35 protein-coding genes and 2 pseudogenes are annotated in these 48,005 nt (G+C 70.8%); 13 read left to right on the top strand and 24 right to left on the bottom strand.

The features are described 5' to 3' along the window. Nucleotides 1-51: 51 nt before the first annotated feature. Entirely contained in the window at nt 52-4,425 is a 4,374-nt protein-coding gene (locus GPY60_RS26705; protein ID WP_304610730.1) for a PE family protein, read from the top strand. A 28-nt stretch (nt 4,426-4,453) separates the two neighbouring features. Here GPY60_RS26705 and GPY60_RS20210 read toward each other — a convergent pair whose 3' ends face one another. From GPY60_RS20210 to glf, 11 genes are all read right to left on the bottom strand, one after another. Then, nucleotides 4,454-6,019 (bottom strand): acyl-CoA carboxylase subunit beta, encoded by a 1,566-nt coding sequence (locus tag GPY60_RS20210; RefSeq protein WP_156689477.1) that lies wholly within the window; start codon nt 6,017-6,019, stop codon nt 4,454-4,456. A gap of 8 nt (nt 6,020-6,027) precedes the next feature. Continuing rightward, nucleotides 6,028-11,307 carry a polyketide synthase Pks13 gene (pks13, locus tag GPY60_RS20205; protein WP_370462779.1) on the bottom strand — a complete coding sequence of 1,760 codons (5,280 nt, stop codon included), beginning with the start codon at nt 11,305-11,307 and terminating at the stop codon, nt 6,028-6,030. A 93-nt stretch (nt 11,308-11,400) separates the two neighbouring features. Beyond that, nucleotides 11,401-13,296 carry a long-chain-fatty-acid--AMP ligase FadD32 gene (gene fadD32, locus GPY60_RS20200; protein WP_156689476.1) on the bottom strand — a complete coding sequence of 632 codons (1,896 nt, stop codon included), beginning with the start codon at nt 13,294-13,296 and terminating at the stop codon, nt 11,401-11,403. Nucleotides 13,297-13,582: 286 nt separating this feature from the next. After that, the gene (gene culp6 / locus GPY60_RS20195; RefSeq protein ID WP_156689469.1) at nt 13,583-14,593 is read right to left on the bottom strand and encodes a carboxylesterase Culp6; all 1,011 of its coding nucleotides are present in this window, start codon (nt 14,591-14,593) and stop codon (nt 13,583-13,585) included. Nucleotides 14,594-14,777: 184 nt separating this feature from the next. Continuing rightward, nucleotides 14,778-15,677, bottom strand: a complete 900-nt coding sequence (locus GPY60_RS20190; protein ID WP_156689475.1) for an esterase family protein — start codon at nt 15,675-15,677, stop codon at nt 14,778-14,780. A gap of 164 nt (nt 15,678-15,841) precedes the next feature. Continuing rightward, nucleotides 15,842-16,882, bottom strand: coding sequence for a diacylglycerol acyltransferase/mycolyltransferase Ag85A (ag85A, locus tag GPY60_RS20185; RefSeq protein ID WP_156689468.1), 1,041 nt, complete (start codon nt 16,880-16,882; stop codon nt 15,842-15,844). Between the two features lie 353 nt (nt 16,883-17,235). Further along, nucleotides 17,236-19,206: a terminal beta-(1->2)-arabinofuranosyltransferase gene (gene aftB / locus GPY60_RS20180; RefSeq protein ID WP_156689467.1), complete on the bottom strand. Its 1,971-nt coding sequence runs from the start codon at nt 19,204-19,206 to the stop codon at nt 17,236-17,238. Further along, nucleotides 19,193-20,101: a decaprenyl-phosphate phosphoribosyltransferase gene (locus GPY60_RS20175; protein ID WP_156689466.1), complete on the bottom strand. Its 909-nt coding sequence runs from the start codon at nt 20,099-20,101 to the stop codon at nt 19,193-19,195. Before GPY60_RS20175 ends, aftB begins: the two co-directional genes overlap by 14 nt. Continuing rightward, on the bottom strand, nt 20,098-20,631 hold the full coding sequence (locus tag GPY60_RS20170; protein WP_156689465.1) for a phosphatase PAP2 family protein: 534 nt from the start codon (nt 20,629-20,631) through the stop codon (nt 20,098-20,100). The genes GPY60_RS20175 and GPY60_RS20170 overlap by 4 nt, the downstream gene beginning before the upstream one ends. Then, a complete protein-coding gene (locus GPY60_RS20165) occupies nt 20,624-22,546 on the bottom strand; it encodes a glycosyltransferase (protein WP_156689464.1) in 1,923 nt (640 codons plus the stop codon). Before GPY60_RS20165 ends, GPY60_RS20170 begins: the two co-directional genes overlap by 8 nt. After that, the gene (glf, locus tag GPY60_RS20160; RefSeq protein ID WP_156689463.1) at nt 22,546-23,736 is read right to left on the bottom strand and encodes a UDP-galactopyranose mutase; all 1,191 of its coding nucleotides are present in this window, start codon (nt 23,734-23,736) and stop codon (nt 22,546-22,548) included. Before glf ends, GPY60_RS20165 begins: the two co-directional genes overlap by 1 nt. Nucleotides 23,737-23,997: 261 nt before the next feature. Between glf and GPY60_RS27205 the strand changes: the two are divergent. The 4 genes and pseudogenes from GPY60_RS27205 to GPY60_RS20130 form a co-directional block, all read left to right on the top strand. Continuing rightward, nucleotides 23,998-24,912, top strand: a pseudogene (locus tag GPY60_RS27205) (PirG); the annotation flags it as partial. A gap of 374 nt (nt 24,913-25,286) precedes the next feature. Beyond that, a complete protein-coding gene (locus GPY60_RS20145) occupies nt 25,287-26,930 on the top strand; it encodes an LGFP repeat-containing protein (RefSeq protein ID WP_197283761.1) in 1,644 nt (547 codons plus the stop codon). A gap of 22 nt (nt 26,931-26,952) precedes the next feature. Then, nucleotides 26,953-28,902 carry an alanine racemase gene (locus GPY60_RS26700; protein ID WP_197283758.1) on the top strand — a complete coding sequence of 650 codons (1,950 nt, stop codon included), beginning with the start codon at nt 26,953-26,955 and terminating at the stop codon, nt 28,900-28,902. A 39-nt stretch (nt 28,903-28,941) separates the two neighbouring features. After that, nucleotides 28,942-30,480, top strand: coding sequence for a PE family protein (locus tag GPY60_RS20130; protein ID WP_156689460.1), 1,539 nt, complete (start codon nt 28,942-28,944; stop codon nt 30,478-30,480). Here the strand turns inward: GPY60_RS20130 and GPY60_RS20125 are convergent. The 7 genes from GPY60_RS20125 to GPY60_RS20095 form a co-directional block, all read right to left on the bottom strand. Beyond that, nucleotides 30,477-30,947 (bottom strand): DUF350 domain-containing protein, encoded by a 471-nt coding sequence (locus GPY60_RS20125; protein ID WP_156689459.1) that lies wholly within the window; start codon nt 30,945-30,947, stop codon nt 30,477-30,479. The two genes, GPY60_RS20130 and GPY60_RS20125, sit on opposite strands and share 4 nt — an antisense overlap. A gap of 33 nt (nt 30,948-30,980) precedes the next feature. After that, on the bottom strand, nt 30,981-32,147 hold the full coding sequence (locus GPY60_RS20120) for a glutathionylspermidine synthase family protein (RefSeq protein WP_156689458.1): 1,167 nt from the start codon (nt 32,145-32,147) through the stop codon (nt 30,981-30,983). Further along, nucleotides 32,144-32,845: a hypothetical protein gene (locus GPY60_RS20115; protein WP_197283757.1), complete on the bottom strand. Its 702-nt coding sequence runs from the start codon at nt 32,843-32,845 to the stop codon at nt 32,144-32,146. The genes GPY60_RS20120 and GPY60_RS20115 overlap by 4 nt, the downstream gene beginning before the upstream one ends. Nucleotides 32,846-32,965: 120 nt before the next feature. Next, nucleotides 32,966-33,781 carry an HAD family hydrolase gene (locus GPY60_RS20110; RefSeq protein WP_370462776.1) on the bottom strand — a complete coding sequence of 272 codons (816 nt, stop codon included), beginning with the start codon at nt 33,779-33,781 and terminating at the stop codon, nt 32,966-32,968. Continuing rightward, nucleotides 33,778-34,563 (bottom strand): lysophospholipid acyltransferase family protein, encoded by a 786-nt coding sequence (locus GPY60_RS20105; protein ID WP_156689456.1) that lies wholly within the window; start codon nt 34,561-34,563, stop codon nt 33,778-33,780. Before GPY60_RS20105 ends, GPY60_RS20110 begins: the two co-directional genes overlap by 4 nt. Before the next feature lie 13 nt (nt 34,564-34,576). Next, entirely contained in the window at nt 34,577-35,329 is a 753-nt protein-coding gene (locus GPY60_RS20100) for a lysophospholipid acyltransferase family protein (protein ID WP_156689455.1), read from the bottom strand. Between the two features lie 9 nt (nt 35,330-35,338). Then, on the bottom strand, nt 35,339-36,106 hold the full coding sequence (locus tag GPY60_RS20095) for a lysophospholipid acyltransferase family protein (RefSeq protein WP_156689454.1): 768 nt from the start codon (nt 36,104-36,106) through the stop codon (nt 35,339-35,341). 109 nt (nt 36,107-36,215) lie between these two features. Between GPY60_RS20095 and GPY60_RS20090 the strand changes: the two genes are divergently transcribed. Continuing rightward, complete coding sequence (locus GPY60_RS20090; RefSeq protein ID WP_156689453.1) at nt 36,216-37,766, top strand: MBL fold metallo-hydrolase; 1,551 nt, start codon at nt 36,216-36,218, stop codon at nt 37,764-37,766. Further along, nucleotides 37,763-38,098, top strand: a complete 336-nt coding sequence (locus GPY60_RS20085; protein ID WP_156689452.1) for a hypothetical protein — start codon at nt 37,763-37,765, stop codon at nt 38,096-38,098. The genes GPY60_RS20090 and GPY60_RS20085 overlap by 4 nt, the downstream gene beginning before the upstream one ends. Before the next feature lie 96 nt (nt 38,099-38,194). On the opposite strand, the gene GPY60_RS20080 is transcribed toward GPY60_RS20085, so the two are convergent. Together GPY60_RS20080 and GPY60_RS20075 are read right to left on the bottom strand one after the other, a co-directional pair. Then, a complete protein-coding gene (locus tag GPY60_RS20080; RefSeq protein ID WP_156689451.1) occupies nt 38,195-39,751 on the bottom strand; it encodes a phytoene desaturase family protein in 1,557 nt (518 codons plus the stop codon). Between the two features lie 57 nt (nt 39,752-39,808). Then, nucleotides 39,809-40,444 (bottom strand): TetR/AcrR family transcriptional regulator, encoded by a 636-nt coding sequence (locus GPY60_RS20075; RefSeq protein WP_156689472.1) that lies wholly within the window; start codon nt 40,442-40,444, stop codon nt 39,809-39,811. A gap of 71 nt (nt 40,445-40,515) precedes the next feature. Between GPY60_RS20075 and GPY60_RS20070 the strand changes: the two genes are divergently transcribed. After that, nucleotides 40,516-41,004: a DUF2834 domain-containing protein gene (locus GPY60_RS20070; RefSeq protein ID WP_156689450.1), complete on the top strand. Its 489-nt coding sequence runs from the start codon at nt 40,516-40,518 to the stop codon at nt 41,002-41,004. Here GPY60_RS20070 and GPY60_RS20065 read toward each other — a convergent pair. After that, complete coding sequence (locus GPY60_RS20065) at nt 41,001-41,375, bottom strand: winged helix-turn-helix transcriptional regulator (RefSeq protein ID WP_156689449.1); 375 nt, start codon at nt 41,373-41,375, stop codon at nt 41,001-41,003. The genes GPY60_RS20070 and GPY60_RS20065 overlap by 4 nt on opposite strands. 58 nt (nt 41,376-41,433) lie before the next feature. On the opposite strand from GPY60_RS20065, the gene GPY60_RS20060 reads away from it, so the two are divergent. Then, entirely contained in the window at nt 41,434-41,952 is a 519-nt protein-coding gene (locus GPY60_RS20060) for a carboxymuconolactone decarboxylase family protein (RefSeq protein WP_197283756.1), read from the top strand. 22 nt (nt 41,953-41,974) lie between these two features. Here GPY60_RS20060 and serS read toward each other — a convergent pair whose 3' ends face one another. Next, entirely contained in the window at nt 41,975-43,231 is a 1,257-nt protein-coding gene (serS, locus tag GPY60_RS20055) for a serine--tRNA ligase (RefSeq protein WP_156689448.1), read from the bottom strand. Nucleotides 43,232-43,314: 83 nt separating this feature from the next. Here serS and GPY60_RS20050 point away from each other — a divergent pair, with 83 nt between their 5' ends. The 3 genes and pseudogenes from GPY60_RS20050 to GPY60_RS20040 all read left to right on the top strand — a co-directional run bounded on the left by GPY60_RS20050 (nt 43,315) and on the right by GPY60_RS20040 (nt 45,259). Next, on the top strand, nt 43,315-44,637 hold the full coding sequence (locus GPY60_RS20050; protein WP_370462774.1) for a septum formation family protein: 1,323 nt from the start codon (nt 43,315-43,317) through the stop codon (nt 44,635-44,637). Nucleotides 44,638-44,641: 4 nt separating this feature from the next. After that, nucleotides 44,642-45,068, top strand: a pseudogene (locus GPY60_RS20045) (metallopeptidase family protein). Then, on the top strand, nt 45,065-45,259 hold the full coding sequence (locus tag GPY60_RS20040; protein ID WP_156689445.1) for a hypothetical protein: 195 nt from the start codon (nt 45,065-45,067) through the stop codon (nt 45,257-45,259). The pseudogene GPY60_RS20045 and the gene GPY60_RS20040 overlap by 4 nt, the downstream one beginning before the upstream one ends. A 7-nt stretch (nt 45,260-45,266) precedes the next feature. On the opposite strand, the gene GPY60_RS20035 is transcribed toward GPY60_RS20040, so the two are convergent. After that, nucleotides 45,267-45,953 (bottom strand): histidine phosphatase family protein, encoded by a 687-nt coding sequence (locus GPY60_RS20035; protein ID WP_156689444.1) that lies wholly within the window; start codon nt 45,951-45,953, stop codon nt 45,267-45,269. Beyond that, nucleotides 45,950-46,885, bottom strand: coding sequence for a prephenate dehydratase (gene pheA / locus GPY60_RS20030; RefSeq protein ID WP_156689443.1), 936 nt, complete (start codon nt 46,883-46,885; stop codon nt 45,950-45,952). The genes GPY60_RS20035 and pheA overlap by 4 nt, the downstream gene beginning before the upstream one ends. Nucleotides 46,886-46,977: 92 nt before the next feature. Here pheA and GPY60_RS20025 point away from each other — a divergent pair, with 92 nt between their 5' ends. Continuing rightward, the gene (locus GPY60_RS20025; protein ID WP_231639743.1) at nt 46,978-47,766 is read left to right on the top strand and encodes a DUF2470 domain-containing protein; all 789 of its coding nucleotides are present in this window, start codon (nt 46,978-46,980) and stop codon (nt 47,764-47,766) included. The last annotated feature ends 239 nt before the right edge of the window (nt 47,767-48,005 follow it).

The raw sequence follows: 48,005 nt of genomic DNA, 5'->3' as shown, positions 1-48,005 counted from the left end.
CAGGGACTCAACGGCACCGGCGGCGGGCCCGCCGGTGCTGGCGGCAGTGGCTTGGCTGGCGGCAATGGCGGCGGCGGTGGTTATGGAGGCGCCAGTGGCGCCGGCGGCACCAATGGCAGCGGCGGTGTCGGGGGCAACGGCGGCGCGGGCGGCGCCGGCGGAGATGGTGGTTCCGGGGTCGGCTTGAGCCTGGCCGGCGGCGATGGCGGCGCCGGCGGTGGGGGTGGCAACGCCGGGATCGGTGGAGTTGCGGGTACCGGGGGTACCGGCGGTCACGACGGGAGCGCGGGCAACGGCGGCCTCGGCGGTAACGGCGGCCGCGGCGGCGCCGGTGACAGCGGGTCCGTCGGCCCCGGTGGCGGGGCCGGCAACGCCGGGTTGGCAGGCGGAAAAGGCGGCGACGGCGGCCACGGCGGCGGCAGCGGCGTCGGCGGTATCAATGGCAGCGGTGGCGTCGGCGGCAGCGGCGGCGCGGGCGGCGCCGGCGGTGACGGTGGTTCCGGCGTCGGCATATCCATGGGCGGCGGCAACGGTGGCGACGGCGGCGATGGCGGCAACGCAGGCGGCGGCGGCCTCGTCGGCATCGGCGGCAGCGGCGGCCAGGACGGTATCGCCGGCACCGGCGGTCAAGGCGGCAGCGGCGGCCACGGCGGCATCGGCGACAGCGGCACTGCCGGCTCCGGCGGCGGCCCCGGTGGCGCGGGATTTGCCGGCGGCAGGGGCGGCGACGGCGGTGACGGCGGCAGCAGCGGCGCCGGCGGCACCAACGGCAACGGCGGTCTCGGCGGCAACGGCGGCGCCGGTGGCGCCGGCGGAGACGGTGGGGCCGGCGTCGGCCTACACCTGGCCGGTGGCGCCGGCGGTGACGGCGGCAACGGTGGCAACGCCGGCGCAGGAGGTCTCGTCGGCACCGGCGGCACCGGCGGCCACAACGGCAACGCGGGTACCGGCGGTCAAGGTGGCAGCGGCGGCCACGGCGGCGCCGGCGACAGCGGCGTCCCCGGCTCCGGGGGCGCCCCGGGCAGCGACGGCTACGCGGGCGGCAAAGGCGGAGATGGCGGCACCGGCGGTAGCAGCGGCACCGGCGGCACCAACGGCAGCGGCGGTATAGGCGGCAACGGCGGCACCGGGGGCGCCGGGGGCACCGGAACTTCGGGTGTTGGCGCACACATGACCGGCGGTAACGGAGGGAACGGCGGCGACGGCGGCGACGCGGGAGCCGGTGGCCTGGCCGGTGCCGGCGGCACCATCGGAAACGCAGGCAGTGGCGGCACCGGCGGCATCGGCGGCACCGGCGGCGTGGGGGACAACGGTGACCCCGCAAGTGGCGGCGGCACCGGCGGTTCCGGGTATGCCGGCGGCAATGGCGGCAAAGGCGGCACCGGCGGCAACAGCGGCGCGGGCGGCACCAACGGGAATGGCGGCGTCGGCGGCACCGGCGGCAGCGGCGGCGCCGGCGGCGCCGGCGGATCCAGCGTCGGCTTACACCAAGCAGGCGGTATCGGCGGGACGGGCGGGACCGGCGGTGCCGCGGGAGCCGGCGGTTCGGCCGGCACGGGAGGAACGGGCGGCGCTCAAGGACTCTCTGGCCTCGGGGGCAAGGGAGGCACCGGCGGCACGGGAGGCGCCGGTGACAACGGCACTGCCGGCACGGGCGGGGGCGCCGGTGGTGTCGGTGGAACCGGATTTGCAGGCGGCGCCGGCGGCGCTGGCGGCATCGGTGGCAATAGCACTTCCGGCGGCACCAACGGCAGCGGCGGCGACGGCGGCAGCGGCGGTACCGGGGGCAACGGCGGCAACGGCGGATCAGGCGTCGGCCTGAACCAGGTTGGCGGCGACGGCGGCAGCGGCGGCAGCGGCGGCAACGCCGGCGCCGGCGGTCAGGCCGGCAGCGGCGGCAGCGGCGGCGTCACCGGCACCGATGGGTTCGGCGGCCGTGGCGGCACCGGCGGCACAGGCGGGACCGGCGACAACGGCGGAAACGGCAGTGGGACCGACGCCGGCGGTGCGGGCCTCGCAGGCGGAAACGGCGGCGCGGGAGGCGCCCCCGGTACCAGCAGCGCCATCGGTCACGGAGGCGCCGGCGGCACCGGCGGCGGCGGCGGCACCGGCGGCAACGGCGGCAATGGCGGCAACGGCCCATTCAACACCGGACCCGGCGGCGCCGGCGGTGCCGGCGGCAACGGCGGTGCCGGCGGCACCGGCAGCGCCGCAACCAACGGCGGCAACGCCGGCGGCGGTGGTGCCGGCGGCAGCGGCGGCAACGGCGGCACCGGAGGGCTCGGCGCGAGCGGGGGGGCCCACCGCGCCGGCAACGGCGGTATCGGCGGCAACGGCGGCACCGGCGGTAGCGGCGGTACGGCGACCGGCGGTGGAGACGGCGGCGCGGGCGGTGACGGTGGCAGCAGCGGGACCGGCGGCAACGGCGGCGCCCTCAACATCGGCGGATTCGGCGGTAATGGCGGCAGCGGTGGGACGGCCGGGAACGGCGGCGCCGGCGGCAACGCGACCAACGGCGGCAATGGCGGCAAAGGCGGCAACGGCGGCCAAGCCGGCGGTGGCGGCACCGGCGGCACCGGTCCCGCGGGCGACCAGGGCGGCAACGGCGGCAACGGCGGCACAGGCGGTGGCGGCGGCAGCGGCGGCGCAGCCACCGGCGGCGGAAACGGCGGAAACGGCGGAAACGGCGGCGGCGGCGGCATCGCCGGCTCCGGCGCCAGCGCCAGCTTTCCAACTGGCGTCGGCGGCAACGGCGGCAACGGCGGCGACGGCGGGGCCGGCGGGACCGGCGGCGCAGCCACCGGCGGCGGCAACGGGGGCGACGGCGGCGACGGCGGCAACGCCGGTATCGCCGGAAGTGCGGGGGCTGGAGGTAGCGGCAACCAGCACATCGTCGTCCCCACCCCCCGCGGTGGCGTCGGCGGCAACGGAGGCAACGGCGGCGCGGGCGGCGGGGGCGGAAACACGGACGTCGGCGTTGCCGGTAACGGCGGCAACGGGGGCACCGGTAACAATGGCGGCACCGGCGGCGGTGTCACAGTCTTAAGCGGCGACGGCGGCATTGGCGGCGCCGGCGGCGGCGGCGGCGCAGGCGGCAACGGCGGCACCGGGGGCACCGCAACCAACGGCGGCAGCGCCGGCAACGGCGGTGCCGGCGGTAACGCCGGCAACGGCGGCGGCGGCGGCTACACCAGCGGCGGAAGCGGTATTGGTCCGACCAGCGGCATGGGCGGCGCCGGCGGCAAAGGCGGCACCGGGGGCACCGGGGGCACCGCAGCCAACGGCGGTAACGCCGGCACCGGCGGGTCCGGCGGTAACGCAGGAAACGGTGGTTTCGGCGGGTCCACCCATGAGGATTCCGCTCCCGCCACCGCCGGCGGCGGAGGCATGGGCGGCGACGGCGGCGCAGGCGGCGGCGGCGGTGCCGCAACCGGCGGCGGGAACGCCGGCAACGGTGGTGGCGGCGGCAGTGCCGGTGGCGGCGGCAACGGTGGTGCCGGCGGCGAACCTGGCGACGGCAGCTATGGCGACGCCGGCAATGGCGGTGGCGGCGGCACCGGCGGCAACGGCGGTGCCGGCGGCACAGCGAACGACCATGGTGCCGGCGGCACCGGGGGCAACGGCGGCACCGGCGGCGTTGGCGGTGCCGGCGGCAAGGGCCGCAGCATCATCGGCACTGGGGGTAACGGTGGCGGTGGAGGTGTCGGTGGTGTCGGTGGTGCCGCTACCGGCGGCGGTGACGGCGGCAACGGCGGCAACGGCGGCAGCAGCGGCGCGGGAGGGGTAGGCGGGTTCGCAATAGGCGGGACCGCCGGTACTGGTGGTACTGCCGGCACCGGCGGCGCCGGCGGCGCCGGCGGCGCGGCAATCGGTGGCGGCGACGGCGGCACCGGCGGCACCGGCGGCACCGGATCGGCCGGCGGTCAGGGCGGCACCGGTTACCAGAACGGCGGCAACGGCGGTACTGGCGGCAACGGCGGGATCGGGGGTGTCGGCGGCACCGCAACCGGCGGCGGCAGGGGCGGCAACGGCGGCAACGGCGGCAACAGCGGGGTCGGCGGAGACGGCAACGGCCCCTTGAACACCTACCACGGCAACGGGGGCACCGGCGGCAACGCCGGGACCGGCGGCACTGGCGGTGGCGGCGGCAACGCAGACCTTGGCATCGGCGGCAACGGCGGCATCGGCGGCCTGGGCAGCAACGGCGGCGGCGGCGGCAACGGCAGCAATGACGGGACTGGCGGCAACGGCGGCGCGGGCGGCGACGGCGGGGACGGCGGCGATGGCGGCGACGGCCACATCTCCGGCGGCGCCGGCGGCGCCGGCAATATTCACGGTACTGGCGGCACCGGGGGCACACCCGGTGGCGTGTCGGGCGGGCCCGGAACTGACGGCACCCCCGGCGCCGACGGCACGATCATCTAAATGACCCGCGCGCTGGTCGCGGAAAGAACTAGACCGGGATCAGCCCGTGCTTGCGGGCCGTGCGGAACCACATCTGCTTGTCACGCAGCAGGCGCATCGATTTGCGGATCAGCAGCCGCGTCTCGTGCGGGTCGATGACGGCGTCTATGAATCCCCGCTCGGCGGCGGTCCACGGGATCGCCATGTTGAGGTTGTAGCCCTCGATGAAGTCCTTCTTGATCTGCTGCGCCTCGGGTGTCGTCGGGTCGGGGAACCGCTTCATCAGCAGCTGCGCGGCCCCCTCGGCGCCGATCACCGCAATGCGCGCGGTGGGCCACGCGAAGTTGAAGTCGGCGGTCAGCTGCCGGGAACCCATCACCGCGTACGCGCCGCCGTAGGACTTGCGCACGGTGATCGTCACCTTCGGCACGTCGGCCTCCACGACGGAGTAGAGGAACCGGCCGCCGCGCTTGATGATGCCGCGTTTCTCCTCCTCGGCGCCCGGCAGGAACCCGGGCGTGTCCACCACGAAGACGAGCGGGATGTTGAACGCGTCGCAGAATCGGATGAACCGCGCGGCCTTATCGGACGCCTCGTTGTCGATCGCCCCCGACAGGTGCATGGGCTGGTTGGCTATCACGCCCACAGGGCGGCCGTCGACGCGCGCGTACCCGGTGATGATGGCCGGCCCGTGCTGCGCGGCGACGTCGAGGAAGTCGCCGTCGTCGAAGATCCGCAGCAGGATCTCGTGCATGTCGTAGGCCGCGTTGTCTGAGTCCGGCACGATCGCGTCGAGTTCGAGGTCGGTGGGGGTGATCTCCGGCTCCAGCCCGGGGTTGATGATCGGCGGCTCGCCGAACGCGCTCGACGGCAGGAACGACAGGAAGTCGCGCACGTACTGGAATGCTTCGGCCTCGGAGTTCACCACCTGGTGGATGTTGCCGTTGCGGGCCTGGGCGTCCGAGCCACCGAGCTCGTCGAGGGTGACCTCCTCGCCGGTGACCTCGCGGATCACGTCCGGGCCCGTGACGAAGAAGTACCCCTGGTCGCGCACCGAGACCAGCAGGTCGTCCTGGATGGGCGAATAGACCGCTCCCCCGGCGCACTTGCCGAAGATCAGCGAGATCTGCGGGACGATCCCCGACAGCGCCTCGTGGCGGCGGCCCAGCTCGGCGTACCACGCCAGCGAGGTGACCGCGTCCTGGATCCGGGCGCCGCCCGAGTCCTGGATGCCGATGATCGGGCAGCCGACCATCGCGCACCACTCCATCAGCCGGGCCACCTTGCGGCCGAACATCTCCCCGACCGTGCCCTGAAACACCGTCTGGTCGTGGGAGAACACCCCGACCGGCCGACCGTCGATCATGGCGTGACCGGTGACGCACCCGTCGCCGTAGAGCGCGTTCGGGTCGTTGGGCGTCTTGGCCAGCGCGCCGATCTCCAGGAAGGTGCCCGGGTCGACCAGCGCGTGCACCCGCGCCCGTGCGCTCGGGATGCCCTTCTTGTCGCGCTTGGCGGCGGCCTTCTCGCCGCCCGGCTCCTTCGCCAGCTCCAGGCGGGCGTGCAGCTCGGCCAGCTTCTCGGCCGTCGAATGCTGAACGGGAGCGGGCAGCATTTCCGTCACTACTTGCCTACCTTCGCCTCGATCGCGTTGAGTGCCTGCGTCATGTGCGCGCCCACCTTGGCGATGTAGGGCTCGTCGATGGCCTGGATGTGCTCGCCACCGATCGGCACCACCTCGAGGTCGGACACGTACTCCCCCCAGCCGCCGTCCGGCTGCCGGACGGCATACCGCGGCTCGAACATGATCGCGTCGTCATGGTAGCGATCGGCCATGTAGAGGGTCACATGCCCGTCGTACGGCTGGATCTGCGCGGTGTCGATCGCCCGGTTGTCCAGGTACGACGTGCGCTGGTGCTCGATGATCCCGGCCGGGATCTCCACGCCGCTCTCCCTGACGGCGTCCAGCACGAACCGGATCTGGCCCTCGTCGTCGAGCTGCTCCAGATGCTCGTAGGGGATCTCCGGGATGGTGACGTTGAACGTCCGCTCGGCGAAGCGGGCGTAGCGGTCCCAGCGCTCGCGGATCTCCTCCTTGGTCTGCGGGACCTCCTCGCCCGCGCGCACCGCGTCGATCAGCCCGACCCAGCGCACGTCCTTGCCGAGCCGCTTGAGCCCGATCGCGCAGGCGTACGCCAGCACCCCGCCCAGCGACCAGCCGGCCAGGATGTAGGGCCCGTCGCCCTGCATCTCGATCAGCTTCGGCACGTACTGCGCCGCACGCTCCTCGATCGACCCCTCGACGCGCTCGAAGCCGTACATCGGGGTGTCGGCGGGCAGCCGGTTGAGCAGCGGCTCGTACACCACCGTCGAACCACCGGCGGGGTGGAAGACGAACACCGGCGGCTTCGTGCCGCCCTCGGGGCGCGCGCGCAGGGTGCGCACGAAGCCGTCGACCACGCCCGCCTCGAGGTACCCGCGCACCTTGTCGGCGAGCGCCTCGATGTTCTCCGACGTCAGCACGTCCTCGGCGGTGATCGGGCCTTCCGCCCGCTCCGCGAGCCGCTGCGCCATCTTGGCGGCGGTGTCGTCGTCCAGCTTGGGCAGCGGGTTGAAGATGCCTCCCGGGGACTTGCCCGTGACGATGGCCCATGTCGCGAACGTGACCCGCTCGGCCTCGTCGCGCGGCGGCACGTCGGAGTTCAGCGCCTTGGCGACCGCCTCGGAGTTCAGCGCGTCGGCCGCGCCCTTGAGGTTCGGCTGCGCGCCGTTGGGCTGACCGCCGTTGTTCTGCCCGCCATTCGGGCCCGACGGGTCCGTCGGCGGCGGCGGGAGCGGTGCCTCGGCGGCCGGGGCCGGCGGGGGATCGGACTGGGTGTCCGGCTCCGCCTGCGGGTCCGGGGCCGGCGCGGTGACGTTGGCGAACGTCGCGCCGCTGACCAGCTGCGCCTGCGCCCGGGCGATCTCCTCGGCCGTCTGCGTCTTCTGGTGCTCGTGCAGCTGCTGAACCTCGTCGCGGTGCTCGACCGCGTACTTGATCAACTCCTCGATGTTGTAGAGGTTCGCGTCGCGCACGGCCGTCAACTGGATCGGCGGCAGGTCGAAGTCGTACTCGACGCGGTTCTTGATCCGCACCGCCATCAGCGAGTCCAGGCCGAGCTCGATCAGCGGGACCTCCCACGGCAGGTCCTCGGGCTCGTAGCCCATCGCCGACCCGACGATCAGGCCCAGGCGCTCGGCCACGGTCTCGCCCGACTCCGGCGACCACTTGCCCATGCTGGCCGGGAAGTACCGGTTGGTGAGGCTGTCGGACAGCGTTTCCGCCTCGGCCTCGTCGGCGGGGGCCCCGTCCGCGACCGACGCCTCGGAGGTCTCGGCGATCGCCGTGCCCGCGCCGACCGCCGCCGGCAGCACGGCCTGCGACCCGGCGCGGCTGACCAGGGCGTCGTACACGAGCGTGAACGACTCGCCGATGCGCGCGTGCACCTGCACCGACGCGCCACCCGGATGCCGGGTCAGCGTCGTCACCAGACACGAGCCCTCGCCGGGAACCGCCCGCTGCTCGGACGCGGTGAGCTGCGCGTCCGGAATCACCTCTGCCGCGGCGGCTTTCACCAGCCCGGGCAGGTCCGTCAGGCCGCGCGGGTTGTACTCCCAGACGTGGCGGCCGTCGGGCAGCGCGACGTGGGCCCCCGGCATGACGACCGAGCTGGTGCCGTGCGAGAAGTTGACGTCCAGCCAGTGCTCTTTGCGCTTGAACCGGGTCGGCGGGATGTTCGCGTAGTGCTCGGGACCCAGCGGCCCGGTGGCGGGACGCGGGAACAGCGTCCAGATGTCCAGGTCGTGGCCGTAGACGTAGAGCTGCGCCATGGTCGAGACCATCGACTCGACCTCGTCCTGCTTGCGGGCCAGTGTCGGGATCAGCTGCGCGTCGTGCAGCCCGGCCGCCGCCGTCGTCAGCCCTACCTGCATCAACGCCACCGGGTTGGGCGCCAGCTCCAGGAACGTGGTGTGCCCGCTGTCGACGGCGTTGCGGATGCCGTGGGTGAAGTAGACGCTGTGGCGCAGCCCCTTCTTCCAGTAGTCGACGTCGTGGATCGGCTCGCCGCCGGGCTTGATGTAGCTGCCCTCGTGCACGGTCGAGTAGATGCCGACGGTCGGGCTCATCGGCTTGATGCCCTGCAGCTCCGCGGCGAGCTCGCCCAGCAGCGGGTCCATCTGCGTGGTGTGGCTGGCGCCCTTGGTCTGGAACTTGCGGGCGAACTTGCCCTCCGATTCCGCGCGGGCGATGATCGCGTCCACCTGCTCCGGCGGACCGCCGATGACCGTCTGGGTGGGGGCTGCGTAGACGCACACCTCCAGGTCCGGGAAGTCGGAGAACACCGTCTTGATCTCGTCGGCGGAATACTCCACCAGCGCCATCAGCCGGATGTACTCGCCGAAGAGCATCGCCTCGCCCTCGCCCATCAGGTGGGAGCGCGAGCAGATGGCCCGGGTGGCGTCGCGCAGCGACAGGCCGCCGGAGAAGTAGGCGCACGCCGCCTCGCCCAGCGACTGCCCGATGACCGCGCCGGGCTTGGCGCCGTGGTGCTTGAGCAGCTCGCCCAGCGCGATCTGGATGGCGAAGATGGTGACCTGGGTGGTCTCGATGCCGTAGTCCTGCGAGTCGTCGAGGATCAGCTCGAGCACCGAGTAACCGAGCTCGTCCTGGACCAGCGCGTCGACCTTCTCGATCCACTCGGCGAAGACCGGGTTGCGCAGGTAAAGGCTCTTGCCCATCTTGCGGTGCTGCGCGCCGAACCCGGCCAGCACCCACACCGGGCCGCTGGTCACCGGCCCGTCGGTGCTGAACACGCCCGGCCGCTGCTTGCCCTCGGCGATCGCGCGCAGGCCCTTGATGGCCTCCTCGTGGTCGTGCGCCAGCACCACCGCCCGGGAGCGGCCGTGGTTGCGCCGCGACAGCGACCGGCCGATGGACTCCAGCGACGACGCCTGCCCCTCGGGGCTCTCCATCCAGTCCGCGAGCTCCGCGGCGGCCGCCTTCTTGCGGGAGGTCAGGAACGCCGACACCACCAGGGGAACAACGGGCGGTGGAAGCTCTTGTCCGGCAAGCTCTTCCAGCGCGGCCTCCTTGAGCCGCAGCGCCTCCTCGGTGACGCCGGGAAGTTCGTACTCCTCCTCGTCGGCTCCGGGCTCGTCGGAGAGGATGTTGCCGAACTCGTCGAAGCGCAGCGAGTGCCCCTCGAGGGCCGGGGTTTCGGCCGCCTCGGCGGCCGGCTTGGTGACGGCTTCCGGTTCCGGCTCGCGCTCGATGACGTCGCGGGGCAGGACCTCGCGCACCACCACGTGCGCGTTGGCCCCGCCGAAACCGAAGCTCGACACCCCGGCCAGCGCGTAACCGCCGTAGCGCGGCCAGTCGGTCGGCTGGTCGACGACCTTCAAATGCACGTTGTCCCAGTCGATGTACGGGCTGGGCCCGGCGAAGTTGATCGACGGCGGCAGCTTGTCGTGCTGCAGCGCCAGCACCACCTTGGCCATGCTGGCGGCGCCGGCCGCGGACTCGGTGTGGCCGATGTTGGTCTTGATCGCGGCCAGCAGCGCCGGGCGGTCGGCGGGGCGGCCCCGGCCGACGACGCGGCCCAGCGCCTCGGCCTCGATCGGGTCGCCGAGGATCGTCCCGGTGCCGTGCGCCTCGATGTAGTCCACGTTGCGCGGGTCGATGCCGGCGTCCTTGTAGGCCCGGCGCAGCACGTCGGCCTGCGCGTCCTGGTTGGGCGCGATCAGCCCGTTGGACCGGCCGTCGTGGTTGACCGCGCTGCCCGCGATCACCGCGAGGATCTGGTCGCCATCGCGGCGGGCGTCGTCGACCCGCTTGAGCACGAGCATGCCGGCGCCCTCGGAGCGGATGTAGCCGTCGGCGTCCGAGGAGAAGGACTTGATCCGGCCGTCAGGAGACAGCACCTGGCCGATCTCATCGAAGCCGAGCGTCACCGCCGGCGTGACGATCGCGTTGACGCCGCCGGCGACGGCCGCGTCGCACTCGCCGTTACGCAGCGCCTGCACCGCCTGGTGGATCGCCACCAGCGAGCTCGAGCACGCGGTGTCCACCGCGACCGAGGGCCCGCGGAAGTCGTAGAAGTAGGAGACCCGGTTGGCGATGATCGACGTCGCGGTGCCCGTGATGGCGTACGGGTGCGCCGTGGTCGGGTCGGCGACCGCCATCATGGCGTAGTCGTTGTTGGAGACGCCGACGTAGACGCCGACGGGCTTGCCACGCAGGCTCGATGCGGGGATGCGGGCCTGCTCGAGCGCCTCCCAGGTGAGCTCCAGCGCCATCCGCTGCTGCGGGTCGATGTTGTCGGCCTCGGTCTTGGCCACCGCGAAGAACTCGGAGTCGAAGCCCTTGATGTCCTTGAGGTAGCCGCCGCGGGTGCGGGCCTTCGCCATGCGCTCGGCCAGGCGCGGCTCGTCGAGGAACTCCGACCAGCGGCCCTCGGGCAGGTCGGTGATCGCGTCGCGCCCTTCGATCAGCGCCTGCCACGTCTCGTCGGGGCTGTTCATGTCGCCCGGCAGGCGGGTGGACAGGCCCACGATCGCGATGTCGACCCGCTCGGCCGGACCCTTGCGCGACCAGTCGACGACGTCGATGCCGTCGTCTTCCCTCTCGGGCTCGCCCTCGATGATGCGGGTCGCGAGCGACTCGATGGTCGGGTGCTGGAAGGCCACCGCCACCGAGAGGGTGACACCGGTCATGTCCTCGATGTCGGCGGCCATCGCCACCGCGTCCCGGGACGACAGGCCGAGCTCCACCATGGGCACCGATTCGTCGATGGCATCCGGGGACTGCCCGGTGCACCTGGCCACGTAGTTGCGCAGCCACTGCCGCATCTCGGGGATCGTCATGTCCGTCTGGGCGGGCGCGCGCGTCGCCTCGGGAAGGTTGTCGGGTAGCGAGTTCACGTCGAATTCTGTGTCAGCCATGGTTCTCGAAAAGGGTCAGTTGCCGGAGGCGAATACGGTCGGGGAGCCGATGCCGCTGCGCAGGCTGCCGTCCAGGTAGGCGGCGCGGCAGGCGCGGCGGCCGATCTTGCCGCTGGACGTGCGCGGAATCAGCCCGGCCTGGACCAGCAGCAGGTCGCGGACGGTCACGCCGTGCCGCACGGCGATGGCGGCCCGGATGTCGTCGGCGATCGGCTGGTAGTCGAGCTTGTGCGCGCCGGCGGCGCGCTCGGCGACGATGACCAGCTGCTCGGAGGTGTCCTCAGGGTCGTGCTTCAGCCCGGCGTGCGGGTTGTCGAACACCTCCCGCGGCAGCTGGTTGGCCGGCACCGAGAATGCTGCGACGTACCCGGTGCGCAGGGCCTTGTTGGCCTCCTGCGCCGAGTACTCGAGGTCCTGCGGGTAGTGGTTGCGGCCGTCGATGATGACGAGGTCCTTGATGCGGCCGGTGATATAGAGGTTGCCCTTGTGGAAGGTGCCGTAGTCGCCGGTGCGGACCCATGTCGCGTCGTCGGCCGCGCCCTCGGCGTGGGACGGGTTGGTGCGCGACTTGAGGATGTTCTTGAAGGTTTCCTGGGTTTCCTGTTCCTTGTCCCAGTAGCCGATGCCCATGTTGTTGCCGTGCAGCCAGATCTCGCCGATCTGGCCGTCGGGCAGCTCGGTGGCCGTGTCGGCGTCGACGATCACCGCCCACTCGTCGACCCCGACCACCCCGGCCGAGACCTGGGCGACGGCCTTCGGGTCGTCCTTGCCGACCTCGACGAACCGCTGCTCGTTCAGCGCATCCCGGTCTACGTGGATGACGAGCGGGGCCTCGTCCATCGGGGTGGTGGAGACGAACAGCGTCGCCTCGGCGAGGCCGTAGGACGGCTTGATCGCCGACTCCCGCAGCCCGTACGGCGCGAACGCCTCGTAGAACTTGCGCATCGACGCCGGGGACACCGGCTCGCTGCCGTTGAGGACCGCCTTGACGTTGCTCAGGTCCAGCGGGGGCTCGCCGTCCCTGGGCGTGCCGCGGTTGGCGGCGTGCTCGAACGCGAAGTTCGGTGCGGCCGAGTAGACCTCGCCGTCGTCGTCGGAGGTGCGCGCCATCGCGCGGATCCAGCGGCTGGGCCGGCGGACGAATGCGGCCGGCGTCATGAACGTCATGTGATGGCCGAACACCGGCGACAGCAGGACCGTGATCAGGCCCATGTCGTGGAAGAACGGCAGCCAGGACACGCCGCGGGAGTTCTCACCCGCATTCACGGACAGGGAGTCGAGCACCTGCACCACGTTGGTGGGGAGGTTCCGGTGGGTGATCTTGACCCCGGTCGGCGTCCGCGTGGAGCCCGACGTGTACTGCAGGTAGGCGATGGTCTCCGGGTTGGACGTCGGTTGCTGCCACGTGGTGGCGACCTCGTCGGGCACCGCGTCGACCGCGATGACGCGCGGCCGGTCCTTGGCGGGGCGGCTGCGGAAGAACTTGCGGACGCCCTCGGCGGAGTCGCTGGTGGTCAGGATCGTCGACGGCGTGCAGTCGTCGAGCACCGCGTGCAGCCGCCCGACGTGGCCCGGCTCGGCCGGGTCGAACAGGGGCACCGCGATCCGGCCGGCGTAGAGGGTGCCGAAGAAGGCGTTGAGGTATTCCAGGTTCTGCGGGCACAGGAGGGCGACGCGGTCGCCCTCCTGGGTCACCTGCTGGAGCCGGGCGGCCACGGCGCGGTTGCGCTGGCTGAACTCCCGCCAGGTCTGGTCGCGCGCGACGCCGTCGCGCTCGGTGGAGAAGTCGAGGAATCGGTAGACCAGCCTGTCCCCGCGCACCGACGCCCACCGCTCGACGTGGCGGGCCAGGTTGAGGTTGTCCGGGAACCGGATCTTCCCATTCGTGATGAATGGGTTGTGGTACGCCATACCGATCTCCTGTCGCAACGGTGCCAGGTCGGCCATGCCGACTTCACATCTGCGTCGGCTGCGCCGACCGTCTACCTCTCCGTGTCGGCCGCGCCGACCGTTCTCCCCGCGCCCGGGCCAGCCTACGCACGTCGCCGGTCTGCGAGGCGCCGGTCGTTACCCGGTGTGGGCCGCAACAAACGTCGCGTCTTTCTTAAATTCTTCTTAATGTTACGGGGCCGCCCGCGGCACACCAAATCACAAGGTACCGCCGATACCGCCTTGTGAGCCGATAGCTATTGGTATGTCATCCGTGTTTGGGGTGAGGCGCGTTCGCGATGAGTCCGTGCGCCCAGTTGAGCGTCCAGTCGGTCGCCGGAGCACCGTCCAGGCTCCAGCACTGGGTGGTGCCGTAGAGCGCGTGGACCGGCTGCCCCGCCCCGCCGGCCAGCGTGTTCAGGGTGGCGGGCAGGTTGGCGATGCTGAACGCCTCCTGCGGTGCGGCGCAGATCAGGTCACCCGGCGCGCAGATCTCGTTGGTCTTGCCGTTGAGGGCGCCGAAGCCGCCCGGCCGCGCGCCCGTCATCGTCAGGCCGAGCCCGGACAGCACGGGCACCTCGTGCAACGTGACCTCGGCGCCCTGCCCCGGCGGGTTGGGTCCGACGTCGTCGCCCACACCCTCCTGCCGGCGGCCGTCGGCGATCAATGTCACACCGAGCACCAGGTCGTCGTCGACGGGTCCGCGCCCGTTGCCGATGTCGCTGGCGATGTCGCCCATGATCACCGCGCCCTGCGAGAACCCCATCAGCACGTAGCTGGTCAGCGGGCACTTGGCGTTCATGTCGGTGATCGCCTGGGTGGTCGCACGGGTGCCCTCGGTCCGGCTCTCGTTGTACGACATCTGCGGGTCGCCGCTGAGCGGGTTGTGGAACTGCGCCGTGTAGGGGGTGGTGTACGTCTGCAGGCGCGACGACGGGAACTCGCCTGCCAGCTGCGCGGTCACCTTGTGCAGCAGCGCGTTCGGGAACTGCCCGGGGTTGACGGGATCGTCCTGCGGCGACGACTCCCACGTCCCTGGGACGTTGACCAGGTAGACGTCCGGGCAGGAGGCGTCCTGCGACGCCGGGCGCGGCTTGTGCGGATGGGTCGTCGTCGACGACGGCGGCAGCACGCCCGGCGGCACCGCGCTCGGCGGTGTCTCCTTGCTGCGCAGCAGGACGACCGCGGCCCAGATGACCAGCATCACCACGGCGGCCACGGTCAGGGCGGCCACCCACGCGAGAGTTCGGTGGCGCTTACGCCGTGCGTTGGTGGCCATGTTCTCCTGCTGGCAGCGTCGGTGGGTCGCAGCGAGGCGGCCGTTGCGCGCTCTGCTGCACGCTCTACACGGTACCGGCTTGCCGGAGGGTGCCGTCCGCGCGCGCGGGCGCACAGCGGCCAGGCGGCAATCGCCGAGCGCCGCGGATCACGACCGCGGCGGCAACCGTCCGACGCGCGCCCGGCTAGCGGATCGCGCCGACGATGTCACCCGACATGGCACCCAGCTGACCCGACCACGGGCCCCACCCGTTGTCGCCGCCCGGGAAGTCGAAGTGGCCGTTGTGCCCGCCGACGCTGCGGTACTGCTGATAGAAGGACATGCCCGTCCCCGTCACCTGGTCCGGCACGCCCAGCACAGCCGCGGGGTCACTGGCCCCGCCCTTGGCCGACCACACCCACACGCGCGTGTTGTTCTGCGCCAGCAGCGACGCGTGCACCCACGGGTCGTGCCACTTCCACCGGCCCAGCTGCGGGGCTCCCCACATGCCGTTGCCGTCGACGCCGCCGAACTGCTGCAGACCGGCCAGGATCGCGCCGTTGACCGTCGTCTCCGACGGGTACAGGAAGCCGGACAGCGAGCCGGCGTAGCCGAACCGGTCGGGGTGGAAGGCCGCGAGCGCCATCGCGCCGTAGCCGCCCTGCCCGGCGCCCACGGCGGCGTGCCCGCCGGGGGCCAGGCCCTTGTTGGCGGCCAGCCAGCTGGGCAGCTCGTTGGACAGGAAAGTGTCCCACTGCTTGGAGCCGTCCTGCTCCCAGTTGGTGTACATGCTGTACGCGCCGCCGGCGGGCGCCACCACCGAGATGCCCTTACCGGCCAGGGTGTTCATCGCGTTGCCGGCGGTCACCCAGTTGCTGACGTCGGGAGCGGCGTCGAAGGGGTCGAGCAGGTACACCGCGTGCGGGCCACCGGCCATGAAGGCGACCGGGATGTCGCGGCCCATGGCGCCCGACGGGACCATCAGGGTCTCGTAGCCCGCCGCTCTGGCCTTGCCGACGGCCCCCACCGTCACGGTCAGTGCCGCCAGCGCGACCGACAACGCGGCCACGCCGAATATCCGCACCAGCGCCGACACACCCCGCACGACCCTCATGTCCACCCTCCATCGTCTAGTCGCTGTGAGCACACTAGCCAGGCCCGGATCGAACCCGGTTCGCAGGGTAGTGAAATAGACCACACCGCCACATGGCCAAACAGACTGACGGCGGCGATCCGGGTGGATCGCCGCCGTCAGTCGTTTGATACGAGTTAGCCGCCCTGACTCTGGTTCCCGGCGTTGCTTGCCGTCGCCGGCCCCGCGCCCGGGGTGGCGCCCAGCGCCGACTGCAGGTCGGGCTTCATCGCGTTGAGCTGCGCGCCCCAGTACGGCCAGTCGTGCGTGCCGTTGGCGTCGAAGTTGAACACCGCGTTGTGACCACCGGCCGCGTTGTAGGCGTCCTGGAACTTCAGGTTGGACGTCCGCACGAAGCCCTCGAGGAACTTCGCGGGCAGGTTGTCGCCACCGAGGTCGGACGGCTTGCCGTTACCGCAGTAGATCCAGATGCGGGTGTTGTTCGCGACCAGCTTGCCCACCTGAAGCGACGGGTCGTTGCGCTGCCACGCGGGGTCGCTCGACGGGCCCCACATGTCGTCCTTCTTGTAGCCACCGGCGTCGCCCATGGCCAGGCCGATCAGCGACGGGCCCATGCCCTGCGACGGGTCCAGCAGCGCCGACAGCGAGCCGGCGTACACGAACTGGTTCGGGTGGTAGGCCGCCAGGATCAGCGCCGACGAGCCGGCCATCGACAGACCGACGGCAGCGCTGCCGGTCGGCTTGACCTGCTTGTTGGCGGCCAGGTACGACGGCAGCTCGCTGGTGAGGAACGTCTCCCACTTATAGGTGGTGCAGCCGGCCTTACCGCAGGCGGGCTTGTACCAGTCGGAGTAGAAGCTCGACTGGCCGCCGACCGGCATCACCACGGCGATGCCGGACTGGTTGTACCACTCGAACGCCGGGGTGTTGATGTCCCAGCCGTTGAAGTCGTCCTGCGCGCGCATGCCGTCGAGCAGGTACAGCGCGGGTGCGTTCGCTCCACCGCTTTGGAACTGGACCTTGATGTCGCGGCCCATGCCCGCGGACGGAACCTGCAGGTACTCCACCGGCAGGCCGGGACGCGAGAACGCCCCCGCGGTCGCGGAGCCCCCCACGACGCCGATCAAGCCCGGCAGCAGGGCCGCACCGGCGGCGCCCACCGCGAGCCGTCGTGGCATACGTGCCACGGCGCCGCGCAACCTGTCAACAAGCGTCATCCTTGCTTCCTCATCCTTTCGGCGCGCCCTTCACCCGGACGCATGTCGAAATTGGGTCGTACTGCAAACGCTCGACGCAATGCCCGTCAAACCCCGCAGTGCCCGTGTAGTCAACCACACCATCGGCCAACCTCTCTCATCGAGCCCGCGGCCCAAACCGTCGATCGGCCCTTGCTACCCAACGATTTCGCGGTCAAACACGTGTCCAAAAAAGAGCGTTTCCGCATGTGCCGGGCCATCGATGACCGCTGGTGAGACGCCAATTGTGAAGTTGCTGTCAATGTTTCGGACGTGCGGTGTCAGCGTGAATTGAATCTCTGTCGAAAATTCTTCTGCGCGGCCCTCATTCGCGCTCATTCGCGGGGCGGCGGCGGGATCGTCTCGGGCACCGGGAGCCCGCACCTGGCGAGCTCGTAGAGCGGCACGCGGTCGATTCGGTACTTGGTGAACGAATAGGCGTTCACCAGGTTGGACAGGAATCGGTGCGGGGTCATCGGGGCCCGCACCGAACTCAGCACCGCCTTGGTCTCGGGGCATTGCAGCGCCACGACCGCCTGCGCCACCCAGTTCGCGTCCAGGTAGCCCGGAATGCCCGGCGGCAGCTTCACCCATGGGCCGTCCGCGATCACCCAGTCCGGGAAGAGGTTCTTGTCGTGGCCGATGCGGCCGTGCTTCAGCCTCTCCGTGTGCTGGGCCAGCGGATTGGCCAGACCGATCTGGTCGATCACGCGGACGTCGAGCCCAACGTTCATGCCGACCATGCCGAGATTGGTGAAAAACACTGTGTGTTGCGGCTTTTGGGGCGGGCTACCCGGGGCCGGCGGCAACATCGGCACCAGGTCCCACTGCGTGTAGTTGCCCGACGGCAGCAGCAACGCCCCGTCCGGGGTGTTGTCGATCGCGGTGATGATCGCCGCCATCCGCGGGTAGTCGAGGTAGTCGGTGGCCGTCAGGGGGTGCGCGTGGCCGGTTGCCTGCGCGTAGAAGCGGCGCTCGTCGACGATGCCGGAGTAGCTGACGTGGGTGGCGTCGTCACCCATCCCGGGGGAGTTGGCCGCCCACAGCGACCAGCCGGCGACCGCCAGCCACAGCACCCCCGCTGCCCCGGCCACCCAGTACCCCGTCTCGCGGGAGTAGTCCTTGCCGTCGGGGATCAGCACCGGGATGACGGCCACGGGGGCCAGCAGACAGAACAGCGGCGCCAGCAACACCCGACCGTGCATGAAGTCGCCGCCCTGGCGGATCCAGTACAGCCCCTGCAACAGCCCGCTGACGAGGACGAACGCCACCACGGCCGGCGGGCTCTGCACGGCCCGGGCCGCCCGCCCGTAGTCCGGCGCCGCGAGGGGCCGCAGGAACGACGGCCGGCGCCGCGCGGCGGTCACGAGCACCCCCAGCGGCACGAGCAGCACGAGCGGCACCCACACCGCATACGGCGCGTCGAAGTTGGCGAGATAGGTCATGCCCTGCGACCACTTGTCGCCCGCGGCGTCCTTGGCCAGCGCCGTGCCGGGCACCAGCAGGCCGTAGTAGCCCATACGGAAGATCTGGTAGGAGACCGGCAGCAGCCCCCCGGCCACCACGACGAGCAGGCGCCGCCGCCAGGTGCGCGCCGCGACCAACATCATGATCAGCGCGAGGCCGCCCATCAGGGCCAGTTCGGGTCGGACGAGGACGCTGAAACCGGCGACGAACGCCAGCGCCCCGACGAACACGCGGCTGTCGGCGCGGCCCCGCAGCGGCTGCGACCAGCACACCATCATCCACCAGAGCAGCCCCAGATACGCCAGCGTCAGCCCGCTCTCCAGCCCCGAGGTGGCGAAATCCCGAGCCGGCGGCAGCGCGATGTAGACGAGCGCGCCGGCGGGCAGCATGACCGCCCGGCGGCCCCGCAGGCTGGGCGCGAACAGCCGGCCGGTGCCCAGCATGAGCAGCGCGACGCCGACCACCGAAAGGGTGAGGGCCAGCGTCAGCGCCACGTACTCCATGCGCATGGACCCGCCCACCCAGCTCCCGGCGTACATCAGGTACGTCCACGCGGTGGAGGTGTTGGCCTCCACCCGTTCGCCCTGGTTGAACACCGGGCCGTTGCCGGCCAGCAGGTTGCGCACGGTGCGCAGCACGATCAGCCCGTCGTCGGCGATCCACCGCCGCTGCCAGGCGCCCCACGCGAACAGCGCGCAGACCACCGCCACGCTGATCCACAGGCTGATGCGCACCATGGTGGCGTACGGGAACAGGGGCCGTACCACTCGCCTGACCACCGGCCGACGCCGCGGCCCCCCGACCCACGGGGCCTTCAGGTCGGCGCTAGCCGAAGGCAACGGCGGCTCCCACGGTCGCGATCCAGGCCAGCGCCAGCAGCTGCAGGACCCGGTCGCGCAGTGCGATGTCCTCGGGCTCCCCGGCCAGCCCGCCGTCGACGTCGACCGCGTAGCGCAGGATCGCGATGGTGAACGGCACCATGGACACCACGAACCAGCCCGCCTCGCCGTGTTCGCGCTCGAACGCCCACAGTCCGTAGCACAGCACCACCGCGGTGGCCGACATCGTCCAGACGAATCGCAGATAGGTGCTGGTGTAGCTCTCCAGCGACTTGCGGATCGCCGCGCCGGTGCGCTCGGCCAATTGCAGCTCGGCGTACCGCTTGCCCGCCACCATGAACAGCGACGCGAACGCCGCCATCAGCAGGAACCACTGCGACAGATGGGTGGCGGTCGCCGCGCCACCGGCGATGGCCCGCAGAAGATACGCCGAGGACACGATGCAGATGTCCATCACCGCCTGATGCTTGAGCCCGAAGCAGTAGCCCAGCTGCATGGCGATGTAGACGGCCATCACCACCGCGAGGTCCGGCGTCAACCACCACGAGACCGCCAGGGACGCCACCCCCAGGACGACGGCGAGGGTGTAGGCCAGCCATTCGGGGACCACGCCGGCGGCGATCGGGCGGAACCGCTTAGTGGGGTGCTCGCGGTCCGCCTCGACGTCGCGGACGTCGTTGACCAGGTACACCGCGGAGGCCGCCAGGCTGAACACCACGAAGGCCAACGACACCTGCATCGCCAGGGGGCCGAAGTCGTAGTGGTATCCGCGGCCGGCGGCGCTGAGCGGCGCGGCCAGCACGAGCACGTTCTTCACCCATTGCCGTGGGCGGATCGCCTTGACCACCCCGACGATCAGGTTGGACGGCGGCCCGACGACGACGTCCTCACTCATCCGGCGCAACCCCTTTCGAAGCGACCCGCGACCCCGGCTACGGCGGCGCCGAGGGCGACGCCGACGGCCACGTCGCTGGGATAGTGCACGCCCAGCACCATCCGCGACACCGCCATGGGCGGGACGAGGACCGCGGCGCACATTCCCGGCGGCAGCCCGGCGGCCCGACCGAACAGGATCGCCGCGGCGGTGGTCGACGTGGCGTGCGCCGACGGGAAGCTCAGCCGGCTCGGGGTGCCGACGTTCACCGCGACGGCCGGATGATGCGGACGCTCGCGTCGCACCACCCGCTTGACCAGCACGGCGGCCGCGTGCGCCGCGGGCGGCCCCGCCCCGGCGACCAGCCACTCCCGGCGCCGGGCAGGCACCAGCAACGCGCCGAGCAGCGCCACGGCGACCCAGCCCACACTGTGTTCGCCGAAGTGCGACAGCCCCCGCGCGACGGTCAGCACGCCCGGACGGTCGGCCACCGCGGCCTGAACGGCGACCAGCGCGGCCACTTCGCCGCTCGGGGGCGCCGGGTCAGGCATGTTTCGGCTCTTTGGCGGCGGGCGGGTCGGCTGCGGAGAAGAGCACCGCCTCCCACTTCTGCTTGCTGGACAGCACGGGCAGCGCCTCGCGGTACACCCTGCGCATCTCGTCGAACCGGGCGGCCAGCAGCCGCTGCCGGCGCAGCGAGGAGAGCAGCAGCGCCATCATCTTGCGCCGGTCGCGCTGGCGGTACACCACCCCGCACCCGTCGGCGGTCGTCACGGTCACGCCGTCGACCGTGCACAGCCGGAACCAGCGCGCGTCCTGAGTCGCCACGTTGTACTCCGGCCGCCGGTGCGCCTCGGGGTCGGCCTTGGTCATGTTGTGCAGGATGCCGCGGGCCAACCGGTAGCCGATGGACATCGGATTCACGGGCGGCTTCATCGCCTTGGTCCGCTGCAGCGGCGGCGGCAGCTCGCTGGCCGCCGGCAGCACGACCGCGTCCGGGTATTCCTTGCGCAGCCGGTGCACCTCCGGCAGCGCGGATTCCAGGATCGAGAAGATGTGCTCGGGGCCGGCCAGGAAGTCGTCGATCGCCTTGTTCTGGATCGCCACCGTCGAATACTCAAGGCAGGCAAGGTGTTTCAGCGTCGCCTTGAGGTGGCTGCGCACCAGGCCGGTGACGTCGCCGTCCCAGTGCATCGCCGCGACCACCAGCCGGTTGCGCAGGTGGAAGTAGGCCTGCCAGTCGATGGCGTCGTCCTTGTCGCTCCATGCCATGTGCCAGATCGCGGCGCCGGGCAGCGTGACGGTCGGGTAGCCGTGCTCGGCCGCCCGCAGCCCGTAGTCGGCGTCGTCCCACTTGATGAACAGCGGCAGCGGCTGTCCCAGCTCCTCGGCGACCTGGCGGGGGATCATGCACGTCCACCAGCCGTTGTAGTCGACGTCGATCCGCCGGTGCAGCAGCTTGCTGCGAGAGTTGTTGTCGTTCAACGGGTATTCGGCGAAGTCGTGGTCGTATTCGGCGTGCGGCGCGGCGGTCCACATGAAGTTCGACCGGTTGACGACCTCGCCCATGATGTGCAGGTGCGAGGGCTCCTGCAGGTTGAGCATCTGGCCGCCGACGAGCATGGGCGTCTTGGCGAAGCGGTGCATCGCGAGCACCCGCAGGATCGAGTCCGGCTCGATGCGGATGTCGTCGTCCATGAACAGGATCTGTTGGCAGTCGGTGTTTTTCAGCGCCTCGTACATCACCCGGCTGTAACCGCCCGAGCCGCCGAGGTTGGGCTGGTCGTGGATGGTCAGGCGATTGCCCAGGCGGGCCGCCGCGGCGGGGAAGTCGGGATGGTCGCGCACCTTCCGGACGCCCTGGTCGGGCACGATCACCGCGCCGATGACCTCGTCGACCAGCGGGTCGGCGGTGAGCTCGGCCAGCGCGTTGGCGCAGTCCGCAGGGCGGTTGAAGGTCGGGATGCCGACCGCGATGTTGGCCTTGACCGGCGGGGCCTCGGTGGCGTACCACCCGCCGCTGACCAGCGTGACCTTGGTGTCGGTGGTGATGTCGAACCAGATCCAGCCGCCGTCCTCGAACGGCTTGAGCGCGACCTCGATCTCGACGACTTGGGCCTCGTCCGAGGGCTGGTCCCCGCCGCCGCCGAACTGGCGGCCCTCGACGAAGATGCGGGCGCCCGTGGCCTTGGTGCGGTAGACGTCGACGCGGCCGGCGCCCGTCACCTCGACGCGCAGCACCACGGACTGGCAGATCGACCAGCGGCGCCAGTAGCTGGCGGGGAACGCGTTGAAGTAGGTGGCGAACGACACCTCGGACTCGGCACCGATCTGCAGGGACGTGCGGCTGGTCGCGTGCGCGCGCCGCGCGTTGGTGGTCGACTCCTCGAGGTAGAGCTTGCGCACGTCCAGGGGCTCACCCGGACGCGGCAGGATGATTCGGGACAACAGACTCACCGCGGGCATCAGACCCCCTCCCCCGCCAGGGCCGCCCCGTCGCGCAGGTGCGGCGCCAGGACGTTGTCGTACATGTTCAATGCGCTGGCGATGGCCATGTGCATGTCCAGATATTGGTAGGTGCCCAGTCGCCCGCCGAACAGCACCTTCGCGTTCGCCGTCTCGGCCTTCGCCCGCGCCCGGTACGCGGCCAGCACGGCGCGGTCGGCCTCGGTGTTGATCGGATAGTAGGGCTCGTCGTCGTCGCCCGCGAACCGGGAGTACTCCCGCATGATCACCGTCTTGTCGGTCGGGTAGTCGCGCTCGGGATGGAAGTGGCGGAACTCGTGGATGCGTGTATAGCGCACGTCGAGGTCGTTGTAGTTCATCACCGGCGTGCCCTGGAAGTCGCCGATGGGCAGCACGTCGACCTCGAAATCCAAAGTGCGCCAGCCGAGCCGGCCGTCGGCGTAGTCGAAGTAGCGGTCCAGCGGGCCCGTGTAGACGACGGGCGCGTCCGGGCTGTCGGCCCGCAGCTGGTCGCGGACGTCGAACCAGTCGGTGTCCAGCCGCACCTCGATGCGGTCGTCGGCGGCCATGTTCTGCAGCCACGCGGTGTAGCCGTGCACCGGCAGGCCCTCGTAGGTGTCGGAAAAGTACCGGTTGTCGAAGGTGTAGCGCACCGGCAGCCGGGTGATGTTCGCCGCGGGCAGCTCCTTGGGGTCGGTCTGCCACTGCTTGGCGGTGTAGCCCTTGACGAACGCCTCGTAGAGCGGGCGGCCGATCAGTGAGATCGCCTTCTCTTCGAGGTTCTGCGCGTCGGCCGTGTCGATCTCGGCGGCCTGCTCGGCGATGAGCTGCCGGGCGTCCTGAGGGCTGAAGTACTTGCCGAAGAACTGCGACACCAGTCCCAGTCCCATGGGGAACTGGTAGGCCTGCCCGTTGTGCATCGCGAACACGCGGTGCTGATAGTTGGTGAAGTCGGTGAACTGGCGCACGTAGTCCCACACCCGCTTGTTCGAGGTGTGGAAGAGGTGCGCGCCGTACTTGTGGACCTCGATCCCGGTCTGCGGCTCGGCCTCGGAATAGGCGTTTCCGCCGATGTGCGGACGCCGATCCACCACCAGCACGCGCTTGCCCAGTTGGGTCGCCACGCGCTCGGCAATGGTCAGGCCGAAGAATCCGGAGCCGACGACGAGGAGGTCGAAACGAGAAGTCATCGGTTGCTTAGGGTATCCGACGGCGCGGGCCTAACCCATTTGGCGAGCCTGGGGAGTCGGCTCCGGTCCGGGGAGTATGGACGCCGGGCCCGGTCTGCGGCCATCACGGTCGGGGTCGCAATTGCCTCACGATTCGATCTCGTCACTCTAGTCACAGGATTCTCACTCGTACCATCAACTCTGTGTGGTTCATGCCGGACAGGACAGGCAGGCCGACAAACAGAGTGAGCCGACACAACACATGAGATTGAGGAGACTTCCGTGCCGAACCGACGCCGACGCAAGCTTTCGACAGCCATGAGCGCGGTCGCCGCCGTGGCAGTCGCGAGTCCGTGCGCATACTTCCTTGTCTACGAGTCGACCGGCGCGACCAAGCCGGCCGAGCACCACGAGTTCAAGCAGGCGGCGGTCATGTCCGACCTGCCGGGCGAGCTGATGGGCGCTCTGTCGCAGGGTCTGTCGCAGTTCGGGATCAACCTGCCGCCGGTGCCCGCGCTGAGCGGCGGGACCGGTGCCACCACGCCGGGCCTGACCAGTCCGGGCCTGGGGACTCCCGGCCTGGGCACCCCCGGCCTGACCAGCCCCGGTTTGACCAGCCCCGCGCTGACCAGCCCCGGCCTGGCCCCGACGACCCCGGGCCTGACCTCGCCGTCCGCCCTGCCGCCGACAACCCCGGGTGGGGCCGCGACGGCGCCGGGCGTCACCACCCCGGCCGCCGGGCTCAACCCGGCGCTGTCCAACCCCGGTCTGACCAGCCCGGCGGGCGTCGCCCCCGGCGCGGGAGCCGCCACCCTCGCCCCCAGTGAGGTGCCGATCGACTCCCAGACCGGCCTGGACCCGGGCGCGGGCGGCACCTACCCGATCATCGGCGACCCGTCGACGCTGGGCGGCGCTTCGCCGATCGGCAGCGGCACCGGCCTCGGTGGCGGCGGCGGCAACGGCGGCGGTGGCGGCGGTGGCCTGATCAACGACGTCATGCAGGCCGCCAACCAGCTGGGTGCCAGCCAGGCGATCGACCTGCTCAAGGGCCTGGTGATGCCGGCGATCATGCAGGGCGTCCAGCACGGCGCCGCCGGAGCCCCGGCAGCCGCCGGTGCCCTGCCGGGTGCCGCCGGTGCCCTGCCCGGCGCGGCCGGTGCCCTCCCGGGTGCCGCCGCCGGTGCCCTGCCGGCCGCGGCCGGCGCCGCCGGTGCGCTGCCGCACGCCGCGGGCGCCCTCCCGGGTGCGGCCGCCGGTGCCCTTCCCGGTGCCGCCGCCGCCCTGCCGGGTGCGGCGGGTGCCGCCGGGGCTCTCCCGGGGGCGGCCGCCGGCGCCCTCCCTGCCGCAGCGGGTGCCGCCGGCGCCCTGCCGGCGGCCGCCGGTGCCCTCCCGGCACCGACCCTTCCGCCCGTCTAACTCCACCGGACCCGTCACCAGACGGCACCGCAGAGCGCATGGACTTCGGAACCCAGCAAACCCCCTCTGCGGTGCCGTCGACGCACGTTCGGGCTCTTTTCACGCCCAAGACCGTGTCGTCACAGAAATAACACTAGACACATGAGTAACATCAGCTGGTGTCCCGCAGTCGCGCGCCGACGATGTTGCTCACCGCAGTCGCGGCGACCGTCGTCATCGTCTCCTGGGCGGCCGGAGCAACCCGCGGTCACCGCGCCCCCGAGCCGACCCGCGCCCGCGACACCCAACTCGCCGAGCAGCCGCTGACCGGGCTCGGCGCCGGCGTGACGGTGCGCGAGCTCAGCCAGCCGACCCCCTTCTCGCTCGTCGCCCTCACCGGCGACCTCGCCGGCACCTCCACGCGGGTCCGCGCGAAGCGCCCCGACGGCTCGTGGGGGCCCTGGTACCAGACCGAGTACGAGACGGCGGCCCCGGATTCCCCGGCCGGCGCCGACGCGCCGGCGGGAGACCCCCAGGAGGGGCCGCGGAGCACCGACCCGGTGTTCGTCGGCACCACCACCACGGTGCAGGTCGCCGTCACGCGCCCGCTGGACGCCGCGGTGACCGCGCCCGCCGCGCCGCCCCCGGACGGCCTGGGCTACCGGCCGGCGTCCCGGGAGCAGCCCTTCGGGCAGAACATCTCGGCGATCCTCATCTCCCCGCCGCAGGCCCCTGTCGAAACGCACTGGACGCCACCGGCGGGGGTCCTGATGCCGGGGCAGGCGCCGCCGATCATCAGCCGGGCGGAATGGGGCGCCGACGAATCGCTGCGATGCGGAACGCCCCAGTACGACAACGGGGTTCGCGCCGCCGTCATCCACCACACCGCCGGCAGTAACGACTATTCCCCGCTGGAATCCGCCGGCATCGTCAAGGCGATCTACACCTATCACAGCAAGACGCTGGGGTGGTGCGACATCGCCTACAACGCGCTGGTCGACAAGTACGGCCAGGTGTTCGAGGGCAGCGCGGGCGGTCTCACCAAGGCCGTCGAGGGCTTCCACACCGGCGGTTTCAACCGCAACACCTGGGGCGTGGCGATGATCGGCAACTTCGACGACGTGCCGCCGACACCGATCCAGCTGCGCACCGTGGGCCGGCTGCTCGGCTGGCGTCTGGGCCTCGACGGCGTCGACCCCAAGGGCACCGTCGCCCTCGAGTCGGCCGGCAGCCACTACACCACCTTCCCCGCGGGCGCCACGGCGACGCTGCCGACGATCTTCACCCACCGCGACGTCGGGAACACCGACTGCCCGGGCAACGCCGCCTACGCGCTGATGGACGAGATCCGCGACGTCGCATCGCATTTCAACGACCCGCCCGAAGAGCTGATCAAGGCCCTGCAGGGCGGCGCGATCTACGAGCGCTGGCAAGAACTCGGCGGCATGAACAGCGTGCTGGGCGCGCCGACCTCCCCCGAGGACAGCGGGGAGGGCGACTCCCGCTACGTCACGTTCGCCAGGGGCGCGATGTACTGGTCGCCGGTGACCGGCGCGCAGCCCGTCACCGGCGCCATCTATGACGCCTGGGCGTCACTGAGCTACGAGCGCGGTCCGCTCGGGCTGCCGACCAGCGCGGAAATCCAAGAGCCGCTGCAGATCACGCAGAATTTCCAGCACGGCACCCTGAACTTCGAACGGCTCACGGGGAACGTCACCGAGGTCGTAGACGGCATCACCACACCGCTCTCGACGCAATCCCCGAGCGGTCCGACCGTGCCGCCCGAACACTTCTCGCTGCCCGCGCACCCCGGCGCCTGAACGGACACTACTGTAGCCTCCTGTGCCCGAGACGCCTTACCTGACGATCGATCTCGATCGGGTGCGCGGTAACTTCCGTGCATTGCGGGCCCTGCTCCCCGAGGCCCGGATCCGGTACGCGGTCAAGGCCAATCCCGCCGATCCGGTATTGCGACTGCTGGCCGCCGAGGGTGCCGAATTCGACGTGGCGTCATCCGGTGAGATCGCCGCGTGCGCCTCGGCAGGCATCGAGGGACGTCTGCTGGCGTTCGGCAACACGATCCGTAAACCGTCGACGGTGGCCGCGGCGTGGTCGGCCGGCGTGCGGCGGTTCGCGTTCGACACCGAGGACGGCGCGACGGCGCTCGCCCGACACGCCCCCGGGGCGCGGGTGGAATGCCGCATCGCTCCGGCATTCCCGGCGTCGGTCACCCCGTTCGGGCACAAATTCGGTTGTGACCCGGCGGCCGCCGCGGGGCTGCTCGATCACGCCCGTCGGCTCGGCCTCCGCCCGGACGGCGTCTGCTTCCATGTCGGCTCGCAGCAGCTGGACCCGGCGGCCTGGGGGCTCGGAATACGCAGCGCCGCAGACATATTCGACGCGGTCGAGGGGCTGGCGACACTCAACGTGGGGGGCGGGTTTCCCGTCGCGTATGCCACCGGCGCGCCGCCACTCGAAGCGTTCGCCGACTCCATCCGATCGGCGCTGGAGCTCTGCTTCGGGGGCCGGCAGCCGACGCTCGTGGTGGAACCCGGGCGGGCCCTCGTCGCGTCGGCCGGCACGATCGACTGCGAGGTGGCGTCCACGCGGACCGGCACCGACGGCAGGCGCTGGGTGTACCTGGACGTCGGCCGCTACGGGGGCCTGGCCGAGACGGAGAACGAGTACATCCGCTACCGGTTGCGCAGCGACCGTGACGGCGATCCGACTGACGACGCGGTGGTCGCGGGTCCGACGTGCGACGGGGACGACGTGCTCTACCGGAGCTACCCACTGCCGGTGACGCTGCGACCCGGCGACCACGTCCGCATCGAGGGCGCCGGCGCGTACACCGCCAGCTACGCGTCGGCGGCCTTCAACGGAATTGCTCCGCTGCCAACCTATTTCGTCGCCGAGGGGGCACCTTGGGCGGCCCCCCGCGACATCGTCGAACCGCTGGCCCCCGGGCTTACCCGGCACTGGCGCCTTGACGAGGTCCTCTGCGACGTGCGCACCGACTTCCAGCACCTGGTGATCGGCCGCACGGCCCAGGGCGTCGGCCTGTTCAGCGACGGGGAGCGCCAGAGCACCGAGCTGAGCCAGCTCGTCTATCACGAGGCGTTGCTCGTCCCCGCGCTGCTGTTGGCGGATCGGATCGAGCGCGTCCTCGTCATCGGGTCCGGCGAGGGCGTGGTGAGCCAGCTGGCGGTGGCCGCCGGCGCCACGCGCGTCGACCACGTCGACATCGACGCAGAGGCGGTCCGGCTGTGCGCCGAGCACCTGCCGTACGGCTACTCGGTGGACGAATTGCGCCGCGCCGAGCAGGGTTTGGGGCCGGTCACCGTGCACTACCGCGACGGCTGGAGCTTCGTCGAGCAATCCAGGACGCGCTACGACATCGTGGTGGTCGACCTGCCCGACGAGCGCACCGGCCCCGCTCAGCACAACCGGCTCTACGACGCCGACTTCCTCGAGCGCTGCCGCGACATCGGCGGCGTCGTGACCGCCCAGGCCGGGTGCCCGACGCTCTGGCGCAGCGAATCGCTGCGCCGGTCGTGGCGGCGCTTCGGCGAGACCTTCGGGACCGTCGTCTACTTCGGCAGCGACGAGCACGAGTGGGCGTTCCTGTCGGGCATGCCCGGGCATACCGGGGACCCGGTCGCGACGATGCGCGCGCGGTTGCCGTCGTTGCCCTACCGGCCGCACACCGTGGACGCCGTGTCGCTCGGGGCGGCCACGATTCCGCCGAAGACCCTTCGGGGTTTGCCAGATGTGTGGGGCCCGTCACAGTAGGCTTGGACTCACTTGCTGGTTCGTGGAGGGGAGACGGCCATGTCGTTCGTGCTCACAGCACCGGACCTGTTGACATCGGCGGCGGGAGACCTGGCGAACATCGGCTCCGGACTGCAGGAGGCGACCGCGGCGGCGGCCGGGCCCACCACCGGGGTGGTCGCCGCGGCCCAGGACGAGGTCTCGGTCGCCGTGTCGCGCCTGTTCGGCACCTTCGGCCAGGAGTTCCAGGCCATCACCACCCAAGCGGCGGCGTTACACGACGAGTTCGTGCGCGTGCTGATCGGCAGCGCGGCGGCCTACCTGAGCACCGACCTCGCCAACGCCGAACAGAACCTGCTCGGCGCCGCGACGGTGCCCCTCACCGGCGCGGCCGCGGCCGCCGCGCCCGGTGACGCCTACGTGCAGCTTTTCGCCCACACCGAAGCCAACCTGCAGTCCCTCTTCGGCGCCTGGGGGGCCAACCCGTTCCCGTTCCTGCGCCAGGTGATCGCCAACCAGATCGGCTACTTGCAGCAGATCGCGGCGACACTCAACTACACGATCCAGAACTTCCCCGCGATCGTGGCCAACCTGCCGGCAACCACCCAGGCCGGCATTCAGCAACTGCTCGCCGCCAACCCGTTGACTTTCGCCGAGCAGTTCATCGCCACCCAGATCGGTTTCGGCCAGGAGTTGGTGACGTCGCTGGGCAACATGGCAACCGACCTCGTGAACGGGTTTCCCGCCTTCCGGGCGGGGCTTGGAGTGGCGTTGCAGGCGTGGCTTGCCGGCGACTACTTCGGTGCGGTGAACGACGTGGCGCAGGCCTTCGGAAACCTCTTCGTCACCGGAGCCAATCCCGGCCCGGTCGCGCTTGATCTGGCTATCAACTTCCCCGATGTCACCGTCACTGCGGGGGTGAGTCCCACACTGCTCGGCCCGCTCGGCGACTTCTTCAACATCCTGAACATCCCCGGCCAGGAGGCGCAGTATCTGACGGACCTCATTCCGCCGTCGATCCCGCGACAGATGTCGCAGAACTTCACCAACGTGCTCAACAAGCTGACGATCCCGAGCATTTCGGCGGTGGCCCAGCTTGACGTGCAATTGGGGCTTCCCCCCACGGCGAACGGCTACCTCGCGACCTACTTCGGGCTGCCGCTGGTGTTCAGCTACGCGGTCGCGGGTGCGCCGCTTTCAGCCCTCAACGGACTGGCCACGGGGGCGACCGCGGTGCAACAGGCGCTCTTGGCGGGAAATCCCGTCGGAGCCTTCGGCGCGCTGATCGACACTCCGGCCTTCGTAGTGGACGGCTTCCTCAACGGCGAAGCCATCATGAACATCACGATCCCGGTTCCGGTCACCGTGCCCCCGAACCCGTTCATTTCCAGCTTCACCGTGCCGATCATTCTGCACCTGCCGTTCGACGGCATTCTCGTTCCGCCGCACCCCCTTACGGCCACCATCGACTTGAGCGCCGTCATCCCGAACACAACGATTCCGGTCACCATCTTCGGCACGCCGTTCATGGGCCTCGCGCCGCTGCTGATCAACTACGTGCCCCAGCAGCTCGCCGCCGCGATCACACCGACGGGCTAGAGGATCGCCACCGCCACGACGATCCCGAGGGCGAATTGCGCCGAGGCCACCAGCATGGCCTCGTGGCAGAACTCGTCGGCCTCGAACAGCGCGTGCATGTCGATGCCGATCGCGAACGTGGCGATGCGCATCATCACCACCTGGGCCGCGATGCCCACCAGGCCGAAGACCGCCGCACCCACCAGCCCTTCGAGCAGCTTGCCCGACGAGGCGTAGATCGCGAGCACCACGATGAGCGCCATGCTGACCATGCCGGCGGCCGACACGATGATCGCGTTCGGTTTCCCTGCGTCGACCATCTTGCGCAGCGGCCCGGGAGTGGTGAGGTCGATCGCGTAGAAACCGATCAGCATCAGGACCAGGCCGACGATGGCGTACAGCACGATCGCGCCGGCGCCGCGGCCGAGCACGGCCATGTAGCCCTGGTCCCAGTAGCTCGAATTCAACGCCATGTCGCGCTGGGTCATCGGCGATCAACTCCAATCATGTTGGCGGGAAGTTCATTTGAGCGGAATCCGATGGGGCACGAAGGCCGCGCCGTCGTCGGTGATCAGGCCGGCCGTCTCGCGGATGCCCAGCCCGGCCGATGAGTCGCCGACGATCCACGCCCCCAATGCGGGGCGCATGTCGTCGAATTCGGGCAGCGGGTCCAGCAGTTGGTAGACGTACCCCTCCTCGCCGTAGACGCCGCCGGTGGCGGTCTCCATCCCGGCGCCGACGACGGTGATGTTCGCCCCCTCGCGACCGAGCTTCGGCTTGCGGACGTATTCGACCAGCTCGTGCGGGTCGTCGAGGTAGGCGGGCAGGAGGTTTGGGTGGCCGGGATACATCTCCCACAGCACGGCCAGGATCGCCTTGTTCGACAGCAGCGTCTTCCACAGCGGCTCGATCCACGTCGTGCGCGGCAGGCTCGACACCGCGTACTTGCCGAACTCGTCGTCGAGCACCCACTCCCACGGGTGCAGCTTGAAGATCGCGTGGATCTCCGACTCCTCGAGGTCGACGAACCGCTCCAGGGCGGCGTCCCAGCCGATGTCCTCGATGGTCAACCCCACGGTGTTGAAGCCCGCCTCGGCGGCGGTCTCCTGCATGTAGGTGGTGGTGATCTGATCCTCGCCGGTGGCCTCGGCGCCGGACCAGGTGAAGTGAATCTCGTTGCCGGGCAACAAGTCCCGAACCACTTTCCATCGGTCGACCAGCTGCTCGTGCAGCGAGTTCCACTGGTCGTCGTTGGGGAACACGTCCTTCAGCCAGTACCACTGCAGGATCGCCGCCTCCAGCAGGGTGGTCGGCGTGTCGGCGTTGTACTCGAGCAGCACCGCAGGCCGCCGGCCGTCGTAACGAAGGTCGAACCGCCCGTACACATGGGGGTCGGAGCGCCGCCACGACTCGCCGATCGCCTGCCAACTCCATTCCGGCAGGCCGAAATCCGCGTACCGCTCCATCAGCACGACCTGCTCGACGGCGTTCATGCACATCGAGTGCAGCAGCTCGACGTCGGCTTCCAGCGCGAGGATTTCGTCCATCTCGAATTCGTAGTGCACCGACTCGTCCCAGTACGGCCGGTCGGCGCCGGTCGCGTCACGGGCGGGCGTGCCGTAGACCAGGCCCTGGGACTCGACGATCGACCGCCACTTCGGTCGCGGTCGCGAACGGGCGCGCTTCACGAGCCGCCGCCCTTGCTCCCACCGCCGCCGCCCTTGCTACCGCCCCCGAACTTGCTCCCGAACCCGCCGCGCTGAATCGTGCTGCCCGACTTGGTCGTGATGGTGGCGCCCTTGGGCGCGACGGTGGTCCCGCCGATCGGCCGCGAACCAATGGTTCCCGAGCTGCCGTAGTAGTAGCGGTACGAGTGGCCGCCCCAGAAGAAGAAACCGTTCATACCCGCGGTGTGGCCGGTGCAATAGCTGTCCGGGACGATCACGGGGTTGCCGTTCGGGTCGTCCTGCACGCACTGCGCGGTGACGGTGCTCGGCGACAACGCCCAATAGCCCAGCCCCGCAACGACTCCCACCACACCGACCGCGGCCGCGCCGCCGATCAGCCGCCGGTTGCGCTTCTGCCGCTTGGCTTCGGCCGCGAGCCGCGCCTCTTCGATCTCGCGCTGCTTGTCCTCGTACTTCTTGCGGGCCCGTAGCTCCGCGGGCTTGGGCGGACGCGGCCGCGACGTCTCCGCGTCCTGAAAGCGGACGCTCCCGCCGGAGGACGACCCGCCGGTCTCCTCGTCGTCGGATTCGCCGCCCGGCGCCGAAACGGCCTCGTCGGTCGCCTCCCCGGCGGGCTGACCGTCCTCGCCTTTCGCGTGCCTGGGGTTGTCTTGTGCCGGTGTGTCACCCTCCGGCGGCGACTCGTCGTCAGAGGCCACGGGCGGTCTCCCGGCGCGCCCGGATGTCAACGCGGGTCATGAGTCCGAACGCAGGCACGCGGGCAGTGTGACACATCGCGCGAGCGACGTCAGCGGTACCGTGCCGCGCGCGGCACGGCGCTAGAGCCACCAGCGCTCCAGCACCCGCCCCACCCCGTCGTCGCTGTTCGGCGCGGTGACCTCGTCGGCGGCGGCCATCACCTCGGGGTGCGCGTTGCCCATCGCGACGCCGAGCCCCGCCCACAGGAGCATCGGAATGTCGTTGGGCATGTCACCGAACGCCACGATCTCGTCGGAACCGATGCCCAGCGGCCGGGCGAGCTCCTCCACGCCGGTGGCCTTGCTGGTTCCCAGCGGCACGATCTCGACGAGCCCGTTGTCGGTGGAGTACGTGATGTCGCCCTCGATGCCGACGTGCCGCGCCAGCTCCGCCGCCATGTCCGCGCTGCGGGCGCCCGCCTGGCGGATCAAGAGCTTGATGGCCGGCGCGCTGAGCAGGTCTTCGATCGACACCTCGGTGTTGTCCGGGTTCAGCCACGCGTGCTCGTATCCCGGCGAGCTGATGAATTGCGGTGTCGCGGTGTCGTGGGCGCGTTCGCCGATCCGCTCGACGGCCAGGCCCGCCCCGGGGATGACCCGCGCGGCGAGCTCGGCGAGCTCGGTCAGCGCGTCGACCTCCAGCGTGCGCGCCGACACGACCCGATCGGTCGCGGAGTCGTAGATGACGGCGCCGTTGGCGCACACCGCCATCGGTGCGAAACCGAGCGCGTCGACGACGGGCCGTATCCACCGGGGCGGGCGGCCCGTCGCCAGGATGAACCGCGCGCCGCCGTCGATGGCGGCCAGCACCGCGTCCCGGGTGCGCGGTGTGATCGCCTCGTCGTCGTTGAACAACGTGCCGTCGACGTCGCACGCGATCAGGGCGGGCAGGGTCAATGCAATCCGCTCTGATTCTGCCCCGGCCGCGTCACCCCGTCGGTCCCGTACCTCTTGGCGCGCTCCTGCAGTTCGGCCAGCCGGATCGCCTGGGAGATGTCCTGTGTCGGCGCGGCCCCGCCCAGCCGCCGCGGCACCCAGTACTCGCCCGCCGGATGCGGATACTCCTCCTGGACGCGGTAGAGCATCGACTTCATCGCCTGCCGCAGCTCCGAGTTCAGCTGCTCAGGGGTGCCGTGCGGCGGCAGCGGCCGCCCGACGGAGACCGTGACCGGAACCTTGTTGCGGAACACCTTCTTGGGATGGTCCTTGGGCCAGATCCGGTGCGCACCCCACACGATGACCGGCAGGATCGGCACCCCGCCGGCCTGCGCCATCCGGGCGGCGCCGGTCTTGAACTCGCGCAGCTCGTAGCTGCGGCTGATCGTGGCCTCGGGGTGCATGCCGATCAGCTCCCCCTGCCGCAGCCGCTGCACGGCCACGTCGAACGCGTCATGGCCGGCCCTGCGGTCCACCGGGATCAGCCGGGCGTGGTTGATGACGTAGTTGACCGCCTTCACGTCGGCCATCTCGGCCTTGATCATGAAGTACGCGCGCCGGCCGCGCTCCTTCACGGCGAGCAGCGTGGGCAGCCAGTCCAGGTAGCTGGTGTGGTTCTGGGCGATCAGCGCGCCCCCGCGCGCCGGGATGTTCTCGAGGCCCTCGAACGTGAACTTGGTCCCCTGCATCGCGACCATCGGGGGAACGATCCACTCGCACAGCCGGTAGAACCCCTCGGGCATGTCTCCTCCTCGCCTAACGCGACGGGCGCGCGCTACGGCTCGCCGCGCGCGCCGCGGCCTCTTCGGCCTCGATCCGCGCGGCCTCGGCCACCGCCGGTGCCCCACCGCCCAGCCGCTGCGGCACCCACCACGCCCCAGGCTCGTGCGGATAGTCCCCTTGCGCGAGGTGCAGCAGCGTCGTCATCGACTCGCGCAGCGCGGCATCGGTCCGCGCGATGTCGTCCGCCGGATGCAACGGCGCACCCACCTGCACAGTAATCGGTATCTTAGTGCGGCCTAAGCTCCGCGGGTGGTCCTTGGTCCAGATCCGATGTGCTCCCCACACGATCACCGGAACGATCGGCACGTCCGCGTCGATCGCCATCCGGGCCGCGCCGGTTTTGAACTCCTTGAGCTCGAAGCTGCGGCTGATGGTCGCCTCGGGATAGACGCCGACGAGCTCGCCCTCGCGCAGGCGCTGGACGGCCACGGCATAGGCCTGCGCCCCGGCGCGGCGGTCCACCGGAATGGTCTTGGTGTGCCGGATCAGGAAATTGACCACGCGTACCCGCTGCATCTCGGCCTTGATCATGAATCTGAGCCGGCGGCGCCGGCGGTGGACGGCCAGCGCGGCGGGCAGCCAGTCGACGTAGCTGGTGTGGTTGATCGCGATCACCGCGCCCCCGCGGCCCGGGATGTGCTCTTCGCCGCGGAACGTGATCCGGCTTCCCGTGGCCCGGACGACCAGCTTGGCCACGGCCTCGAGGGTGCGGAAAGTCGGCTCCACGCGGACCGCCTACTCCGGCGGCCCCGCGGACTGGGCGCGGCGCGCCGCCCGGGCGGCCGCCTCCTCCGCGTCCATGCGGGCCGCCTCGGCCAGCGACGGGGCGCCGCCGCCCAGCCGGCGCGGCACCCAGAACTCGCCGGCGGGGTGCGGCCCGTAGATTGCCTGCGCCTCTTCCAGCAGGTGCTGCATGCGCGAGTGCAGCAGCGTGTTCAGTTCCGCGGTGCCGAGCGTCGGCGGGATCGGTTCGCCGACGAGCACCACGACCGGCACCTTGGGGCGGAACAGCTTCTTCGGGTGGCCCTTGGTCCAGATCCGCTGCGCGCCCCAGACGATCACCGGAACGATCGGCACGCCGGCCTCGACGGCCATGCGCGCGGCGCCGGACTTGAACTCCTTGATCTCGAAGCTGCGGCTGATCGTGGCCTCGGGGTAGACGCCCACCAGCTCACCGTCCTTGAGGTTGCGGACCGCCTCCTCGTACGACGCGGCGCCGTCCTGCCGGTTCACGGAGATGTGGCGCAGGCTGCGCATGATCGGCCCCGTGAGCTTGCTGTCGAACACCTCCTGCTTGGCCATGAACCGGACCTTGCGGCCCAGCCCCTGCTCGTAGGCGGGCAGGCCCGCGAAGGTGAAGTCCAGGTAGCCGGTGTGGTTGATCGCGATGACGGCGCCACCGCTCTTCGGCAGGTTCTCGACGCCCGCAACAGTGATCCGCAGACCCTGTATGCGCCAGACCAGGCGGGCGAGCTGAATGACAGTCCCGTATACCGGTTCCACAACCGATCAGCCTAGTGCTCCCGGCTGTGAGCCATCCCCCGGCGACCCCTGCCGCACGCTAAGCTCGTGGGCTACAGGCCCTTACACGCAACGGCGCCGAAAGGTATTTGTGCAGGTCACCAGCGTCGGCCACGCCGGATTTCTCATCGAGACCCACGCGGGCAGCATCCTCTGCGACCCCTGGGTCAATCCCGCCTACTTCGCGTCCTGGTTCCCGTTCCCGGACAACAGCGGCCTGGACTGGGACGCCCTGGGCGCCTGCGACTACCTGTACGTCTCGCACCTCCACAAGGACCACTTCGACCCGAAGAACCTGGCCGAGCACGTCAACAAGGACGCGGTGGTGTTGCTGCCGGACTTCCCCGTCCCGGACCTGCGCAACGAGCTGCAGAAGCTCGGGTTCCACCGGTTCTTCGAGACGACCAACTCCGTCAAGCACCGCCTCAGCGGCCCCAAGGGCGACCTCGACGTCATGGTGATCGCGCTGCGCGCACCCGCCGACGGCCCGATCGGCGACTCGGCGCTGGCCGTGTCCGACGGCGTTACAACGGTTTTCAACATGAATGACGCCCGCCCGGTGGACCTGGACGTGCTGGCGACGGAGTTCGGCCATGTCGACGTGCACATGCTGCAGTACTCCGGGGCCATCTGGTATCCGATGGTCTACGACATGCCGGCCCGCGCCAAGCAGTCGTTCGGCATCCAGAAGCGGCAGCGGCAGATGGACCGCGCCCGCCAGTACATCGCCCAGGTCGGGGCGACGTGGGTGATCCCGTCGGCGGGTCCGCCGTGCTTTTTGGATCCCGAGTTACGCGACCTCAACGACGACCACGGCGACCCGGCGAACATCTTCCCCGACCAGGTGGTGTTCCTCGATCAGATGCGGCGCAACGGGCACGACGGCGGCCTGCTGATGATGCCGGGGTCCACCGCGGCGTTGACCGGTTCGACGCTCGAATCGCTCACCCACCCGCTCCCCGATGACGAGGTGGAGGCCATCTTCACCACCGGCAAGACGGCCTACATCGCCGACTACGCCGAGCGGATGGCGCCCGTCATCGCCGCGGAGCGGGCCGGCTGGGCCCCCGCTGAGGGTGAACCGCTGCTCGAGCCGCTGCGCGCCCTGTTCGAGCCGGTCATGCTGGCCAGCAACGAGATCTGCGACGGCATCGGCTACCCCGTCGAACTGGTGCTCGGTCCGGAGTCGGTGATCCTCGACTTCCCGAAAAGGACCGTGCGGGAGCGGGTTCCGGACGAGAAGGTCCGCTATGGCTTCGCCATCGCGCCGGAGTTGGTGCGAACCGTGCTGCGCGACCGCGAACCCGACTGGGTGAACACGATTTTCCTGTCCACCCGTTTCCGGGCCTGGCGCGTCGGCGGCTACAACGAGTACCTGTACACGTTCTTCAAGTGCCTCACCGACGAGCGCATCGCCTACGCCGACGGCTGGTTCGCCGAGACCCACGACGACACGGCGTCGATCACGATGGACGGCTGGCAGCTGCAGCGCCGCTGCCCGCACCTCAAGGCGGACCTCTCGAAATTCGGTGTGATCGAGGGCAATACGCTCACCTGCAACCTGCACGGCTGGCAGTGGCGGCTCGACGACGGCCACTGCCTCACCGCGCGGGGCCACCCGCTGCGGAGCTCGCGGGAATGACCGGCTCTTCTTACGACGATGGCCTGGTTCAGCTCGACCGCGAGGCGATCACCCTGCGCCGCTACCACTTTCCGTCGGGCACGTCGAAGGTCATCGCGCTGGATGCGGTGCAGGGCTACAAGACCGAGCCGCTGGGCCTCTTCATGCAGCGGTTGCGCATCTGGGGCAGCAGCGACTTTCGCCGCTGGCTCCCGCTGGACGTGGGCCGGCCGTTGAAGTCGACGCTGATCACCCTGGACGTGCCGGGCACCTGGCCCAGCCCCGCGTTCACCCCGGCCCGCCCGGACGAGTTCACCGCGCTGCTCGACGAGCTGCTCAGCCGTCGCGGGTAGGACGCCTCACCTTTCTCGGCGCCGAACGTGCATTCCATGTGCATTCTCCGCGCGATTTCTCGCGCTGAGTGCACGTTCGGCGAAGGGTCGGGAGCGTCAGAGCCCCTCGAGGGCCGCGCGGGCGGCGTTGTAACCCGGAATGAACGTGATCCCCGGGCCTCCGTGGCAGCCGGCACTGCCCAGGTACAGCCCCTTGATCGGAATGGGCTGGCCGACAAAACCTTTCGGCCCGGGCCGGTTGGGCCCGATCTGGTCGGCGTTGAGCAGGCCGTGGCAGTAGTCGCCGCCGGGCGCCCCGAACATCACCCCCATGTGCTTGGGCGTGAAGGTGGTGTGCCGGATGATGCTGCGCTCGAAGTTGGGCGCGAGGCGGGTGATCTTGTCGATCACGCGCTGCCCCATCTCGACCTTCGACCGGCCGTAGTCCGCGCCGCCCTCGATCGGGAACCACAGCGCGAACGCCGACGCGGCGTGCTTGCCCGGCGGCGCCAGGTCCGGGTCGTTCTGCGACGGGATCTGAAGCACCACCGTGGGATCCGCCGGGACGATCCCGCGCCGGCAATCCTCCCACTGCTGCTGCACCTCCTCCGGCGTGCAGAACAACCCGAGCGACGCCTGCATTGCGGGGTCGTTGAGCGCCTCGTAGGGCGCGGCGAATTCCGGCGCCTCCTCCAGCGCGAAGTGCATCTGCAGGTAGCTGCCGCGGTGGTCGGTCCCCGCGTAGCGCTGGCGGGTGTCGGCGGGCAGGGCCGCGGAGTCGACCAGTTCGTTGAGCGTCACGTCCGGCGCGATCCCGGAGACGACGATCGGCGCGGTGATGGTGTCGCCGCCCTCGGTGCGGACCCCGGTCACCCGCCCGTCCGCGACGACGATCTCGGTCACCTTGGTGCGCAAGCGGATCTCGCCGCCGTGGCGCTCCAGCAGTTCGCCGAGGTGCGACGTGAGCGCGCCGATGCCGCCGCGCAGCTTCTTCATCTGCATCGTGTCGCCGTCGGGCACGCCCAGCCCGAACGCGAGCGCCGCCGCGCTGCCCGGCGTGGACGGGCCGCGGTACAGCGTGTTGACCGCCAGCACGGTCATCGAGCCGCGCAGCGCGGCGTGCTTCTCGCGGTCGGGCAGGTAGCGGTCCAGCACGTCGGTGACCGAGCCGAACAGCATGTCGTCGATCGCCGAGCGCTCGAATTCGTTTGTGGCGCAGGCATACATCTCGTCGAAAGTCTTCGGCGGCGTGCCCGCCTCGAACCGGCCCAGCGCCCGGGTGGGCGCCTGGCTCCAGGCCATCAGCCCCGCCATCCCGTTGACGGCGTCCGACCCGTGCACCTCGTTGAGGTGGGTGAAGAGCTTGATCGGGTCGCTGTACTGGACCAGCGGGTCGTCGCCGACGCCGCGCAGCGCCACCGACATCACGTCGAGGTCGATGGTCGGCAGGGTGTCGAGGCCGAGCTCGTTCACCACCACGGCGGCGGTCGGGAACTGCACCGAGCCGGCGATCTCGAACCGGTAGCCGTCGAACAGCTCCACCGTGGAGGCCATGCCACCCGCGTAGAGCTTGGTGTCCAGGCACAGGGTCCGCAGCCCCGCCTTCTGCAGCAGCACCGCCGCGGCCAGCCCGTTGTGCCCGGCGCCCACCACGATCGCGTCGAAATCAGTCATGTTCCTGCCCTCCACGAGTCCCGAAGGGAGGCTGGCACGGACGCCAAGTTTTGTCAATTATGACGAAACTTGAATGTCCGGGCCTGGGACCCAGGCATCGGTGATGCCCGCCCGCAACGATTCCAGCGCCGCATGAGACATGCGCGCCAGCTCCCCGAGCGACCGGTCCTCGCCGAGCATCCAGAACTCCATCGCGCCGAACACCGCGGCCGCGATGCACCGCGCCGTCACCGCCGCATGCAGTCGTGCGTCGGGTGTCTCCCCCGCCGCGCAGCTACGCCGGTGCAGTTGCGCCTCGATGGCGCCGGCGAAATCGGACTGGACCTCCTGGATGTGGCGGGCGATGCGGCCGTGGTCCAGGTCGCCGCCGCGCAGTGCGGCGATTTTGGTGACGGCCTCCACGTCATAGGGGAACGCGAAGATGGCCGACTGCACGGAGTCGATGATCGGTTCGTCGGCCGGGCGGGCGTCCAGCGCCGTGCGAAACCAGTGCAACCCGGTGTAGTCGGCAAACAACAGATCGTGCTTGGAGCTGAAGTGGCGGTAGAACGTCCGCAGCGACACTCCGGCGTCCGCCGCGATCTGTTCGGCCGACGTCTCCTCGACCCCCTGACCCAGGAAGCGCACCGCGGCGGCCTGGATCAACGCCTCCCGGGTGCGCTCGCTGCGCGCCGTCTGCGCGGGCCTGACCATGGCGATAAGGTACCGCACCGCCGGTATTGTCAATATTGACAAAACTTTCCGACGGGGGTCAGACTGCGCGCATGGTCTCGCTACTCGTGCACGCGGTTCTCGGGCTCACCGTCATCGGCTGGATCGTCGCCTCGAATCAGAAGGTCTTCGCCCGCCCGGCCCAGGGGCCGCTGTTCTCCCCCCTCGAAATCGTGTACTACGTCGTCGGCATCGCCTCGGTTGCGCTCGGCTGGTACTTCAACATCACCTTCGTGAAGGAGTACTCGCACGGGTCCACCAATCCGCTCTGGGGCGAACACGGCAGCTGGGCCGAGTACATCCGGCTGATGTTCACCAACCCGGCGGCCAGCTCGGCCAGCCAGGACTACACGATCGCGAATGTCGTTCTGCTGCCGCTGTTCACGATCGTCGACGGCTACCGCCGAGCGCTGCGGCACCCGTGGCTGTACTTCGTGTCGAGCCTGTTCACGAGTTTCGCGTTCGCGTTCGCCTTCTACTTCGCGACCATGGAACGGCAGCGCCGGCACCAACTGGCCGCACGCGAGACGGTCGACGCCTAGCCCTCGGCGCGGGTTGTCCGCGCCCAGCGACGCGCCCACCGCTCCAAGGGATCCAGCGCCTCGCCGAGGGATCGGCCCTGCTCGCTCAGTTCGTAGCACTGGTCGTCGCGCTGAACGATCAGGCCCGCGTCGGTCAGTTCGCCCAGGCGGTCGTAGAGAACGCTCGGCGACATGCCGTCGCACCGCGCCCGCAAGGTCCGCGCGCCGAGCGGCCCCTCGCGAAGCTCCCACAAGATCCGCAACGACCATCGGCGACCGAGCAGGTCGAGCGCGGCCATGATCGGTCGCCCGGTGGTCGACCCGCGCACCGGACGCCCGGGCCGGGCCGCCGGTTGACGTTTCGAATTCCGTAACGTAGGTTCAGCGTCCATGGTTACGGAAAGCGTAACGCCTCGCATCGGCGCCCTCGAACCACCCTACGAAGCCGCCGTGGCGGCGCAGCTGGAGAAGATGATGCCGCCGGGTGTCCCGCCCATCGCGCTCTTCCGCACCTTTGCGCGCAACATGCCCATGGCCACGGCCATGACGCTCTGGGGCAGCTACGAACTGAGCCGCGCGCTGTCGCTCTCCTTCCGCGACCGCGAGATCGTCATCGACCGAACCTGCGCCCGCTGCGGCTGCGAGTACGAGTGGGGCGTGCACATCGCCTTCTTCGCCGAGAAGGCAAACCTCGATCGCGCGCAGATCCGCTCGCTGACCCACGGCAACGCCGGCGACCCCTGCTGGCCGGCCGAACGCGACCGCCTGCTCATCAACGCGGTCGACGCGCTGTTCGACCGCAACGACATCGACGACGCCCTGTGGGCGGAGCTGCGTGACGAGTTCGACGACCGCGAAATCCTCGACCTCACGATGTTGTGCGGTTGGTATCACGCGATCAGCTTCACCGCGCGCGCCGCCCGCGTCCCCCTGGAGGCCGGCAGCCCGACCTTCGCCGACGTCGCCTAGGGCGTATCGGCGGAGGGAGCGCCTATGCGGGCTCCAGCACCTCCGTGCCCACGAACGGCACCAGCGCGTCGGGAACCCGCACGCTGCCGTCGGGCCGCTGGTGGTTCTCGAGGATCGCGACCAGCCACCGCGTGGTGCCCAGCGTCCCGTTGAGGGTGGCCGCGGTCTGCGGCTTGCCGTTCGCGTCGCGGTACCGCGTCGAGAGCCGCCGCGCCTGGAACGTCGTGCAGTTCGACGTCGACGTCAGCTCCCGGTAGGCGCCCTGCGTCGGCACCCAGGCCTCGCAGTCGAACTTGCGGGCGGCCGACGAGCCGAGATCGCCCGCGGCAACGTCGATCACGCGGTACGGCACCTCGATGCGGGCCAGCATCTCGCGCTGCCAGCCCAGCAGCCGGTGGTGTTCGGCCTCGGCGTCGTCGGGCATGCAGTAGACGAACCCCTCGACCTTGTCGAACTGGTGCACCCGGATGATGCCGCGGGTGTCCTTGCCGTAGCTGCCGGCCTCCCGGCGGAAGCACGAGGACCAGCCGGCGTACCGCAGCGGCCCGCGGGACAGGTCGAGGATCTCGTCGGCGTGGTAGCCGGCCAGCGGCACCTCCGAGGTGCCGACCAGGTAGAGGTCGTCGGCCTCCACCCGGTACACCTCGTCGGCGTGCGCGCCCAGGAATCCGGTGCCGGCCATCACCTCGGGGCGCACGAGCACCGGCGGGATCATCGGGATGAAGCCGTTCTCGACGGCCAGCCCCAGCGCCAGCTGCAGCAGTCCAAGCTGCAGCAGGGCGCCCCGACCGGTCAGGAAGTAGAACCGCGAGCCGGACACCTTGGCGCCGCGCTGCATGTCGATGAGACCCAGCGACTCGCCCAGCTCGAGGTGGTCCCTCGGGTTGTCCAGGTGGGGGGGTTCGCCGACCACGTCGAGCACGCGGAAGTCGTCCTCGCCGCCGGCGGGCACCCCGTCGACGATCACGTTGGAGATGGCCATGTGCGCGGCCGTGAACGCGGCCTCGGCGTCGGCCTGGGCGCCCTCGGCGGCCTTCACCTGCTCGGCCAGCTCCTTCGCGCGGGCCAGCCTGGCCGGGCGCTCCTCGGGCGACGCCGCCCCGACGGCCTTGCTGGCCGCCTTCTGCTCGCCGCGCAGCGTGTCGGCGGACGAAATCGCGGCCCGGCGGGCGGCGTCGGCCTCCAGCAGGGCGTCTACCAGTGCCGGGTCCTCGCCGCGGCTTTGTTGGGAGCGGCGGACGGCATCGGGGTCTTCCCGGAGCAGCTTCAGGTCGATCACGGCCCTGAGACTACCGGCGATCCCAGAACGCACTTTGGCAACAATTTTCACCGGCCTCTGCTGGCCCTGCCATGATGGAGGCGATGACCCAAGCGCCCGAGAAGGAAGCTTCCGACGCCCCGCCCGACGAGCACGCGGGCGCGACGTCGGCCGCCTTCCGCTGGCCCCAGGGCTTCCAGGCCCGGGCCACGAGGCGGGCCCTGCTTCTCACCGCTCTGGGCGCGCTGCTGATCGCCGGGCTGGTCACCGCGATCCCGGTGGGCGGCAGCGGCCCCGGCCGGTTGGCCGGCTACCTCGACAGCAACCCGGTGCCCACCACCGGCACCAAGAGCGACGCCGCCTTCAACCGTGCCAACGGCGGTGACTGCCTGATGTGGCCGGACACCACACCCGAGTCGGCCAGCATCGTCAAATGCGCCGACAGTCACAAGTTCGAGGTCGCCGAATCCATCGACATGCGGACCTTCCCCGGCTCCGAGTACGGGCCCAACGCCGCGCCCCCGTCGCCGGCCCGGATCCAACAGATCACCCAGGAGCAGTGCGAGGCCGCCGTGCGCACCTACCTGGGACCGAAGTTCGACCCCAACAGCAAGTTCACCGTCAGCCTGCTATGGCCGGGTGACCGCGCGTGGCGACAATCGGGGGACCGCCGCATGCTGTGCGGGCTGCAGCTGCCCGGGACCAACAACCAGCAGGAGGCCTTCAAGGGCAAGGTCGCCGACATCGACCAGTCCAAGGTGTGGCCGGCCGGCACCTGCCTGGGCATCGACCCGACCACCAACCAGCCGATCGACGTCCCGGTCGACTGCGCGGCGCCGCACGCGATGGAGGTGACGGGGACGGTGAACCTGGCCGGGAGGTTCCCGGGCGCCCTGCCGTCGGAGCCCGACCAGGACGGCTTCATCAAGGACGCGTGCACCAAGATGACGGACGCTTACCTGGCGCCGGTCAAGCTGCGCACGACGACGTTGACGCTGATCTACCCGACCGTCCAGCTGGCCAGCTGGACCGCCGGTAGCCGTCAGGTCGCCTGCAGTATCGGCGCCACGCTGGGCAACGGCGGGTGGGCCACACTGCTGGGCAGCGCCAAGGGGCAACTGCTGATCAACGGACAATCGCCCGTGCCGCCGCCCGACATCCCCGAGGAGCGGCTCACGCTGCCGCCGATCCCGGTGCAGGTGCCGGCGCAATCCCCGGCCCAGGCGCCGACCAACCAGCAGCCCGGCAACCAACAACCCGACGCCATCCCGCCGAACAACCAGCACCTGCCCGGGCAGCAGTCCATAGGCACGGCTCCCCAATCGCAGGCGCCCGCGCCGCAGAACCCCGCGCCGCAGAACCCCCCGCCGGACGGCGGCGCGCCGCCCCAGGACGCCAACCAGCCCGCTCCCCCGCCGGGAACCTAGCCGGATGCCGGTGCGGATGGACCCGCAGCGCTTCGACGAGCTGGTCTCCGATGCGCTCGACCTGATCCCGCCGGAGCTGGCGGCCGCGATGGACAACGTGGTCGTCCTCGTCGAGGACCGCCACCCGCAGGACGCCGAACTGCTCGGCCTCTACGAGGGGGTCGCGCTCACCGAGCGGGACTCCGAATACTCCGGGCACCTGCCGGACGCCATCACGATCTACCGCGAAGCGCTGCTGGACATCTGCGACTCCGACGCGGACGTCGTCGAGGAGGTCGCGGTGACGGTGATCCACGAGATCGCCCACCACTTCGGCATCGACGACGACCGCCTGGAGGAACTCGGCTGGTCGTGACGGGCCCGACAAATCGATGCGGCGCGGGCGCGGCATCCCGGATTTGTCCCCGCCCGGTGTTATGAACGGCGTATGAGCGCCGACTGCCGTGAGTGCCGAGCGGGCCTGGATCACTGCCACGGCACCCTGATTTGCCACTCCCTGCTCCGGTGGGAATGCACCGAGCCGGATTGCGCCAGTCCCGAGCTGGTGGCGCACACGTTCGTCATCGACTGCGACGCCGTGGGCTGCGGCTGCTGCGCCGAATCGGTGCCTCTGGCCGTCTGACCGGCGCTCAGCCCATCGGGTCGGTGCCCGAGCGCACCGCGTCCACCACGGGGCTTGCGGACGCCTTGGGGTAGAACGGCGGCGTCAGCGATCCCCACCGCACGCAACTCCACCGCCCGTCGGTGACCGGCGCCAATACCACCGACTCCGCGTTGTCGAGATGGTTGTCCAGCGCGAAGTTGCCGTCGACCCCGGCCAGAATCGCGGCCGCCAGCCGGATCGCCGCGCCGTGGCTGACGACGACGATGTCGCCGGTCCAGTCGGCGTCGTCGAGGTAGCGCACGCGCAGTTCGGTGAGAACCGGAACGTAGCGGTGCAGGACGTCGCTGCCGGTCTCGCCCCCGGGCAGCGAGAGGTTCAGTTCTCCCCGATGCCACCGCTCGTAGACGGCGTTGAACTCCGCGACGGCCTCGTCGTCGCAGCGGTCCTCGAGCGCCCCCACCTGGACTTCGTGGATGCCGTCGACCTGGACCGTGGCCACGTCGAGTTCCGAACCGATCACCGCGGCGGTCTGCGATGCGCGGGTGGCCACCGAGTGCGCCAGCATCGCCGGCGGCCCCGCGGCCCGCGCGAACGCCCGCGCCTGGTCGCGGCCCAGCGGCGTCAGCTCCGCGCCGGGCGGCCGGGTGTCGAGCCTGCGCTCGACGTTGCCGTACGACTGGCCGTGCCGCAGCAACACCAGGTGCCCGCTCACGGCTGCAGCCCCTGCTCGGGCTTGCCGTCGCGCAACTGCGCCAGCCAGCGTGACGCCTCGTCCGCCGGCGGGGGCGGCACCCCGACGGGCGAGCCCGTCGGCCAGGAACCCAGGTATCGCACATCGGCACAACGTCGGTGCAGCGCCTTGAGTGCCTCGGCGACGGCGCCGTCGTCGATGTGGCCGACGCAGTCGGCGAAGAACAGGTAGGTGCCGAGCCCGGTGCGCGTCGGCCTGGACTCGATCCGGGTCAGATCGATGCCGCGGATGCCGAACTCCGCGAGCGCCGCCACCAGCGCCCCGGGGGTGTTGTCGATCCGCAGCACCACCGACGTGCGGTCCGTCCCGGTGCGCGGCGGTGGCGGTCCGGGCGGCCCGATCAGCACGAACCGGGTGCGCGCGTTGGGCTCGTCGACGACGCCGTCGGCCAGGACCGACAGCCCCCACCGGGTGGCGGCCAGCGGCGACGTCACCGCGGCGTCGGCGAGGCCGTCCGCGGCCTGCCGCGCCGCGTCGGCGTTGGAGTACGCGGGGCGCAGCTCCACATCCGGCAGGTTGACCGCCAGCCACCCCCGCACCTGGGCCATCGCCACCGGGAACGCCGCCAGCGTGCGCACCTCCCCGGCGAGGCCCGGCCGCACGACGATGCTGAACGCCACGTCCAGCGCCGTCTCGGCGAACACCTGCAGGGGCGGGCCGATCGCCAGGCTGTCCAGGGTGGGCGTCACCGACCCGTCGATCGAGTTCTCGATCGGGACGCACGCGTAGTCGGCCTCTCCGGCGCGCACGGCATCCAGGGCCGCCGGAGTGCTGTCCTTCGGGAGGCGGTGCGCGTCCGGGTCGCGCTCGGGAACCAACCCGGCGGCGGTGATCTGGTGCAGCGCGGCCTCGGTGAAGGTTCCCTCGGGGCCGAGGAAGGCGATGCGGATCACTCCCCAACCCTAATGGCGTGCCGCGCGCGCCACCTCTTGCGCCACTCCCGAGGCCTGAGTTAACTTAGCCTTGCCTAACTAGAGGAGGAATGGTGCTTCCACTGACAGACGCGGCGCCCACGACGGCCGAGCGCATCCGCAGCGCCTGCGCCCGCGCCGGCGGCGCGTTGCTGGCGCTGGACAACGGGGCGGTACGCCGAGACACGGTGGCGACACCCCTGCACCACCTGCTCGACGACGGATCCTTCGCACTAGCCGTCCCCACCGACCGCGCCCCGGGACCGCAGGAATCGCTGGCGCTGCTCGAGCTGACCGACTTCGCACCCTTGCCGCTGCGCGAACCGGTCCGCTCGCTGGTCTGGGCGCGGGGCCGCCTGCGGGAGGTGCCGCCGAACGACGTCTCGCCGACGCTGGACCGGATCGCCGGCGAGTGTCCCGATCCCGTCTTGCTGCAGGTGGAGACCCCGCGGTCCGCCTTCCGCGACGACGAGCGCCGCTACCGCCTGCTGCGCCTCGAGGTCGTGTCTGTGGTCGCCGCGGACGCCGGCGGCGCCGAGGCCGTCGACGTGGCGGACCTGCTGGCCGCGCGGCCCGACCCCTTCTGCGAGGTCGAGACGACTCTGCTGCGGCACCTGGACACCGCCCACCCCGACGTGATCGCGCGGCTGGTGTCGAGGCTGCCGGCGACGATGCGCGGTGGGCGGGTCCGCCCGCTGGGGATCGACCGCTACGGCATCCGGTTCCGCGTCGAGCGCGGCGACGGCGACCGCGACATCCGGCTGTCCTTCCACCGGCCGGTGAGCGACATGGCCGGGCTGCGCCAGGCCGTCCGCGTCCTGATGGGCTGCCCCTTCCTCAACGGGTTGCACGCCCGGCGGTAAGCGATGCCATAAGTTATCGGGGTGGACGGCGACCGCTCACCGGGGCGTCGAAAGCCGATGGGACCGCCCGCGCGACCGCCCGGCGGGCGCCGGGAGCCCTCGCAGGTGATCCGTCGGGTGCCGCCCGCAGCCGCCCCACCGATGCCCCCTGCAGTGGCACGACCGATGGGACCGCGCGGCGCCGCGGGCGCCGGCGGTCCCATCGGTCGTGCCACTGCAGGGGGCATCGGTGGGGCGGC

It is taken from the genome of Mycobacterium sp. Marseille-P9652 (assembly GCF_902652685.1).
In the GTDB taxonomy this organism is placed as follows: Bacteria; Actinomycetota; Actinomycetes; order Mycobacteriales; family Mycobacteriaceae; genus Mycobacterium.
The sequence above is the reverse complement of the archived record's forward strand: the minus strand, read 5'-3'. Positions and strand labels throughout refer to the sequence as shown.

Bases quoted from the DNA above. Each gene is read 5' to 3' on its own strand.
- GPY60_RS20070 (WP_156689450.1), top strand. From the start codon at position 40,516: ATGGTCTCGCTACTCGTGCACGCGGTTCTCGGGCTCACCGTCATCGGC.
- GPY60_RS20075 (WP_156689472.1), bottom strand. From the start codon at position 40,444: ATGGTCAGGCCCGCGCAGACGGCGCGCAGCGAGCGCACCCGGGAGGCG.
- GPY60_RS20130 (WP_156689460.1), top strand. From the start codon at position 28,942: ATGTCGTTCGTGCTCACAGCACCGGACCTGTTGACATCGGCGGCGGGA.
- GPY60_RS20065 (WP_156689449.1), bottom strand. From the start codon at position 41,375: ATGGACGCTGAACCTACGTTACGGAATTCGAAACGTCAACCGGCGGCC.
- glf (WP_156689463.1), bottom strand. From the start codon at position 23,736: ATGACTTCTCGTTTCGACCTCCTCGTCGTCGGCTCCGGATTCTTCGGC.
- GPY60_RS20165 (WP_156689464.1), bottom strand. From the start codon at position 22,546: ATGCCCGCGGTGAGTCTGTTGTCCCGAATCATCCTGCCGCGTCCGGGT.
- GPY60_RS20085 (WP_156689452.1), top strand. From the start codon at position 37,763: ATGACCGGCTCTTCTTACGACGATGGCCTGGTTCAGCTCGACCGCGAG.
- GPY60_RS20040 (WP_156689445.1), top strand. From the start codon at position 45,065: ATGAGCGCCGACTGCCGTGAGTGCCGAGCGGGCCTGGATCACTGCCAC.
- GPY60_RS20125 (WP_156689459.1), bottom strand. From the start codon at position 30,947: ATGACCCAGCGCGACATGGCGTTGAATTCGAGCTACTGGGACCAGGGC.
- GPY60_RS20105 (WP_156689456.1), bottom strand. From the start codon at position 34,563: ATGCCCGAGGGGTTCTACCGGCTGTGCGAGTGGATCGTTCCCCCGATG.
- GPY60_RS20080 (WP_156689451.1), bottom strand. From the start codon at position 39,751: ATGACTGATTTCGACGCGATCGTGGTGGGCGCCGGGCACAACGGGCTG.
- GPY60_RS20170 (WP_156689465.1), bottom strand. From the start codon at position 20,631: ATGCCTGACCCGGCGCCCCCGAGCGGCGAAGTGGCCGCGCTGGTCGCC.
- GPY60_RS20210 (WP_156689477.1), bottom strand. From the start codon at position 6,019: ATGCTGCCCGCTCCCGTTCAGCATTCGACGGCCGAGAAGCTGGCCGAG.
- GPY60_RS20175 (WP_156689466.1), bottom strand. From the start codon at position 20,101: ATGAGTGAGGACGTCGTCGTCGGGCCGCCGTCCAACCTGATCGTCGGG.
- fadD32 (WP_156689476.1), bottom strand. From the start codon at position 13,296: ATGGCGTACCACAACCCATTCATCACGAATGGGAAGATCCGGTTCCCG.
- pks13 (WP_370462779.1), bottom strand. From the start codon at position 11,307: ATGACGATCCCCGAGATGCGGCAGTGGCTGCGCAACTACGTGGCCAGG.
- GPY60_RS20050 (WP_370462774.1), top strand. From the start codon at position 43,315: ATGACCCAAGCGCCCGAGAAGGAAGCTTCCGACGCCCCGCCCGACGAG.
- culp6 (WP_156689469.1), bottom strand. From the start codon at position 14,593: ATGGCCACCAACGCACGGCGTAAGCGCCACCGAACTCTCGCGTGGGTG.
- ag85A (WP_156689468.1), bottom strand. From the start codon at position 16,882: ATGACGCTTGTTGACAGGTTGCGCGGCGCCGTGGCACGTATGCCACGA.